Below are 52,472 nucleotides of genomic sequence, written 5' to 3'. Positions count from 1 at the left end.
CGGTATACCCTTTCGTGGGGCTAAAATTCATGGGTGGGTTGTGGCGGCGGCTGACCCCCCGCGGGTGTGGCCTGGCGCCCCCCCCCCTCCCCGGCCGCTGCGCGGCCACCTCTCCCCCACTTCGTGGGGGCGAGGAACCCAGGTCTTGTGAGGCTTCGGCGATTGGCATTTCCTCGCCCCACGAAGTGGGGAGAGGTGGTTTGCGAAGCAAACCGGAGAGGGGTCTTCCTTGGCAACGCTGCGCTTTCGCGATGTGCAAATGGCGCACCCCCTTCCACCCATCCCGCCGCCATGCCATGTTCTCGCTCGCGGCCGGGCAGGCCGCTTCATTCCGGGGGGAAATCATCATGTCGTCCTACGCTTTCGCGCGCCGCGTCGCCGCGTCGCTTTGCCTTGCCGCACTGTTTGCGCCCGTCGCGCATGCCGGCGATGTCACTTTCGAGATCAAGAACAGCCATCCCAACGCCATGCGCGTCGAGCTCTACAGCCAGGACCGCGATCATGTCTGGCCGGGCAACAATCAGGATTACTATCTCAACGACGGCGAGACCAAGGCGATCCCGCTGTCCTGCAGTGACGGCGAATCGATCTGCTACGGCGCCTGGGTCGATGGCGACGAGAATACCTATTGGGGCGTCGGCCCCGGCAATACGGAAAAGTGCGACGATTGCTGCTACACCTGCAGTGGCGGCGAGACCGAGGAAATCGATCTGGTTCCGTGACGTGGCAGATCTCCCCCCTTGAGGGGGAGATGTCGCCAAAGGCGACAGAGGGGGTCGCCGCGCATAGAGCGCCAACCTGTTCTGCAGCAGTAGGCCGAGTCCGGTCGTGCCGACCCCCTCTGGCCGCTGCGCGGCCATCTCCCCCTCGAGGGGGGAGAGGGCCGTCCCGCGAGTGCAGGCCGGCAACGCCGGAATTCAAAGCTGAAACAAAAAACCCGCCTCGGCAGGCGGGTCGTTGGAGCCAATTGGCACCATACGCAAATTAGTAGCATAGCTGCCGGCACAAAGCAAGAACAAAATGTGGTGCTGCGAGCAAAAAATGGGAATTCCCTTACCGCCGCGCCCGAGGTCGGCCCTCACGAGGGGGAGAATGCTGCCTTGACGTCGTCCTGACTGTCGCCATAGCGTAGTCCGACAGGAGACCCACCCATGGCAGTGGTCGAAGGCGAGAAGATCGACATCGGCTTTTCGGGAAAACGTTGCATCGATTCGCGCAACTGCGTGCTTGGCGATCCGCATGTTTTCGTGCCCAACGCGCCCGGCCAGTGGATCCATCCCGATGCGGCCAGCGTCGAGAAGGTCGTGGCGCTCGCCGAAGCCTGCCCGTCCGGCGCCATCACCTATATCCGCAAGGATGGCGGGCCGCAGGAACAGCCGCCGGCGGTCAACACTGTGCGCATAAGGGAAAACGGCCCGCTGGCGCTGCATGCCGAGATCGTGCTGGGCGGCGAAACGTCTTACCGCGCCACGCTGTGCCGCTGCGGCGCCTCGGAGAACAAGCCGTTCTGCGATGGCAGCCACACCAAATCGGGCTTCATCGCCACCGGCGAGCCGGCGCTGAAGGACACGCCGGCGCTGGAGGTGCGGAATGGCCCGCTGACCGTCACACCGACGACCAACGGCCCGCTCAAGCTCGAAGGCAATGTCGAAATCGTCACCGGCACCGGCCACACGGTCGACCGCACGCAACGCACCTTCCTCTGCCGTTGCGGCCACTCCGCCAACAAGCCGTTCTGCGATGGCTCGCACAAGCGCGTGGGGTTTGTCGGGTAGGCGGCGCCGCTATCTCCCTCCTTGAGGGGGAGATGTCGCCGAAGGCGACAGAGGGGGTCGGTACGTCCTGACGCCAACGCCATCGCGGCCAGAGAATGCCGGCGCTCCACGCGAGACGACCCCCTCTGGCCTGCCGGCCATCTCCCCCTCGAGGGGGGAGATTACGCTGCCTTGGCCCAGCGCTCGTGCCTTTATCGCCCGGCCCGTATCGGCTAAGGGGCGGGGCAGCAATTCTCCGGACCCAAATATATGACCGCCAAGCCCAAACCCTCACCCCTGTTCCTCGGCATCGACACCGGCGGCACTTACACCGACGCCGTGCTGTGGTCGGAGGCCGGCGGGCCAAGCGGAAAGGTGCTGGCCAAGGCCAAGGCGCTGACCACGCGCCATGATCTGGCGGTCGGCATCTCCGGCGCGGTCGATGCGGTGCTCGAAATGGCCGGCACTGACCCGACTGCGATAAAACTGGTGTCGATGTCGACGACGCTTGCCACCAATGCGCTGGTCGAGGGCCAGGGCGGGCGTGTCGCGCTGGTGATGATCGGCTTTGCCGAGGGCGACCTTGCCCGCGACGGGCTGAAGGCGGCGCTTGGCACCGATCCCGTGGTGTTCTGCCCCGGCGGCCACGATGTCCACGGCAATGCGGCAAAGCTCGATCTGTCCGGGCTGGAGGCAGCTTTGCCGGAACTGGAAAAGTCGGTGTCCGGCTTTGCCGTCTGCGCCTATTTCGCCACCCGCAACCCGGCGCATGAGCTAAGCGCGCGGAACCTGATCCGCGACAGGACCGGCCTGCCGGTCACCGCCAGCCACGAACTGTCGGCCAAGCTCGGCGGCCCGCGCCGGGCACTGACGACATTGCTCAACGCCAGGCTGATCTCGATGATCGACCGGCTGGTCGCGGCAACCGAAGGCTTTTTGGCCGCGCGCAACATTGCCGCCCCGCTGATGGTGGTGCGCGGCGACGGCGCTCTGGTCTCGGCCGCCTTTGCCCGCCAGCGGCCGATCGAGACCATCCTGTCCGGCCCCGCCGCCAGCCTCGTCGGTGCCCGCCACATGACCGGCCTCGACGATGCCGTGGTTTCCGATATCGGGGGCACCACCACCGACGTCGCCGTGCTCGACAAGGGCCGGCCGCGGCTCGATCCGGAAGGCGCCACCGTCGGCGGTTTCCGCACCATGGTCGAGGCCGTCGCCATGCGCACTTTTGGCCTCGGCGGCGATTCCGAAGTGGCGCTGGAGGACGGCGCGCTCAATCCGAGAATCCTGCTCGGCCCGCGCCGCCTGGTGCCGCTGGCGCTGGCCGGCTTGATGCATGGCGAGGCCGTCACATCAGAGCTCGAACGCCAGCTGCGCGCGCCCAACCCCGGCCGCATGGATGGCCGGCTGGCGGTGCGCACCGGCGTGCCGGAGCGGCTGGCGGCCGGACTGACCGGTGCCGAAGCCAAGCTTTACGAGCTGATTGGTGCCGTGCCGCAGGCTCTCGACAGATTGCTGACCTCGAACGCCCAGAACGCCACCTTGAACCGGCTGGTGTCGCGCGGGCTGGTGCATGTCGTCGGCTTCACGCCGTCGGACGCCGCGCATGTGCTGGGCAGGCAGGCCAATTGGGATGCGGCCGCGGCGCGTCTGGGTGCCGAGCTGTTCGCGCGCAGGCGCGACGGCCGCGGCCAGTTCATCGCCGCCTCGCCGGAGGCGATCTCGGAACGGGTGCTGACCGCGCTGACCCGTCTGTCGGCGGAAGTCATCCTCGAGACCGCCTTTGCCGAGGACGGGCTGGATGGCGCGGCGACCGTCGCCCATGCCCTGGTCCAGCGCGCCGTCGACGCGCATCCCGGCATCGCCCGCTTGAGCGTCGCCCTCGACCGTCCGGTGATCGGCCTCGGCGCCTCGGCGCCGCTGCACTATGCCGGCCTGGCCGAGCTGGTCGGCAATGAATGCATGGTGCCTGAGGATACCGACGTCGCCAACGCGCTCGGCGCCGTCGTCGGCCAGGTGCGGGTCTCGGCCGAGGCGCGCGTCAGCCAGCCCAAGGAAGGGCTGTTCCGCGTCGCCTCCGGTGAAAGCGTGCGCGATTTCAACGACGAAGCAGCGGCGATCGCCGCAGCGGAGAAAGATGTGCGGGCGATTGCCGCCGGGCGGGCTAAGGACGCCGGCACCGACAGCGCCGAGATCGAAATCGCCAGCGAGTTCCGCGTCTCCACAGTAGAGGGCCAGCGCATGTTCATCGAGGCGCATGTCGTGGCGGTGGCGTCGGGAAGGCCAAGGATTGCGGTGTGAGCGCGTAATCTCCCCCCTCGAGGGGGAGATGTCGCCGAAGGCGACCGAGGGGGTCGCCGCGCATGAAGCGCGACCCGATTTGGTGCAAAGAAGAGTTGCACTCCACGCGAAGCGACCCCCCTCTGGCCTGCCGGCCATCTCCCCCTCAAGGGGGGAGATCGGCAGCGAAAACGCCCTACCTTCACCCTGAGCTGAATTGACCCTGCCACCGTGACATGCCAAAGGCCCGGCCTAGCCTTTCGTCTGGAGAAGCCCTGATGACCGATCGCGTCGAGATCGCCGGATTGCGGATTGCCCGCGAGCTTCATGATTTCGTCGTGAACGAAGCGATGCCGGGCACCGGCATCGAGGCGGAGGCATTCTGGAGCGGTTTTTCGGCGATCGTCCATGATCTCTCGCCAAAAAACCGGGCGCTGCTCGAAAAGCGCGATGCCATGCAGGACAAGCTCGACCGCTGGTATCGCGACAATGGCGCGCCCGTCGACATGGAGGCCTACAAGACGTTCCTCCGCGAGATCGGCTATCTCCTGCCGGAGGGGCCGGCCTTCAGCGTGACCACCGAAAATGTCGACCCGGAAATCGCTTCGGTCGCCGGGCCGCAGCTGGTGGTGCCGGTGATGAACGCGCGTTATGCGCTGAATGCAGCCAATGCGCGCTGGGGCTCGCTGTACGATGCGCTCTACGGAACCGACGCCATCCCGGAGACGGACGGCGCCGAGCGAGGCAACAAATTCAATCCGGCGCGCGGCGCCAAGGTCGTCGCCTGGGTGAAAAGCTTCTTCGACGAGGCGGTGCCGCTCACGACAGGCAAATGGGCCGGCGTCAACGGGCTTTCGGTCGCCAATGGCATGTTGCGGCTGGGCGAGGGTGCCGGCGCCACCACGCTTGCCAACCTCAGACAGTTTGCCGGCTATCGCGGCGATGCCGCCGACCCCGAAGCCGTCCTGCTGGTCAAGAACGGCCTGCACATTGAAATCGTCATCGACCGCAACAACCAGATCGGCCGCACCGATCCGGCCGGCATCGCCGATGTCGTGCTGGAATCGGCGCTGACCACCATCCAGGACTGCGAGGATTCGGTCGCCGCCGTCGATGCCGAAGACAAGGTGCTGGTCTACCGCAACTGGCTCGGCCTGATGAAGGGCGACTTGGCGGAAGAGATCACCAAGGCCGGCAAGAGCTTTGTCCGAAGGCTCAACCCCGACCGTACTTACACCGCGCCGGATGGCGGCACGCTGACCTTGCCCGGCCGCTCGCTGATGCTGGTCAGGAATGTCGGCCACCTCATGACCAATCCGGCGATATCAGACCGCGACGGCAACGAGGTGCCGGAAGGCATCATGGATGCGGCGCTGACGGCGCTGATCGCGCTGCATGACATCGGCGTGAACGGGCGCCGCGCCAATTCTCGCGCCGGCTCGATGTACATCGTAAAGCCCAAGATGCACGGGCCCGACGAAGTTGCCTTCGCCGTCGAGATTTTCGACCGCGTCGAGGCGCTGCTCGGCGTGCCCAAAAACACCATCAAGATGGGCATCATGGACGAGGAGCGGCGCACCACCGTCAACCTCAAGGAGGCGATCCGCGCCGCGAAAGAACGCGTCGTCTTCATCAACACCGGCTTCCTCGATCGCACCGGCGACGAGATCCACACCTCGATGGAAGCCGGCCCGATGATCCGCAAGGGCGACATGAAGCAGGCCGCCTGGATCGCCGCCTACGAAGCCTGGAACGTCGACATCGGGCTGGAATGTGGGTTGGCCGGCCACGCCCAGATAGGCAAGGGCATGTGGGCGATGCCTGACCTGATGGCGGCGATGCTGGCCGAGAAAATCGTGCATCCCAAGGCCGGCGCCAACACCGCCTGGGTGCCGTCGCCGACGGCGGCGACCCTGCACGCCACGCACTACCACAAGGTCGATGTCCACGCCGTCCAGGCGGCGCTGAAGAGCCGCCCCAAGGCGAAACTGGACGACATCCTGTCGGTGCCGGTAGCAAGGCGGCCGAACTGGTCCCCTGAAGACGTCCAGAAGGAACTCGACAACAACGCGCAGGGAATTCTGGGCTATGTCGTGCGCTGGATCGACCAGGGCGTCGGCTGTTCGAAAGTGCCGGACATAAACGACGTCGGCCTGATGGAGGACCGCGCCACGCTGCGCATCTCCTCGCAGCACATCGCCAACTGGCTGCATCACGGCGTCTGCACGCCCGAGCAGGTCATGGAGACGATGAAACGCATGGCGGCGATCGTCGACCGCCAGAACGAAGGCGATCCGCTCTACCGGCCGATGGCGCCGGATTTCGGCAAGTCCATCGCCTTCCTCGCCGCGTGTGATCTGGTCTTCAAGGGCCGCGTCCAGGCCAACGGCTATACCGAGCCGGTGCTGCACGCACGGAGGCTGGAGCTGAAGGCAAAGCAGGGCACCTGAAGCGAAGGCATGGGAGTCGGTGTCCCCCTCCCCCTTGAGGGGAGGGTGGCCCGAAGGGCCGGGAGGGGTCCTGCAAGAATTGCGCCGACTCCCATTCCAGCGACAAGAACGGGATTGTCTTGGCGACCAATACTCGGTGCCATCTTGATCTGCGCATATCGTGCAGACGTTAAAGGCAGAGCACGTCGCCGGCAACCCCACCCGGCCGCTTCGCGGCCACCCTCCCCCCAAGGGGGAGGGGAACGTCACGCCGCCTGCGCCATCCGCTCCGAGCTCATGCGGTAGGAAATCGCCTCGGCCAGATGGATGCGGCCGACTGTTTCGCTTGCCTCGAGGTCGGCCAGCGTCCGCGCCACCTTCAAGACGCGGTGATAGGCGCGCGCGGAAAAGCCGAGTTTTTCGCTGGCATCTCTGAGCAACGACAGGCCGGCGGCATCGGGCATGGCGATCGCCTCGATGACGGAGGGCGAGCAATGGGCGTTGGTGGTGGCGGTCGCGCCGAGCCGCTCGAAGCGCTCGCGCTGGATCGTACGGGCGCGGGCGACGCGCAGCGCCACCGCGGCACTTTTCTCTGCCCGGTCCGGCCGGATCAAATCGCTGGCCGAGACCGCCGGCACCTCGATCCTGAGGTCGATACGGTCGAGCAGCGGGCCGGAAATGCGCGCCTGGTAGTCGGTGCGGCAGCGGTCGCCGCGCAGGCAGCGATAGCCGGGCTCGCCGGCCATGCCGCAGCGGCACGGGTTCATCGCCGCGACCAGCTGGATACGTGCCGGATAGGTGACGCGATGATTGGCGCGCGCGATCATGCAGTCGCCGGTCTCGAGCGGCTGGCGCAGTGCATCGAGCGCCTGCGGCGAGAATTCGGGGAACTCGTCGAGGAACAGCACGCCGTGATGGGCAAGCGAGGCCTCGCCCGGCCGCACGCGCAGACCGCCGCCGACCATCGCCGCCATCGAGGCCGAATGATGTGGCGCGCGGAACGGCCGCCGGTCGGTGAGTTTTCCTTCGCCGAGTTCGCCGGCCACCGAGGCGATCATCGAGACTTCGAGCAATTCCCTGGGCGCCAGCGGCGGCAGGATCGACGGCAGCCGCTGCGCCAGCATCGACTTTCCCGACCCCGGCGGTCCGACCATCAGAAGATTGTGGCCGCCGGCCGCCGCCACCTCCAGCGCCCGCTTGGCGGTCTCCTGGCCCTTGATGTCGGCAAGGTCGGGCAGGTCGCGCGCCGAGGCATGGATGCCGGCTTCCGGCCGCGACAGAACCTGCGTGCCGCGAAAATGATTGGCGATGGCGATCAGGCTGCGCGGCGCCAATATGTCGAAATCCTTGCCGGCCCAGGCCGCTTCCGGCCCGCAGGCGAACGGGCAGATCAAGCCCTTGCCTTCGGCATTGGCGCCGATCGCCGCCGGCAGCGCGCCGGCCACCGCCGCGATGGTGCCGTCGAGCGACAATTCGCCAAGCACGACATAGCCGGCCAGCATGTCGCCCGGAATGGCGCCGAGCGCCGCCATCAGCCCGAGCGCGATCGGCAGATCGTAATGGCTGCCTTCCTTGGGCAGGTCAGCGGGTGCCAGATTGACGGTGACCTTCTTCGACGGCATCGACAGGCCGGATGCATGCAGCGCTGCCTGCACCCGCTCGCGGCTTTCGGCTACAGCCTTGTCGGCCAGCCCGACGATGTGCATGTTGACCTTGCCCGGCGCGATCATCACCTGCACGTCGACCGGCACGGCCTCGATGCCCTGGAAAGCAACCGTGCGAACCCGCGCCACCATGTCTTCACCCCGGATGCAGGCTTTTGCCCCAAGCCTTTGCGATCATGCCGCGAACGGCGTCACCGGAGACAACCACAGATTTCCGGCGAAGGGCGATTATATATTTGACAAACCCAAGGGGATGAGCGATAACGATTCCAAGGAGTTATCGCCATGTCAGTTCTGTCCCGCCCCTACTTCCATAACGAAGCCGCCGCATTTGAGCATGTAGAGGGTATGCTGTGGCCGCAGGGTCCGGTCTGCCATCACTGCGGATCAATGGACAAGCACTACAAGCTGGCTGGCGTGCGTTCCAAGGCTTCGAAGAAGAACCCGAACGGCGTTGAGCGCCATGGCCTTTATAAGTGCGCCGCCTGCCGTGCCCAGTTCACGGTTCGCATGGGCACGATCTTCGAGGAAAGCCACCTTCCGCTCCACAAGTGGTTGCAGGCCATTCACCTCATGTGCTCGTCAAAGAAGGGCATTTCCTCGCACCAGCTCCACCGCGTTCTGGAATGCACCTACAAGACGGCTTGGTTCCTGTCGCACCGCATTCGCGAGGCCATGCGCTCGGATGACTTCACGCCCATGGGCGGCAACGGCAAGTTCGTTGAGGTCGATGAAACCTACATTGGCCGTCTCGCTGGCGTTCCCAAGCAGAAGACCGGCGCGGCTCACAAGAACACCGTGCTTACCCTTGTGGAGCGTGGCGGTATTGCCCGCTCATTCCATATCGACAGCGCTTCGGTTGCCCGCGTCCTGCCGATCGTCAACGCCAACATCCACAAGGAAAGCGTGTTCATGTCGGACGAGGCGCGCGTTTACGACAACATCGGTCCCGAGTTCGCGGCGCATGGCAAGATCAACCACGGTCGCGAGGAATACGTTCGCGGCATGGTCCACACCAACACCGTGGAAGGCTTCTATTCGATCTTCAAACGCGGCATGAAAGGCGTTTACCAGCATTGCGCCGAACACCATCTGCACCGCTATCTAGCCGAATTCGATTTCCGTTATTCGAACCGTTCGGCCATGGGCATTGAAGACAACGTGCGCTCGCTGATCGCCTTGAAAGGTGCCAAGGGCAAGCGCCTCACGTACCGGCAACCTGCTTGATGCGAGGAAGGAACATTATCGGAAGCCGGTGCAGTTGAAGCTGCCCCTTTGGAAGGGAGAACCGTTTCGGAAGCGGAATAAACGTTGATTCCTAAGGCTGATTCATATATATTGTGATGACCCTGCGGGTCCGAAGTCTCACCAGTTTGGTGTGCCAGCCTCGTCTGGACGGCTAACCGCCTAGGCCCGCAGGCCTTCCCTTGAACTCCCAAATGACGAAGTGTTTTGATGCCCGTGGCGAGCTGCGGAGCAGATCAACAGCGGAGCATTCCCGTTTGAATCTCTGCGCAACAATGTCCTTCGGCGAACCGGCGGTGTAGCCCTTGCGCTTGTTCCAATGGGCGCCAAGACACCCGATTAACAAGTCGGCTAACTGCATCGGCAGGCTTTGCTTTACATGCAAGTTTTTGACCACCACGTAGGGAACGAAGATGCGCCCGAACTTCAACGCAAAAGCCTTGTTGTTCAGCATCTCGCGGAGGTTCGCGATGGGATAGGGAGAGTCGCGGTTCCCGTGGAAGCATCGAATCTTGGAGCAGCCAGAGTACCGCTTATGGACGGCGTAAAGGCTCTGGAAAAGCATTTTGTCGAAGCTAACTTCCCGGTCCCCGTCGTTATAAGTGAAGTGGTCGAACTTATGCATGTCCACGACGAGGCCATGGAAATCCACAACGTGCTCGCGGTTCAGTTCGAAAAACTCATCAATCAGATCTTCGAAAACGTGCCGATTGTGTTTTGTGATACACTTCCATTCGAGCCGCCCATGGAAAGGCATACGCTCCTGGTATCGAGTGAGAATCGAAAATAGCTCAGGAAGGAATGCCGTCCCGCATGTAATGCCGCCAATAGTCATATACCGGGCAGTAAGATCGGTTTCATCCGTGAAGCACGTATAATCACCGAGCCCAACCCCCGCAAAGGAGCCGTGATGCAACGCAAGAACTCTGAAAATTCCGAATCGAACAACAAACAGTATCAGAAATTCAAAGAGGCCGCCCGCGAACTGGAAACCGACCAGTCAGAGGAAGCCTTCGACCGCGTGTTGAAGAAGGTCGTAAAAGCGCCGCCGCCTAAGGACGGCAAAGAGGATAGGCGCTAGCTAACCTTAGGGCTCGTGAAGTACCCCACGAGAAAACCCAAAAGGGTTTTTACCGCGTCGCTAGCCAATTGGATTTTCTCGGAGGTTTTGGAGAACGTAACGGTGGCAAGAGACCACACAATGAATAGGCCGAGAAAACAGAGGAAAACGCTCCCGGTTGAAATCCAAGGCTCGGGTGGAACAACTGGCGCGGATGATTCAGCCTTGGCAACGCCAACTCCGAACGATCCCGCGATAACATGGAGAAACGGGAACATAGCGGTAGCGGCATAGAACCAAGCCAAAACAGCCAACACCATCAGGAATAGCTGCGATTTCTTGTGGGCAAATAGGTATTGCCAGCGCTGCCCCGGCGGGAGGCGCGCCAATTCATCGGCCACACCCAGAGACACCGCGATTTGCCTGTTGTTGGAAAACGAGAATTTCGGAGGGAAAATAGTCGGATTGACCGCTGTCGACGTGCCGCCAACGGCAGGCCCCTTGTAAGGTGATAGTGGGTCGCGTCCAACGGGGAACCACTTCACGTTGATATTGCTGTCGTCAAACTTCACGGAGGTCAGCGATGCGCCTTGTGTAGAGAGGCCAACAGCACCTGAACTATGGGGTATCTTCATTTTGCGTTGCCCATTGCCACGGCCCAATCGGCATCAGATATGCCTGTGATAGATCGTATGTTTTCCAACTTGTCACGTAGCCATATATAATAGGCGATCGCAGTGTTCAAATCCATCACCACCTCGACCTCGACTTCGCGAACGAGGCCCTCCAAGGACTTGGTGACTTGTTCGGCGGCCGGCTTCCCGTCCACAATCTCGAACTTTGAGGTCTTCGGGATCGGCACTCTTTCATTGTAAAAAGATGATGTAATCAGACCGCGCGGCGTGACGCCACCAAAACACCCTTCCGCAAGGACAACGCGGAAATGGTTGCTCTTGTGATACGTCACTTCGACCGTCTGAGTTGGATCAGCCGCTGAAGGTCCTGCCATGTCCACCCCCCGGAGTTGTGGCCGTTAGAGCACGACTACATTTGTTGCGCAACCGAAGCATCCCGAAAATGCACCAACGGTCTACCTGATCGGTCCTGTCGTTGGGTTTGTCAAATATATAATCGCCCGGCGAAGGCAAGAACATTTGGGGAACAGCTGAGCGCCACGGCTGCAATGGTCCGGAACGCGGCCGCTTCCAGAAGCAATGTACGCTAGTTGCGCTTCTCCTCGACGGCATCCCAAAATAGGCTGGCGATGTCGGCGCCGCCGAAGCGCTGCACTTCGCGTATGCCGGTCGGTGAGGTCACGTTGATCTCGGTCATGTAGTCGCCGATGACGTCGATGCCGACAAGGATGAAGCCGCGCTCCTTCAGCGCGGGGCCGATGCGGGCACAGATCTCGCGTTCGCGCGCCGTCAGCTCGGTCTTTTCGGCGCGGCCGCCGACATGCATGTTGGAGCGGGAATCATGCTCGGCCGGTACCCGGTTGATGGCGCCGACAGGCTCGCCGTCAACCAGGATGATGCGCTTGTCGCCAGCCCGCACCTCCTTGAGGTAGCGCTGCACGATGTAGGGTTCGCGGAACAACTGGTCGAACATTTCGAGCAGCGAGGCGAGGTTGCGGTCGGCCTCGTGCAGGTGGAAGATGCCGGCGCCGCCATTGCCGTAGAGCGGTTTGACGATGATATCGCCGAACTCCTTGCGGAAGGCTGCGACCTCGAGAGGGTCCTTGGTGATCAGCGTGTCCGGCATCAGGTCGGGAAATTCGGTGACGAAGATCTTTTCCGGGCTGTTGCGCACCCAGGCCGGGTCGTTGACCACCAGCGTCTTCGGATGGATGCGCTCGAGAATATGCGTGGTGGTGATGTAGTTCATGTCGAAGGGCGGATCCTGCCGCAAAAGGATGACGTCCATCTCCGAAAGATCGGTGCGGACTTCTTCGCCCAGCGAATAATGATTGCCCTTCTCGTCGCGGACCTGCATCGCCTCGATACGGGCAAACACCTTGCCGTCGCGCAGCGACAGCCGGTCGGGCGTGTAGTGGAACAATTGGTGGCCGCGCCGCTGCGCCTCCAGCGACAGTGCAAACGACGTGTCGCCGGCTACCGACACGGTGGAGATGTGGTCCATCTGGACGGCGACTTTCAGGGGCATGGCAGCTCTCCGGCGCACTTGGAGCGATCCACTTGGACGCACAAAGTACGCTCCAACATTTCTTGAATCCATGCATCGTGCTTTCCGAAAATCGATTCCGATTTTTCGGGCCGATGCATCGACGACAGCGATATAAGGAAATCGGCGGCCTCTGCCAATCGGCCAAGGTCATGATGAGGCTGCGCTTCGCTTGGCGCAGATCCCAACGCGATGTGCCTTCAGCGGTCGAACACCAGCTTGGAATAGCCGAGGAAGGACAGCGCCATGGCGACCAGCGAGGCGACCGCAAGGGCTATGAGCGGCGACACCATCGGCAGTGCGAACAACATGACGCAATAGACGAGATAATTGACGACGCTGGTGGCAATGCCGACGCCGCCGTAGCGGGCGCCCTCATGCGCGATGCCCCGGCTGGAAGGCGAGAAGGTCAGGTGGCGGTTGATCAGCCAGGTGGCGGACAGCGCAAAACCGATCGAAATGATGCGGGCTGCCAAGGGGCCAAGCGGCGTTGCCGCCAGCACCAGCCAAAGCGCACCCGCGTCGGCGACGAAGCCGATGCCGCCGGCGACAATGAAGCGGGCGAGGCGTCCCATTTAGGCTCTAGGCCGCGCGCGGGGTCTTGCGCGGTCCGGCCTTCAAAGTCGCGAGCGCGCTTGCACGTTCACGTTCGACGCGACCGGAAGGCATCGACAGATAGAAGATGCGCTTCTGCTCGGCGCGGCCGCGCGACACCGAATCGAGGATCACCCCGGTCACCGCCGCCAGCATCGACAGCAGCAGCAGGCCGACCGACAGAACCCAGGTCGGCATGCGCGGCACAAGCCCGGTTTCGGCGAACTCGATCAGCACCGGCGCCATCAGAAACAGGCTTGATGCCAGGAAGAACACCGAAAAAGCGCCGAAGAAACGCAGCGGCTGCGTCTCCTTCATCAGCATGGCGAACATCCACAGGATCTTCGCGCCGTCGCGAAAGGTCGACAGCTTCGACGAGGAGCCTTCCGGCCGGCGGCCATAGTCGAGTCCGATCTCGCTGACCGGCAATTTGAGCTGCGAGGCGTGCACCGACATTTCGGTCTCGATCTCGAAACCGCCGGAAACGGCGGGAAAACTCTTGACGAAGCGCCTGGTGAAGGCGCGGTAACCCGAGAAGATATCGGTAAAGTCCGAGCCGAACAAACGTTTGTAGAGGCTGTTGAAGATGCGGTTGCCGAAGGCGTGGCCTGTCCTGCCGGCGTCGTTGGCGACGCCGCGCCTGGTGCCCACCACCATGTCGGAGCGCTCGGTCAGCAGCGTGTTGATCAGTTGCGGCGCGTCCTCCGGCGCATAGGTGCCGTCGCCGTCGGCCATCAGGTAGATGTCGGCCTCGATGTCGGCGAACATGCGGCGCACGACATTGCCTTTGCCCTGGCGCGGCTCGCGCACCACGATGGCGCCGGCGGCGCGGGCTCGGAGCGCCGTCAGATCGCGCGAATTGTTGTCGTAGACATAGATCGCGGCGGCAGGCAGCGTTTCGCGAAAGCGCCGCACCACTTCGCCGATCGTCAGCTCCTCATTGTAGCAAGGCAGGAGCACGGCGATGCTCGGCTCATGGCGCACTTCTTGTGGCATTTTTCGTCTCCGGATGCCCTGTGAGGCCCCTGACCGCTCAAGCGCCGGCCTCGCTCGGGCGGCTTTACTATTTATTGAAGCTGTTAAGGCTAGGTTTAAACCGCACCGTATTCCTTCCAAAGGTCCTGATATGAGCACAGCCGACGATGGCGCCTCCATTTGGAGGTCCGATATCGCGCTGGCGCTGCTTGCCACGTTGCCGGCACTTGCCGTCAATGCCCTTGCCGGCTTCCCGGAATTGACCAATGCCGGCGGCGACAACGACAATCTGCTGCGCCTTGTCGAAGTTCGCGACATGCTGGCCAGCCAGGGCTGGTTCGATCTGCACCAGTACAGGATGGGCCTGGAAGGCGGTTTCGTCATGCATTGGTCGCGGCTGGTCGATGCGCCGATCGCCGCCATCATCATCGCCGTATCGGCCCTGACCGGCAGCGCGGCCTTTGCCGAGAATGTTGCGCAAGTGCTGTGGCCGACGCTGCTCTTCTGCCTGACCGTGTTTTTCACCGCCCGCGCCGCACGCAGCTTTGCCGGTGACAGCGCCGTGCTGCCCGCTGTCGTGGTCGGCGCTGCCGCACTGTATTTCATTGGCATTTTTTCGCCTGGCGCGCTCGATCACCACAATATCCAGCTGATGCTGAGCATGGCCAGCCTGAGCCTATTGCTTGAAGCGCCAATGCGCAGGCCGGCGGCATTGCTCTCCGGCCTGTGCGCCGGATTGATGCTGGCCGTCGGTATGGAGACCGCCCCTTATGTGGCCACCATCGGCGCCTCTGTCGCCATGCTGTTCGCCCTCGGCGCCAATGGCGAGAGGCTGATCGCCAGGGATTTCGGCCTCGGCTTTGCCGGCGTGTCCGCTCTCGTCTTTGTCGCCACCATTGCGCCGTCTGCCTGGGGTCAGGCGCAATGCGACGCCTTTTCGACCGTGCAGTTCGTCGTCGCGGCGATTGCCGGAACCGGCCTTGCGGCGATAGCGTCGATCGAGCCGGCCGGCCGCACGCGCCAACGGCGCATCGCCTCACTTGGCCTGCTTGCCCTGCTATTGGGCGCTGTCGTCGTCTTGTTGTTCCCACAATGCCTGGCAGCGCCCTACGCCAACCTCGATCCGCGCCTCAAGGAGCTATGGCTTGATCACATCGACGAGGCGCAATCGCTGTTCAAGCTGCTCGCTGAAGATCCGGCCGGGGTGGTGGCGCGCTATGCCACGCCGCTCATTGCGCTCGTGCTGATGGCGCTTCGCCTTGGCCGCGGTGGCTGGCGGCGGCAGGACAGCCTTGTCGGCGCGCTGCTTGTCGTGGCCTTCATCGTCAGCGCCTGGCAGGTACGCGGTTCGACATTCTCGATCGCCTTCGCCGTCATCCCGCTTGCCGCCTGGATTGCCAAATGGCGTCAACGGGCCGAGGCCAGCGCGTCGCGCGGGGTGGCGCTGCGCATGGCTGCCGTCTGGCTGGTTTCGGTGAATGCGGTCTGGACTGGGGCTGCCGCGGCGACCTCGGTAGCCTTCGACGACAGCAACACCACGGCGGATAATGGCGACGGCACCGATGTCGCTTGCCAGCGCATGGCCTCCTTTGCGGCACTCGGCCGCCTGCCCGGCACCACCGTACTGGCAATTTCCAATCTCGGATCGCCTATCCTGGCCTATTCCGGACATCGCGTCTTCGCTGGGCCTTATCATCGCAATGTCGCCGGCAACCTGCTGGCGCTCGATGCCTTCCTTGGGTCTGATGCCGATGCCAGGACGGTCGTGGCGGATCATCACGTCGGCCTCGTCGCGCTGTGCCCCGGCAGCGCCGAAAGCAAGCTCCTCGCAGCCAAGGCGCCGGCAGGCTTTCTTGCCGGGCTGATGCGCGGCAGCGTGCCGGAATGGCTTGAGCCGGTTGCCGGGACCAGCGGAGCCGCCGTCGAATTGTACCGCGTCCGGCTGGGCAACTGATCGATCGGCGGCCCGTGCGGCCTTTTGTCGGACATAAGTCCTGACAATCCACTCTTTCGCCCTTGCCCGCCCGACATGGCTGGATAGGATGCGCGCCGGCCGACCGCGATCATTGGACCGGGAGAGAATTTCATGATGCCATCGGCGCGCTTTGCCGATCTCGAAGGCGCTTCGGTGCTGATCACCGGCGGCGGCTCCGGCATTGGTGCTGCCTTGACAGAAGGCTTTGTCCGCCAGGGGGCAAACGTCGCCTTCATCGATATTGCCGACCGTCCGAGCCTGGCGCTGGCCGATCGGTTAGACAAGGAGCTCGGCCGGCGGCCGCTCTATCTCAAGACCGACATACGCGACATCGAGGCATTGCGGGTATCAATCGCCAAAGCTGCAGAGGCGCATGGCGACGTGACCGTGCTGGTCAACAATGCCGCTCAGGATGACCGTCATGCCGTTGAAGACGTCACGGTGGAGTTCTGGGACAACAACCATGCCATCAACCTGCGCCCGCATTTCTTCAGCGCACAGGCGGTGGCGCCGGGCATGAAGCGGGCCGGCGGCGGCTCGATCATCAACTTCACCTCGACGTCGTTTCTCATCAACCATCCCGATATGCCGGCCTACACCGCCGCCAAGGCCGGCATCGTCGGTCTCACCAAGGGTCTTGCCGGCAAGCTCGGCGTCGACGGCATCCGTGTCAACGCGATCGCGCCCGGCTGGGTGATCACCGAGCGGCAGAGAAAGCTCTGGGTCACCGAAGAAGCGCTCGCCGCTCATGTCGCCAAACAGTGCATCAAAGAGGTGATGCAGCCGGAAGACATTGTCGGCACTGTGCTGTTCCTGGCGTCGGATGCCTCACGCATGCTGACCGCGCAGATGCTGATCGTCGATGGGGGGTTCCTGTGATCTCATCGAGCAAGGCAGCTTCCGTCGCGGCCGTCGACTGGGGCACCACCCGTATGAGGGTCTGGCTGCTCGACGGCGCCGGCAAGGTTCTCGCCGAGCGGCGCGGCGATGACGGGCTGATCACCGCCCAGGCTAAAGGATTTTCGTCCATTCTTGAAGGGCATCTGGCTGCACTGGGCGCAGCCGAGGCGCTGCCGGTCATCATTTGCGGCATGGCCGGTTCGCGCCAGGGCTGGCTGGAGGCGCCCTATGTCAGCGTGCCGGCGCCGATCGGCGCTATTCTCGCCGGCGCTGCCCGCATCCCCGGCCAGCGCCGCGACATCCGCATCGTGCCCGGCCTTGCCCAGCGTCTGGCCGACGCCCCGGATGTCATGCGCGGCGAGGAGACGCAGCTTGCCGGCGCCGGTTTGCCGGCAAAGGGACGCCATGTCGTCTGCATGCCTGGCACGCATTCGAAATGGGTGCTGGTCGAGGACGGTGCCGTTGCCGGTTTCGGCACCTGGCCGACCGGCGAGCTGTTTTCGGTGCTGGCCGCGCACTCGATCCTGCGCCATTCGCTGGGCGAGCCGCCGAAGCCGGTTGCCGCCGAAAATCCATTTTTCCGGGAGTGGTGCCTGAAGGCGTTGGCCGAAGGCGGTGACATCGGTTCAAGACTGTTCTCGATCCGCGCCGCCAGCCTGCTGCAGGATCTGAAGCCCGAGGATGCCGCCGCGTGCCTGTCCGGCCTGCTGATCGGCGGCGAGATCGCTTCGGCAAATCGCCGTTATGGGGCGAGTGCCGTGCCCGTCGTGCTGATCGCGTCGGGCGCACTTGGCACGCTCTATGCCGACGCGCTCGGCCTTGCCGGGCTCGCGGTCAGGGTGGTCGACGCTGACGAGGCGGTGCGTGCCGGTCTTGCCGAAGCCGCGCGCGAAAATGGCATGATCGCCGGAAATGGAGTTGCCGCATGACAGAGACCGCACCTTTTCCAAAGCTCGAGCGGGGTCTGGTCGCCATCCTGCGTGGCCTCAAGCCAAGCGAGGCGGTGGCGATCGGCCAGGCGATCTTCGGCGCCGGTATCGAAGCGATCGAGGTGCCGCTCAACTCGCCCGATCCTTACGCCTCCATCGCCAGCATTGTCGGAGCGCTTCCTCCAACAGCCTTGGTCGGTGCCGGCACGGTGCTCAGCGCCGCCGATGTCGACGGCCTGCACAAGGCCGGCGGGCGGCTGCTGGTCAGCCCCAATATCGATGCCGAGGTCATGGGCCGTGCCATGCACTACGGCATGGTGACGATGCCCGGCGTGTTCACGCCGACCGAGGCATTTCAAGCAATCCGGCTCGGCGCCTCGGCACTGAAATTCTTCCCGGCGAGCGTGCTTGGCGCGGCAGGCATTTCGGCGATGCGCGCGGTGCTGCCGGCCAGTGTGCTGGTCGGCGCGGTCGGCGGCGTTTCGGATAAGGATTTTGCCGGCTACAAGGCAGCCGGCGTCAGCGTCTTCGGTCTTGGCTCCAGCCTGTTCAAGCCGGGCATGAGCGTCGACGAAGTGGCAGCGCGAGCGAAAGCCGCAGTTCAGGCCTGGGACGCGGCGTTTGGAGTGGCATGATGAGCGAGACCATTGTTTCGGTTTTTTCCGACCATGTCTGCCAACTCGGGGAGGGACCAAGCTATGACCCTGCCACCGACACGCTCTACTGGTTCGACATCGTCAACGGCCAGCTCCTCGAACAGCGCCTGTCGGGCGGTGCCGTCAAAATCCACGAGCTCGGTCAGATGGCCAGCGCCATCTGCATCATCGACGACCAACGCCAGCTGATCGCCACCGAGACCGGTCTGCATGTCCGCGACGTCGCGACCGGCAAGCTGACGCTGCACACGCCGATCGAGGCCGACAATACGGTCACCCGCTCGAACGATTCACGCGTTCACCCTTGCGGCGCCCTCTGGGTCGGCACCATGGGCAAGGGCGAGGAGAAGGCCGCCGGTTCGATCTACTGGTTCTTCAAGGGCGAGCTGCGCCGGCTCTATGCCGACGTCACGGTGCCCAATTCGATCTGCTTTTCCGAGGATGGGACGATCGCCTATTACACCGACACCAGCACCGGGCTGTTGATGCGCGTCGGCTGCGATCCGGCGACCGGCCTGCCGGTTGGCGAACCGAAGGTCTTCGTCGACCACCGTTCGGCCAAGGGCTATATCGATGGTTCGGTGCTCGACCGTGACGGCATATTGTGGAACGCCTGCTGGGGCGGCAGCGTCGTCGAAGCCTATGGACCCGACGGCAAGCTCGTCCGTTCGGTGGCGATGCCGGCGACGCAGCCTTCCTGTCCGGCTTTCGTCGGCAGGAATGCCGACCGGCTGGCGGTCACCTCCGCCTGGTCGGGCAAGAGCGAGAAGCAGCGCCTGCTCGACCCGCAAGCCGGCATGACATTTATGCTCGACATTCCAGTCAATGGTCGCTTCGAGCCGCGTGTGCTGATTGGCTGACCATGATCCCGAAAAGTGGGAACCGGTTTTCGGAAAAGATCATGGTCAAACAGGAAGATGGCGCCGTTGCTGTCGTGCAGGCGTCCGGCTGACGTCGGTTCCGCGAAAGCCGAATGCATTCGCCGTGCGATGCTAGAACGGTTCATCGTTTCGCGGGAACGCTGAACCGCTCTATCTCTTTGTTTTGACGCAATTCCGGACGGAAAACCGTTTCACACTTTTCCTGGAATTGCTTTAGCAATCGTGCTGCCGGGAAATCGTTCGATCATGTCAAGCCGCAAGCCGAAGCTGATCCTTGTCTACGAGCCAGAAAAGGCTTGCTTCGATCGGCTGGTTGCCGATAACCACGTGCCGGAGCGTGCCGCCGAAATTGCCTCCTATCTGGCGCAATCGACCGATATCGCTGCTGAATTCGACGCACTTGCCGCCGCTTGCCAGAAGCGCGGCCCGTCGTTTGCGCCGGTGGCGCTCGACGACGCCGCAAGCGTTCTCGCCGGCGAGGACCCGAAGACCACGCTAGTCTGGACGCTGACCGACGGCATCGCCTATTTCCGCGGCGGCGCGGCACCAGCTCTGGCACGGCTGAACGGCCTGGAGGCGATCGGCGCCGACGATGCGCTTTTCGCGCTCTGCCAGGACAAGTTCCGTTCAGGCGCCGTGCTCGGCGCGTTCGGCTTGCCGGTGCCGCAGGCGGGCCTTGCCCGTGACGGCGCCTGGCTGGTCGCGCCGCCGGCTTCGCCCGCCGGCTGGTTCGTCAAGCCGAACCGGCTCGGCGCCAAGATCGGTATCTGGCCCGATTCGCGCTGCCACGATCTCGGCCATGCGCTGGAGCTTAGCCGGCGCGTCTTCGCCGCCTATCGCGACGATGTCATCGTCCAGCCCTATGTCGCCGGCCGCAACGCGCGCGCCAGTTTTCTCGGATTGAGGCCGGATACCGGCGTCGAGGCGCTGGGCATCGCCTTTGTCGATTCGGGCGGCGACTTCCAGACAATGCAGGACAGCCTGGCGCTTTACGGCGATGCCGGCGCAGCGGCGAAAGCTGCGGGAAAATATACCGAGCCGGTGCTGCTGCCGGTCGCCGGCAGCCAGCCTGAAGCCGATGCAAGAATCCGTCGCATCGCCGAACGCCTGATGGTCGGGCTTGGCCTGCGGGATGTGTTTTCCATCGATTTCCGGGTCGAAGCCGACGACAGCATCCACCTCATCGAGTTCGAGGTCTGCCCCGGCCTGCCCTGCTTCGATTTCCGCGATTACTGTCGCCAGCAATGGGGCTTGAGCCTCGCCGATGCGATGGCGGAGGCAGCGGCGAACCGGCTTCTCGCCTAAATCCCCTCGACCAGCACGATTTCGCCCTCGGCCACCTTCTGGCGGATCGCGACGGCGCGCTGGTATTCGGGCGAGTGGTAGCAGTCATGCGCCGCCGCAAGCGACGGAAACTCGATGATCACGTTGCGGTCGCGGCCCGGCCCCTCGGCCTTCTCATGCGCGCCGCCGCGCGCCAGGAACTTGGCGCCGAAGCGGTCGAAGGCCGGTTTGGCAGCTGCGACATAGTCCTTGTAGCCTTCCGCATCGCGCACGTCGACGCGAGCGATCCAGTATCCCTTGGGCATGGCATTTCTCCGAAATGGTTTTGGGGATGTTACGCGGAGCGCATTTCGTCAAGGATCGCTTCCGCCGCCGCCCGCCTGTCGGCCGCGCCGACGATCGGCCGGCCGACGACGAGATGGCTGGAGCCGTTGCGGATCGCCTGCGCCGGCGTCACCACCCGCTTCTGGTCGCCATGGTCGCTGCCCTTCGGCCGGATTCCCGGCGTCACGACCGCCAGGTCGGGGCCGACGATGCGGCGCACCGCCTCAGCTTCCTCGGCCGAGCAGACGATGCCGCCCATGCCGGCATGCAGCGCCTGCTCGGAGCGCCTCAGCACCAGTGTATGCGGATCATACTCATAGCCGGCGTCGATCACGTCCTGCTCGTCCATCGAGGTCAGCACGGTGACCCCGAGCAGGCAAAGGTCGCTGCCCCTCGCGGCCTCGACCGCCGCCTTCATGGTCTTCGGATAGGCATGGATGGTCAGCATGCTCATGCCCATCCTGGCGATGTTGTCGACCCCCTTGGCAACGGTGTTATCGATGTCGAGGAGCTTCATGTCGAGAAAGATCCTGGTGCCGCCGCTGGCCAGCTCGCGGGCGAAGTCGAGCCCGCCGGCAAAGGCGAGCTGGTAACCGATCTTGTAGAAGGAGACGATCCCGTCGAGCTCGCGCACCGCTTTCTCGGCTTCCTTCAGCGTCGGCAGGTCGAGGCCGACGATCAGCCGTTCCTGCATCGTGTCGGCATGCGCGGCGTCCGGGATCATGCCTCGATCCGCGTCGACAGCATGCGCGAGGTTTCGATCAGCGTTCGGCATAGGTGCTCCATCGATTGGCGTAGTCTTTCGTCCCGGAAGTTGCCCTCGTCGTCGAAGGCGTAGCCGCCCTCCGGCACCGAACACTCCGGTGTCACCACCTCCATCCGGCAGCGTACCAGAACGGCGCGCAGATGGTTGATGCAGCGTATCCCGCCGAAGGGTCCGTTGGAAGACGAGCAGAGGCCGGCGACCTTGCCGGCAAGCGGCCTGAACGTCCGGCCGCCATCCTTGCGCAGCTGGCTCACCCAATCGATGCTGTTCTTGAGCAGCGGTGGAATGGAGCCGTTATATTCGGGCGTCGCGATCAGCAGCCCGTCATGGGCGGCGATCATCCGGCCGAGCTTGACGGCGTTTTCGGGAATGCCTTCGTCCTTTTCCAAATCCTGGTCGAGGATCGGCAGCGGATAGTCGGCGAGCGAGATGCGGGTCACCTCGGCGCCCTGCATGGCAAGTTCCTTCTGTGCCACGTCGGCGGTCCTGCCGCTATAGGCGCCGCTGCGCAACGAACCGGCGACGACGAGAATTTTCGGGATCACAGCCATGGGTCTGCCTTGTCACCCGATGGGTATAAGACAAGTGCTATTCAAACCCAACGCTTCAATTCATGCGGCCCCGCGTCGGTAGATCCAAAGCTGCGTCGGCGGAATGTTGCGGATGACGAAATGGAAATGCTCGACCGTATAGTCGCCGCGGCCCGGCGGGATCGGCGACAGCGGCCCGTAAGTCAGCTGCACGATCGGCCGGCCCGCCGGGATACGGTCGAGCAGGCTCTCGACATAGGCGATGCGCTGGGCGACAGGGAAATTGAGCAGCGGCACGCCCGATATCACAGAATCGAAGATCAGGTCGCGCTTGTCGCCAAGCGTCGCGTCGAGATTGAAGGCGTCGCCCTCGATGACGTTGACGCCTGGATAAAGCTGGCGCAGATGGCGCACGAAATCAGTGGAATATTCGACCGCGTAGAGGTTCTCAGGCTTTATGCCCTGGGCGAGGATGGCGCGTGTGATGACGCCTGTACCGGGCCCGACCTCGAGCACCGGCAGGCCGGATGTCGGATCGACGATCGAGGCCATCTTGCCTGCGGTGATGGAACTGGTCGGGACGATCGAACCGACCGCCTTCGGCTTGTCGATCCAGCCCTTGAAGAACTTCAGCTCGTCGTCGAACTTTTCCGCCAGCGTCTTTCGCAGTCCGGGACTACGCGTCATCGAAAGTCCTCCTCAACGCTCCCTCGCATGCTACTTAACAGTTACGAGGTGCAAGACAAGTCGAATCCCCGGATAAGGTGTTGATGACGCTCGGGAAGCGTTTTCCAGGGATCAGCTTCAGTGCTCGCCGAACGTTTCGAAAAAGTCTTTCATGCGGGCGAAAAATCCGCTCGACTGAGGCGAATTGTCCTTTGAGGAAAGCTGCTCGAATTCCTCCAGCAATTCGCGCTGACGGCGCGAAAGGTTCTGCGGCGTCTCAACCACGGTCTGGATGTAGAGGTCGCCGATATTGGGCTGGCGCAGCACCGGCATGCCCTTGCCCTTGAGGCGGAACTGGCGACCGTTCTGGGTGCCTTCCGGCACCTTCACCTTCGTCTGGGTACCGTCCAGTGTCGTCACCTCGAACGAGCCGCCAAGCGCTGCCGTCGTCATCGAGATCGGCACCTTGCAATAAAGATCGGCCCCGTCGCGCTGGAAGAATTCGTGCGGCTTGACCGCGAGGAAGATGTAGAGATCGCCCGACGGGCCGCCGCGCAGGCCGGCCTCGCCCTCATTGGCCAGCCGGATGCGGGTGCCATCCTCGATGCCGGCAGGGATGTTTACCGACAGCGAGCGCTCCTCGGTGACACGGCCCTGGCCGGCGCATTTCGGGCACGGATCCTTGATGGTCTGGCCGCGCCCCTGGCATTGCGGGCAGGTGCGCTCGATCGAGAAGAAGCCTTGCGTGGCGCGCACCTTGCCGTGGCCGTTGCACATCGAGCAGGTGACGGGCTGGGTGCCAGGCTTGGCGCCGCTGCCCGAGCATTCCGAGCAGGAGATCGAGGCTGGCACCCGAATCTGCGCGGTCTTGCCGGAAAATGCCTCTTCCAGCGTAATTTCCATATTGTAGCGCAGGTCGGCGCCGCGCTCGCGGCCGCCGGACGAGCGGCGCTGGCGCCCGCCCATCATGTCGCCGAAAATGTCTTCGAAAATGTCGGCGAAACCGCCGGCGCCAAAGCCTTGCGCCCCGCCATTCATACCGCCGTGCTCGAAGGCGGCGTGGCCGAAGCGATCATAGGCGGCGCGCTTCTGCGGGTCCTTCAGTGTCTCATAGGCTTCGTTGATTTCCTTGAACTTGTGCTCGCAGGCATGGTCGCCTGGGTTGCGGTCGGGATGGAACTGCATGGCGAGCTTGCGAAAAGCGCTCTTGAGCTCCTTCTCGTCGGCGCCCTTTTGCACGCCTAGCGTTTCGTAAAAATCAGCTTTCATGTTTTCCCGCAGTCCGGATAGTCAACGTCTTGAAGCATCGTTGCGTCGTTTGCCGGCACGCTGTTCCGATTTAGGTGTGATGGAGCCGCGATGCCAGTGTCTACGAGGCTTTGTCCGCATTTTTTCGGGCAGCTCAGCGTTTTTCCGGCAAAGGGTTGCAAAAAAGCCCGGCTGTGCGCCGGGCTTTTTCCCTTACCTGTACCGTCAGGCGGTTCAGGCCGACTTCTTCTTCTCGTCGTCTTCGTCGATTTCCTCGAAGTCGGCATCGACGACGTCACTGTCCTTGGCGGCATCAGCCTTGGCGTCGGCCTCGGCGGCTTCCTTCTGCGAAGCCTCGTACATGGCCTGGCCGAGCTTCATCGAGACTTCGGCGAGCGTCTGCGTCTTGGCCTCGATCTCGGTCACATCGTCGCCTTCGGCAGCGGTCTTCAGCGCCGCGATCGCATCGGCAATCGCCGTGCGGTCGGCCTCGGAAACCTTCTCGCCGTATTCCTTCAGAGATTTCTCCGAGGAATGCACCAGCGCCTCGGCCTGGTTGCGGGCCTCGACCAGCGCGCGCCGCTTCTTGTCGGCTTCGGCATTGGCCTCGGCGTCCTTGACCATCTTCTCGATGTCGGCGTCCGAAAGGCCGCCGGACGCCTGGATGCGGATCTGGTGCTCCTTGCCGGTGCCCTTGTCCTTGGCCGAGACGTTGACGATGCCGTTGGCGTCGATGTCGAAGGTGACCTCGATCTGCGGCACGCCGCGCGGCGCAGGCGGGATGCCGACCAGATCGAACTGGCCGAGCGCCTTGTTGTCGGCGGCCATTTCACGCTCGCCCTGGAAGACGCGGATGGTCACCGCCGACTGCGAATCCTCGGCCGTGGAGAACACCTGGCTCTTCTTTGTCGGAATCGTCGTGTTGCGTTCGATCAGCCGCGTGAACACGCCGCCCAGCGTCTCGATGCCGAGCGACAACGGCGTCACGTCGAGCAGCAGCACGTCCTTGACGTCGCCCTGCAGCACGCCGGCCTGGATAGCGGCGCCCAACGCGACGACTTCATCCGGGTTGACGCCCTTGTGCGGCTCCTTGCCGAAGAACTGCTTCACGATCTCCTGGATCTTGGGCATACGGGTCATGCCGCCGACCAGGACGACTTCGTCGATTTCGCCGGCCTTCAGGCCGGCATCCTTGAGCGCCGCCTTGCAAGGATCGATCGTGCGCTGGACGAGATCCTCGACCAGGCTCTCGAACTTCGCCCGCGTCAGCTTCAGCGTCAGGTGCTTGGGGCCGGTGGCATCGGCGGTGATGAAGGGCAGGTTGATCTCGGTCTGCGTGGTGGACGACAGCTCAATCTTGGCCTTTTCAGCCGCTTCCTTGAGGCGCTGAAGGGCGAGCTTGTCGTTCCGCAGGTCGATGCCCTGTTCCTTCTTGAACTCGGCTGCCAGATATTCGACCAGACGCATGTCGAAATCCTCGCCGCCGAGGAAGGTGTCGCCATTGGTCGACTTCACCTCGAACACGCCGTCGCCGATTTCGAGCACCGAAATATCGAACGTGCCGCCGCCAAGGTCATAGACGGCAATCGTCTTGCCTTCCTTCTTGTCCAGTCCATAGGCAAGCGCGGCCGCCGTCGGCTCGTTGATGATGCGCAGCACTTCGAGGCCGGCGATCTTGCCGGCATCCTTGGTCGCCTGGCGCTGGGCGTCGTTGAAATAGGCCGGAACGGTGATGACCGCCTTCTCGACCTTCTCGCCGAGATAGGCCTCCGCCGTTTCCTTCATCTTCTGCAGGATCATCGCCGAGATCTGGCTAGGCGACTGCTTCTTGCCGCCGGCCTCGACCCAGGCGTCGCCATTGTCGCCCTTGACGATCTTGTAGGGGACAAGCTTCTTGTCCTTCTCCGTCACCGGATCGTCGTAGCGGCGGCCGATCAGGCGCTTGACCGCGAAAATGGTGTTCTCAGGATTGGTAACCGCCTGGCGCTTTGCCGGCTGGCCGACGAGGCGCTCGCCGTCGCTGTTGATGGCGACGATGGAAGGGGTCGTGCGCGCGCCTTCCGCATTCTCGATGACCTTGGATTCCTTGCCGTCCATGATGGCGACACAGGAATTGGTTGTTCCCAGATCGATACCGATTACTTTTGCCATTTCTCTAATCTCTCCGCTAAGCAGGCTCTCAGGACCCGTACAGGCGTTCCGACGAAAGCCCCTGTTCACAAGAAATTCCGCTCCGGCAACCGGCATTCGGCGCTGGACGGCTTGGCGCGTATATAAGAACAGGCTGCGTGGCGCGCAAGCATTCTGCGCAAGGCGTTCACCTTTCATCGCGGTTGATCGGATTCGGGACCGGCAGGCCCGTCTTTTCCGGCGGTGATCCAGCCGGCCCGGCCCCCGGCCCATGAACCTTTCCGCCTCACCTCGCGACTGACGCTCAGGTGCCGCGTGGTGCGGCCCCGGAAAGGAAAGCCCCATGACCACAGATCCAGAGGCTCCATGGTCTCCGGGAACAGCAGGAACTCAGCGCGACCATCGCCTTCGGGACCGGGTCGATGCGCTGGGCTTTTCGCTGGTTCCGTTGACCCTGCGCGGACGCAGGCGTATCGTGACGTTGAGGAAAGCAGACAATTCGATCAGGGATGAACGTGCCGGAACGCCGCGCCTTGCCCTGATTTGCGCGCCGGGACCGGATGCTTCTCCCATGACCTGTGGGGGGAGATCCATGTCTTGCGACCACGGCGCGTTCGTGCGCTCTCGTGCCGGCCGTTTGCGCCGCGCCATCCAGGCTGCCAGCGGATTGTCGATCTTGGCGCTCGCCGCTGGGCTCTGGCTCGGTGGCTCGGCCCAGGCTCAGGAAACCCAGATCATCTATCCCGGCTCAATGGCAGTGACCGGATTCTCCGGCACCATCATTCCCAATTTCGAGGAAGGCCTGCCGCCGGGCGTCGATCCCGTCGACGAAACCTTCATCGACACGGCGCGCCCGACCTTGCGCATCTTCGACGTCTCAAGGCTGGGCGGGCCGGCGTCTGGCCAATTGGTCTTCACCCCGCCACCGTTCGAGGTCACGGCCGGGCAAATCGGCCAGGTGTTCGGCATCACCTACGACGACGGCGTGCGCGACGGCGTTCCATCGGCCATTCCAAACCTCTATGCCGGCGCCACGTCGCTGCACGGCATCCGCATAGTCACGCCAGACGGCGACGCCGACGGCCGGCCGGAGCGGCAGCGCCGCGGCACGGCTGACGCGGTCTTCATGGACGGCCAGTTCGGCACCGAAAACGGCGGCGGCTCCGGAACGATCTGGAAGATCGACGGCATCACCGGCGCCGTCTCGAAATTCGCCGATATCGACGCCAATAGCGGTCCCGGCATCGGCGACGTCACTTTCGACAATATCCACCGCCAGTTCTTCGCCAGCGATCTCGACACCGGCCTCATCCACCGCATCGACGCCAATGGCGCGCTGCTCGACACGTTCGACCACGGCATAGCCGGCCGCCCGGCGCACGGGCTTGCCGCCCTTGCCGACGACGGCTCGGTGATTGACATCCAGGGTGCTGCCTTCGACAGCGAGGACCCCGACAGCTGGGGCTACACGCAGGACGAGCGCCGTGTCTGGTCGGTCGCCTATCGTGGCGGCCGGCTCTATTATTCGGTCGGTGATAAGGCGGAGATCTGGTCGGTGGGCGTTGCCGGCGACGGCAGTTTCGCCGGCGACCCGCGCTGGGAACTGACGGTCAAGGCCGACAAGGATTACGCGGTCACCGACATCGCCTTCGACAACGAGGGCTTCATGTACCTGGCCCAGCGCGGCCCGGTGGAGAACCGCTACGACTACAGCCAGTTCGCCGATTCCGGCAAGGGTGAGGTCATCCGCTACTGGCGCGAAAATCCGGACGATCCGGCGACGGAATCGGCCTGGGTGGAAGTGCCGCAGGAATATGCGGTCGGCTTCCCGCAAGACAACCGACAGTCGGCCGGCGGCCTCGACCTGCAATATGGCTACGATGCCGAAGGCAATCTCGATACCGGCGTCTGCACCGACACGCTGGTCGATACCGGCGACAAGTTGCGCGACAACCCGGAGCTTGCCGAACAACTCGCAGCCGGCGGGCCGCTCGCCGTGCACGGCGTGCAAATCACGCCGACGGCACTGGTCAAGCCGGCCAACATGCCGCCTTTCGGCTCGTGGTTCGTCGACTTCGACAATTATTTCGAAGACCCGGAAGTCGAAGGCCATGTCGGCGACGTCGAGGTCTGGCGCCCCTGCGAAGGCCGTGCCGGCTATTACGAGCAGGTGCCGGGCGGCTATCTGCCACCGTTCTATCCGCCGGACTCTCCGCCCCCCGGCAATCTGCCTCCTTGCCTTGATGTCGAGGATGTCAGGTATTTCTGCACGCCCCCCGGCCTCGAGGCCGATCTCTATCTCCATGACCATGCCGGCTTTGGCGGCGATTCGATCAAGGCTCTGTCCAGGACGCCTGGCGTTGGGGTGACTTCACCTCTGTCGCATGCGCCCGGCGCGCCATACACGATCGGCATCACCGGCCATTACCCTGGCGATACGGTCGATGTCGGGCTCTGCTTCTACAGGCAGTCCGATAGCGACAAGGGTGGCTACTACCCTTGCTGCAAGATGACCTTGCGGCTCAGAACCCCAGCCGTCAGCTGCGAACCGTGAGGAGGGGAAGATGAGCAATCTCGCATTTTTCCCGCCTGCGACAAGCAGCCCATCAACCGGCAAACAATCATCCGTCATGGAGACCATCATGAAACCCCTGTCACTCGCCAGGCGCGGCGTGCGCTGGCTGATGGCGGCCGGTATCGCGGTCGCCATGCTGAGTCCGCTGCAAGGCTTCGCTGAAGACCTTGCTCCGGCCAAGACCAAGCCTGCCGATGCGGGCATCTACACTGCCGTTCCAGATCCCAGGCTCGATTTCGACAATCCTCGCACCGTCAATCCGGAGCCGGGCCGGATCGTGCCCTTCTTCACCAAGAAAGGCACCCAGAGAGGCTGCGACTATGTCGTATACTCGCTGAGCTTTGGCTTGCGCGGCAATCCGCAGGGTTTTGCCAGCCCGGACCTCGCCGCCATGCTGAAAAAGGTCAGGCTCGATTTCAGGGACCAGCTCCCGCACGGCCTGCGCATCGTCGGCGTGCATGTGACCGGCGACGGCACCGATGCGTCCGGCGGACCGCTGCCCGGCGCTGCGATCAGCAGTTCGGCTGGCCCGGACGATACCGCGACGGTGTCCGATTTCCGGATTTCCGCCAGCGATCTCGACGGCATCGGCGCTGCGAACCAGCGCGTCATCACGTTCCAGATCACCGCCAAGATCGACCATGCGGCGTTTCCGTCGCCGACGATCGTTCACAACCAGGGCATGGTCAAGGTGAGCCGCGAACGCGGCGCCGGCATCGAAATCCCGTCGCAGGATCCGGGCAAGCCGGACGACGGCAATTATCTCACGGGTGCAAAGACGTCGATCAAGATCGACGTCACCAGGTGCAACCCGCCGCCTCCACCTCCCGGCAAGGAATGCTTCAAGGTGGAGCGCGGCACGGTCGATTGCTTGCCCGGCGGCGGCGCCTTCATCTACCACATGCCGGTCGGCCCAGAGATGGCCGGCAAATGGGTGCAGCTTTCGACGACGACACCCGGCATCACCATCATTCCCGACACGCAATTGGTGCCGGCCGGCGGCGGTGTGCTCAATTGGAAGATCGTCGGCGCTTCACCCGGCGACGTCATCCACATCATCGTCACCGGTATCGAAACCTATGCCGGCCCGAGGGAGGGCTGGGGCCGGTGCTGTACGCAGACCATCGATATCGTCATCCCACGTGATCAGCGCTGCCCGCCGAAGGACAAGGAACCGGATCTGAAAGTCGAAAAGCGCGCCGACGTGCAACGTTGCACGATGGGCGGCGGCTGCGACTTCACCATCAGGGTCACCAATGTCGGCGATGCACCCTACCACGGCAAGATCGTGCTCGACGAAGTCACCCTGCCGGCCGGCTCCACCCTCGATTCAGGGCCGAACCCGCCTTGGGTCTGCGCGCCTGGAACCACCCCGATGATTTGCACTCATCTGGTGACCACGCTCAATCCGGGTGCCTCTGTCGACCTCAAGCTCGGCTTCAAGCCGGCCGCAGGCTGGCGAGGCAGCGTCTTGCGCAACTGCGCCACTTACAATTACGGCGCCAGCGGCAAGCCGCTTTTCGGCAGCCAGCAAAACGATCGCGGCTGTGCATCGATCCCGGTCTGCCGGCGTGGCGATCGTGACCGCGACTGCCGGCCGCCGGTGGAGAAGAAGGTCGACCTGATCCTGAAGAAGCGCGCCCGCACCGAATTCTGTTCGGCCGATGGCGTCTGCACCTTCGTGGTCGACATAATCAACAATGGCAGCGTCCCCTATAATGGGCCGCTGACGGTCGTCGATACCTATCCGGGCGGCGCGCCGGCATCCTCGACCTTCGGCCCGACGCCGCCATGGACATGCGGACCGAACGGCCCCGGCCAGTTCCGCTGCGACACCGCCGGCATCGTGCTGTTGCCTGGCGCCTCGACGCCGATCTTCGTCAGGGCGGTGATGCCGGCCAACTACCGGCCCGACAGTGTCGAGAACTGCGCCGAGGTGAAGGCTATTCCCGGTGAGAACGACATCACCAACAACAGGGCCTGCGCCAAGGAACGCATCCGTCATCCGAATGGCGGCCAGCCGGCCCTGCGCATCACCAAGGTATGCAATGCCTCGCTGGCCGGTGCTGCGGTCGTTTCCTGCCGCATTACCGTCATCAGCCTCGGCACCATTGCCCCGACCGGTCCGGTACGGGTCAACGATGCCGCGACGCTGATAGCCGGCGGAGCGCCGGTCCAGATCCAGACCGTCACCCCAGACGGCGCGGAATGGGCTTGCGGACCGCTTCCGGCCAACACACTGTCCTGCCAGATTCCTGGCGCTGTTATGACGCCTGGAACCAGCCGCCATTTCGACCTGACGGTTGCCGCGAACGGCGAATTCGAGAACTGCGCACGCGGCTCCTACGGCCCGGCTCCGGGAGACGACATCGTCTATCCGATCGGCCAGGCCTGCGCCAAGGGCGGCGGCGCCTCGACCATCCGCGTCGAGAAGACCGGTGATGCCGAGTGCAAGCCCGGCCAGCCCTGCTCGTTCGAGATCACCATCACGAACGATGGGGCGAGCGCCTTCTCTGGCCCGGTTCGCATCGGCGATGCCATCGGCGTCGAAGGCCTCGGCCGGCTGGAGGGCGTTGCGATCACCTCGATCGATCCGCCCTTCGGCTGCTCGCCGGAGCCGGCAACCTTGCCTGCCTCCTGCATTGCCAATTTGACGATCGGCTCGGGGGAAAGCCACGTTCACAACGTGACCGTGGTGCTTCCCGACGACGGTCGCCTGGCAAATCTGCAGGGCACGGTCAATGGTCAGAACTGCGTCGGCGTGCTGTCTCCGAACACGCCGGTGCAAGGCGGTGGCGACGTGTTGTCCCGCGGTGCGGCCGACGTGCAGGGTGATCGTGGCAAGGCCTATGCCTGCCATCCCTTCACCATCAGGAATGAGGTGAAGAAGGAATGCTCGCAAGGCTTCGTCATGAACGACGCCGGCAACTGCGTCTGCCCGCCCGGCACGACCTTCCGCAATGGCCAATGCTCGTCCGGGGGCGGCACGGTCATCGTGCCGAAGCCAAAACCTTGCGTTCTGCTCAAAGGCCAGATCCGCACCGAAGACGGACGCTGCGTCTGTCCGCGCGGAACCGAGCTGGAGAACGGCGCTTGCGTGGGGAAAGAGCCGAAGCCCGAGCAGTGCACCATCCGTGGCCAGATCCACGACGCTGCCGGCGATTGCGTCTGCCCGCGGGGCACCGAAGTCAGAGGCAATGCCTGCCGGCCAATCCAGCCAAGGCCCGAGCAGTGCACCATCCGTGGCCAGATCCACGACGCCGCTGGCGATTGCGTCTGCCCGCGGGGTACGGAAGTCAGGGGCAATGCCTGCCGGCCAATCCAGCCGAAGCCGGAGCAGTGCACCATTCGTGGTCAGATCCACAATGCCGCTGGCGATTGCGTCTGCCCGAGGGGCACGGAATTTCAAGGCAATGCCTGCAGGCGCAAGAAGCCTGTTGTGGTGGAGTGCCCGATATCTGGTCAGATCCACAACAAGCGTGGCGTATGCGTCTGCCCGCGTGGGACAGAGCTGCGCGACGGCGCCTGCCGCAAACCACGGTTGGAATGCGCACCGGGCGCGCGGCCGATCAATGGCCAGTGCCAGCCGATCCGCAAACCGAACCTGCTGCTGAATCCAAAGGTTCTTCAGCAGGTCGTGCCAAGGCGTAAGCCGCAGCTCGAGCAATAGGATCGCGCACCGAACTTCAAACGGTGATGGTTCGCGTCACCCAAAACCCGCCGGAGCGATCCGGCGGGTTCTTTCTTTGGCGGCGCCGTATTTCGGCGGCTTGCATGAACCTTACGGCAGTCAGCAGCGACAAACTCCTGAAGGACCCCATCAACCCATCAGGAGAGAGAAATGCCTTCAGCCAAACGTCTTTTCCGAACTGTGGCGACCACTGCATTGATCGCAGCCTCGCTTGCAGGCACGCCCGCCTTCGCCAAGCAGGCGAACATAAAATCGATGTCATTCCATACGGAAAGCGCCAACACGACAATCCATGTCGGCTCGAGCGACAAGCAGAAATGGGACACGCTGAAAAGCGGCAACGTCCAGTTCTGGGGCCACATGAAGCTCGATCTCTGGTGGCCGGGTTATGTGCAGGATGTCGCCGTATCGCTTGGTGTCTGCGGACCAGGCCAGTGCCAGGCGTTCCCGCCGATCTGGAGTGCTTCACCGCTTAGCCGCGACTACGACCACCAGGAAAATTTCTCCTTTGATCCCTCCATCATCCCGCTGTCGTCGAATACCGGCATCGCCGTCGTACCCGATGGCGATGAGATCATCGCCAAGTGCAACCAGCACCTCCAGGCCGACGGCCCGACCAAATCCTATTCATTCACGCACACATTCCACGCCAGTTTCTCGGCAGCCACCGACACCGCTCTCGACATGGACAATGCGGTCTCCGAGGCACAGGGCGGCAGCTGGCCGCATCCGCTGTACGGATCGCACTATGCCGAGCATGGCTCGTTCGACGTTCAAATCGTCTGCGATGCGGTCGTCAAACCAAAGGTCCAGGACATCGCCACCGATTTCGGCGAGTTCGACGTGAATGACGTCAAGCTGTTCTTGACGACATACCAGTCCAATCAGCCAGGCTCCACGCCTGGCACTGTTTGCCCTTCGCTCAAGGTCACCAGCCGGGCGCAAGCCAACCAGGCCGGGCCGGTTACGATGCGCATCTGGCGCCAGAAGGACGGTGGGCCGATCACCTCCGAGGTGCAGCAGGCATGGGCTTCGTACGATGCAGCGAAGAACGGCTATTTCGCGCTTTATGAAAAATGGGAGGATGTCGGCGCCACCGCCTATTTCCAATACAAGACCGAGATTGTCGGCAACGGCCCGTTCGAGCCCTTCGACGGCTGGAAGGACATCACCGTCCATTGCACGAGTGCCGGCGGCGGCGGCTTCACCGATGCACCGCAGGACAACCCCGACAACCCGCCGGTGCATTCGGACTGGCAGGGCGAGGTCACCGTGTCCGACAGCGCCGGCCTCAAGAAACTCTGCCCGCGCAAGGGTCAGGTGACGTTCGAAGTCGAGCGCGATGCGCCGGGCGCGTTTCACTACCGCATCAGTTGCTCGAATGGTGCCTTCTTTACCGGCACGACTGCGGCCTTCAACAATGGCGGTGTGTTCAAGGCGAGCGCCGCGCACGATCTCAGCATCGTCAGGACGCGCTCGATCCAGTGTACCCTGCAGGAAATCAAGCAGAATGGTTCAATCGCGACCGTCGATACGGATACGGAGGATTTCACCTGCATAAAGCGCATCTTCGATCCGAAGGCCGACGATCTCGTCTCGACCACCCGTCCGGATTCCGATCAGCCCAAGCTGCCTCCGGTCGTCGTCGATCCCGGCCGTAAATGTCTGCCCAGCCAGAATCTGATCCACGGCAAATGCATCGACAGGCCGCTCGTAGACGCGTGCCGCAGCACCGAAAAGCTCGTCAATGGCAAGTGCGCTGGCATCAGCATCCATTGCCTGCCCGGCTATCATCAGGTCAGCCTGAAATGCGTAAGGAATCCGGTGATCGCCGACAGGTGCAACCGCAATGAGCTGCGCATCGACGGAAGATGCGTGCGCAAGCCGCCGGTCGTTATCGACTGCAAGCGCGGCTATCATTTGGTCGGCAAGGCATGCGTGAAGAACCCGGTGATCGTCACCGCCTGCCGTGCAACCGAAAAACTGGTGCGTGGACATTGTGTGCCCAAGCCGCCGCTGAAGAAGCCCGATCTGCAGAAGGTGAAACCAGGCAACGGCAAGCTCTTCCTGCCACGGACGGCCAGGCCGCGGCTTCATCCGAACTGAATCCAAGGCCTTGCCCTGGAAAGTCCTTGCACTGGAGGAAAGGTCTGCACAGGAGAGAAGTGGCTCGCACCGCTTCTCCCCCTTCTGCGCGGATGCGGTATTGACGCCGGATTCCTGTCGACAAGCGGCGCCGAGATGATTACGCCGATGGGGCTCAACAACGGGAAGCGGACATGGCTCAAAAAACCCTGATCGCGCCATCGGTGCTGGCTTCCGATTTCTCGAAGCTCGGCGACGAGGTCGAGGCGGTGGCGGCCGCCGGCGCCGACTGGATCCATCTCGACGTCATGGACGGGCATTTCGTCCCCAACATCACCTTCGGGCCGCCGGTGATCAAGGCGATCCGCAACCGCACCAAGGCCTTCTTCGACTGCCATCTGATGATCGCCCCCGCCGACCCCTATCTGACCGCCTTCGCCGAGGCCGGGTGCGACGGCATCACGGTGCACGCCGAAGCCGGGCCGCATCTCGACCGCTCGCTGCAGACGATCAAAAACCTTGGCAAGAAGGCCGGTGTGTCGCTCAACCCGGCGACACCGGAGACGATGATCGAATACGTGCTCGACCGGCTCGATCTTATCCTGATCATGACGGTCAATCCGGGCTTCGGCGGCCAGGCCTTCATTCCGGCGATCGTCGACAAGGTGAAGCGGGTGAAGGCGCTTATCGGTGACAGGCCGATCCGGATCGAGATCGACGGCGGCATTTCGCCGGAAACTGCGCCCCTGGTCACCGCCGCCGGTGCCAGCGTGCTGGTCGCCGGTGCGGCCATCTTCAAGGGCGGCAGCGTCGAGGCCTACCGGGCAAATATCGAGGCAATCAGGGCGGCGGCGGACAAGGCGGCCGGCTGACCGCCGCCGTTCGGCCGGAGACAGCCGCTCGGGGGGACTTATGAGCAACCATCTGTTCGATGCTTTCCGTGCCCGGATGCCCACGCCCGGACGCCTTTTGATGGAGGCAGAGGACGGGCGCTCGATCAGCTATGGCGAAATGCTGGCGCGCTCCGCTCAACTGGCACATGTGGTGTCGCAGCTGGGCGTCGAAGCCGGCGACCGCGTCGCCGTTCAGGTCGAGAAGAGCCCGGAGGCCATTTTCCTCTATCTCGCCTGTCTGCGTGCCGGCGCGATCTTCCTGCCGCTCAACACCGCCTATACGCTGACCGAGCTCGACTATTTCTTCAGGGATGCCGAGCCGCGACTGATCGTCTGCGACCCGGCGCGAGTGACCGAGATCGGCGCTTTGGCGCAGGCCTCGGGCGCTGCGGTCGCGACACTCGGCAGCAAGGGCGAGGGTTCGTTGACCGATCGCGCCTCTGAGGCGGCCGTGGACTTCCACGACGTGGCGCGCGGACCGGACGACCTTGCTGCGATCCTCTACACCTCCGGCACCACCGGCCGTTCGAAAGGCGCCATGCTCAGCCACGAAAACCTCGCCTCGAATGCGCGGGTGCTGGTCGACCTCTGGCGCTTCACTGCCGCAGACGTGCTGATTCACGCGCTGCCGGTTTTCCACACGCATGGCCTTTTCGTCGCCACCAATGTCGTCCTGATGGCCGGCGCCTCGATGCTGTTCGAAACCAAATTCGACCCGGCCCGCATCGTCTCGCTGCTGCCGCGCGCCACCGTGCTGATGGGCGTGCCGACATTCTACGTCCGCCTGCTGCAGCAGGACGGTTTGAACCGGCAAGCGGCGAAAAACATCCGCCTGTTCATTTCCGGCTCGGCGCCGCTTTTGGCCGAGACGCACAGAGCCTGGCGAGAGCGCACCGGCCACGCTATCCTCGAGCGCTACGGCATGACCGAGACCAACATGAACACGTCGAATCCATACGAGGAAGAGCGGCGAGCCGGCACGGTTGGCTTCCCCTTGCCCGGCGTCTCCCTGCGCATCGCCGATCCCGATGGCGGCGAAACACTTGCCCGGGGCGAGGTCGGCATGATCGAGGTCAAGGGCCCGAACGTCTTTTGCGGCTACTGGCGCATGCCGGAAAAGACAAGGGCCGAATTCCATGACGATGGTTTCTTCATAACCGGCGATCTCGGGCTGATCGATGCCGACGGCTATGTCCACATCGTCGGCCGCGGCAAGGACCTGATCATTTCCGGCGGCTACAATATCTATCCAAAGGAAGTCGAGAGCGAGATCGACGCGCTGCCTGGCGTCGCCGAAAGCGCTGTCATCGGCGTTGCCCATCCGGATTTCGGCGAAGGCGTCACCGCTGTCGTGGTGAGGGCGCCGGGCTCGACCATCAGCGCCGCAGGGATCGTCGAGGCCATCGCCGGGCGCCTCGCCAGGTACAAGCATCCGAAACGGGTGATCTTCGTCGACGAACTGCCGCGCAACACGATGGGCAAGGTGCAGAAGAACCTGCTGCGCGAAGCCTACAAGGACCTCTATACGTCCAAAGCCGGCTAACCCTAACGAGCAGAGCTGCCTGCAAAAACCCTGGCGCCATCGATCCAGACGCTTTTAATGTCCAGATCGTCCGACAGCGAAACGATGTTGGCCGCGGTACCGTTGGCGAAGCGCCCGAGCCGGTGCGACTGGCCGATCGCCTGCGCCGGATAGAGCGAGGCCATGCGCAAGGTTTCATCGAGGTCGAGACCGACGACGCGGTGCATGAAGCGCACCGCGGAAATCATGTCGAGATCCGCGCCCGCCAGCGTGCCGTCGGCAAGTGTCAGCCTGCCATCCTTGCGGTGGATGGTGCGGCCGTTCAGCGTGAACGAGGTCATGTCGGTGCCGATCGTCGCCATGGCATCGGTAACGAGCAGGATCTTGCCCGGCCCCTGCTTGGCGCGCAAGGCGATGGCCATGGTGGCCGGATCGACATGGATACCGTCGGCGATGATCCCGGCATAGAATGTGCCGGTATCGATTGCGGCGCCCGCTAGCCCTGGCTCGCGATTGCCGATCTGGCTCATCGCATTGAACAGATGGGTGACCACCGTTGCGCCGGCCTCGGCAAAGGCGCGAGCCGTGGCATAGCCGGTATCGGAATGGCCGATGCTGACGACAATGCCGGCCTTGCTAAGCGCCGACACCTGGCTGGGCTCGACGGATTCGGGCGCCACCGTCGTCAGCAGCACGGGCAGGTTTTTCCGTGCGGCGATCAGCATCGTCTGGTCGGAGTCTAGCATCGGCCGGACCAAAGCCGGGTCATGTGCGCCCTTGCGGGCGATCGACAGATGCGGCCCTTCGAGGTGCAGGCCCAGGAACCCCGGCACCTTCCTCCGTGCCGCCTCGGCTCCGGCCGCAACCGCCGCGGCGGTGATCTCGGACGTGTCGGTGATCAGCGTCGGCAACAGCGCCGCCGTGCCGAAGGGTGCGTGCGCCCGGCAGATGGTCTCGATCGAGGCGACGTCGGGATGGTCGTTGAGCATGACGCCGCCGCCGCCATTGACCTGCAGATCGACGAAGCCAGGCGCCAGCATGCCGCCGCCGGTCTCGATACGCGCAACATTGGATGGAATGGCGCCGGCGGCAACAATGGCCTCGACGAGGCCGTCGCGCACGACAAGCGCCGCATTGTCGTGCCAGTCGTCGCCATCGAAAATCCGGGCGCCAGTCAGGGCAAAACGGTCGCTCATAGGGTTTCCGTTACCTTGCGCAGATTGGGCGGCGTGTCGGGGTCGAGGCCGCGATGGCGGGCAAAAGCCTCGACGAAACCATAGAACGACACGATCAGCGTCAGCGGGTCGGTCAGCGGATGACCGGTTGCGACATGCGGCAGGCGCTGAGCGCTCTTTGCCTTGCTCGACGTCACAAAGACGGCAGCGCCCTTGCCGGCCAGGCTGTCGGCGGCATCGGCCACCGATGGCTCGGACGCATCGCGAGCAGCCAGAGCCAGCACCGGGAAACCGGGACCGACCAGCGCCAGCGGGCCGTGCATGACCTCGGCGGCACTATAGGCTTCCGCATGCATGGCGCAGGTTTCCTTGAATTTCAGCGCCGCCTCGTTGGCGATCGCCGCCGACGGGCCACGGCCGAGAATGAACAGCGATTTCGGCGTCTCGAGTGCCCCAGCCAGCGCCATCCAGTCGCAGGCGATCGCCTTGCGAAAATGCTCCGGCAAGCGCGCGAGCGCCACCAGGAGTTTGTCGTCGCCGGTGCAATGCGCCATCAAGGCGAGTCCTGCGACGGCTGAATTGACGAAGGTCTTCGTCGCCGCGACGCTGCGCTCCGGTCCGGCCAGGATGTCGATCGCGTAGTCCGAAGCCCGCGCCAGCGGCGAATCGGCGGTGTTGGTGATGGCGACGGTCAGCGAACCGCCGGTCCTCGCCGCTTGCGCCATTGCAACGATGTCCGGGCTCTTGCCGGACTGCGAGATCGCCAGGCAGGCCGAGCCGCCCAGCTTCAGCTTGGCGCCATAGATCGAGGCGATCGACGGGCCGACCGATGCAACCGCCAGCCCGGCGGTCAACTCCACGGCATATTTCATGAAGGTTGCGGCATGGTCGGACGAGCCGCGCGCCACGGTGACGACGAAATTCGGATCGCGCTCGCGAATGCCGCGTCCAGCTTCCGTCAGCACTGCGGCCGAGCCATCGAGCAGGCGGGCGGTGGCCTCCGGGATCTCCTCGATCTCGCGCCGCATATGGGTCGTTGTTGCGGTCATGGCCGGCCCTCTTCGCCCGGCCCGCTCAGCCGGAGTTCGGCGACAAAATCATAGGCGTCGCCCCTGTAGATGGAGCGGGTAAACTCGATCACCTTGCCGCTCGCCAGATAGGAGATACGTTCGATGTGCAGGCCGGCAATGCCCGGCGGTACTTCCAGCAGATGTGCGTCGCCATCGCCGAGATTGGTGGCGGAAATGCGCTGCACCGCCCGCACCGGCCTGTTGCCAGTTTTTTCCAACGCGGCGTAGAGCGACGAACCAATCGCCGCCGGATCGGGCAGCACGCTTGTCGATAGCGAGGCGCGCTCGATCGCCAGCGGCGTGTCGTTGGCGATACGAAGGCGCGCCACGCGCGCAACCAATTCGTTCGATGCCAGGCCGAGCACCATCATCTCGTCGGGCGACGGCGGATAGAGGCCGCGGTCGAGCCAAGCCGAACGCACCGCCATGCCGCGCCGCGCCATGTCTTCGGTAAACGAGGTCAGCATCGACAGCGACTGCTCGACGCGCTCCATACGTGGCGCAACGAAGGTACCGGAACCATGGCGCTGGACGAGGATGCCGCCCTTGACCAGGTCCTGCACCGCCTTGCGCACGGTGACGCGCGAAATGTCGGCCTTGCTAGCGATGTCGCGCTCGGAAGGCAGCGCATCGCCAGGTCCGATCAGCCCGCGTTTGACCGCATCCTCGATGCTCTTCCTGAGCTGCAGATAGAGCGGCGCGCCACTCTGCGACGATTGTTTCAGCGCCGCGAATATCTGGTCGGCGGCCTCACTCATCGAGCTGCCTCCGCCGTGTTTGCGAAAATCCGAACCGCCATCTGAACCGCGCCGCCCAGCGCGTCGTCGAGCGGCGGTTTCAGCAGCGCCCGGTAGCGGGCCGACAGGCGCGGCGCATAAAGCGGCGCCAGCCCGCCGAGCAGGCAGAGCGGATCGTCGCCGCCGAGGTCGAGCACGCCAAGCGCTGCCTCGACATCGGCGACCGCCTTGTCGAGGATCCAGATAGCGACGGCGTCGCCTTTTTCGGCATGTTCGAACACCTTGGGCGCGAAGCCGCCGAAATCGCCGGGCTTGGCATTGGTGGTGAATTCGACCACATCCTCGGGATTGTTGCGGAAAATGGCGAGCATGGTCTGCGTCAGCGGCGATCCCTGGCGGATGCCGTCATAGGCGAGCAGCGTCTGCTCGAGCAGGTCGCGGCCGATGCGGGCGCCGCTGCCCTGGTCGCCGACCTGAAAACCCCAGCCACCGATGGCGCGCGACTTGCCTCGTCTGCGCGCCATATAAGCGGTGCCGGTGCCGAGTATGGCCATGGCGCCGTCGCCTGAGCCAACCGCGCCTTCCAGCGCGATCTCGGCATCGGTCTCGACGCGGCTGATGCGGAACGGCAGGATCGCTTCGAGCTGCTGCCTGTAGGTGCCGACATTGGCGCCGGCAAGACCGAGAACGGCCGGAGTTTGCGGGATCAGTGCGGGATCCCTGCCCGCGGCGACAAAGGCCTGCTGCGCTGCGTCGACGATGTTCGTCCTGGCGCCGGTGAGATCGGTTCGGATGTTGGCGGCACCGCTTTTGGCGCGGCCGAGGACGCTGCCGTCGGCCGTTGCAAGGGCCGCCCTGCAGCTGGTGCCGCCGCCATCGATGCCGAGCACGAATTTCACGCGATTTCTCCTCCGGGCGGATAATACCAATAAAATACCAATAGCCAAGGATTAATTTCCGTTTTCAAAAAAGTTAAGGCGTAGTTTGTTTGAAAATCAGCCAATTTCGTTCGCAAGCCTGCACCGCCGCAAGATTTCATTAATGCGTGTGGACAAGTGGTATTTTTTTGGTATGGTTTTCTCAATTGGAGGAAAGCGGATGGCCGAAACGCGCACCGAAGCGCTTCACCAGAATGCCGAGGGACTGGATATCCAGGCCCCGGAAGCCGTCCTTTCCTCTTTGGTCAACGCACAGATCGAGGCCGCCAAGGCCGTGCACGGCGCCATTCCTGCCATTGCCGCGGCAGCCGAAATCATCGCAAGCAGACTGAAAAGCGGCGGCAAGCTCGCCTATGCGGCTGCCGGCAGTTCGGGCCTGATGGCACTGGCCGATGCGCTTGAGCTGCCGGGCACTTTCGGCATCCAACGCGACCGCATCGCCATCCTGATCGCCGGCGGCGACGAGGCCTTCAAGACACTGGCCGGCGGGCCGGAGGACGACACCGAGGAAGCTTCGGCAGCAGTTGCCGCCGCCCGCATCGGCAAGGGCGACTGCCTGATCGCCGTCTCGGCCAGCGGCTCGACACCTTATGCAGTCAGGGCGATCGAGGACGCCAGGCGCCGCGGTGCGGCGACCATTGCCATCGCCAACAACAGGGATGCGCCGCTGTTGCGGCTGGCCGACATCGCCATCCTGCTCGAAACGCCGCCGGAGCTGATTGCCGGCTCGACGCGCATGGGCGCAGGCACCGCCCAGAAGATCGCGCTCAACATGCTGTCGACGCTCGCCGCCATCCATCTCGGCCATGTCCATGACGGCTACATGGTCAACCTCATGGCCGACAACATCAAGCTGCGCGACCGCGCCGCACGCATCGTCGCCGCCGTCAGCGGGCGCGGCAAGGACGAGGCGGCGCGCCTGCTCGAAAGGAGCGGCGGCGGCGTCAAGACCGCTATTCTGCTCGCCGCCGGCGCCGACAGCGCCGATATAGCCGAGAAGATATTGGAAGGGACCGGCCACAAGCTGCGGCTGGCCCTTTCCGCGATCGAGGGGAGCAAGGGGCGCAATGCCTCTGTTCTCATCAAAACCGAACCTGAAAAAGGTCAACAGGGAGACTGAGCATGACAACGAAGCTACTGACGGCACTTCTTCTCGGCACCAGCATTCTCGGCTCCGCCGGGGTGGCTTATGCCGACGACGTAACGCTCAACATCGAAAGCTGGCGCGGCGACGACCTTGCCATCTGGAAGGACAAGCTGATCCCGGCCTTCGAAGCCAAGAACCCGGGCATCAAGGTGGTGTTCGCGCCGTCGGCGCCGACCGAATATGACGCCGCCCTCGGCGCCAAGCTGGCCGCCGGCTCGGCCGGCGACCTGATCACCTGCCGCCCGTTCGACAAGTCGCTGGAACTCTTCAAGAAGGGCAACCTCGCCGACATCTCGACCCTGCCCGGCATGGAGAACTTCTCCGACGTCGCCAAGTCCGCCTGGCAGACCGACGACGGCAAGTCGAGCTTCTGCGTGCCGATGGCCTCCGTCATCCATGGCTTCATCTACAACAAGGACGCCTTCGACAAGCTCGGCATCAAGGTGCCGGAGACGCGCGACGAATTCTTCGCCGCGCTCGACAAGATCAAGGCCGACGGCACCTACATCCCGATGGCGATGGGCACCAAGGACCTCTGGGAAGCGGCGACCATGGGCTACCAGAACATCGGCCCGAACTACTGGAAGGGCGAGGAAGGCCGCCTGGCGCTGATCAAGGGCGAGCAGAAGCTCACCGATCCGCAGTGGGTCGAGCCCTACAAGGAACTGGCCAAGTGGAAGGACTATCTCGGCGACGGATTCGAGGCGCAGACCTATCCGGACAGCCAGAACCTGTTCACGCTCGGCCGCGCCGCCATCTACCCGGCCGGCTCGTGGGAGATCGGCCTGTTCAACACGCAGGCGCAGTTCAAGATGGGCGCCTTCCCGCCGCCGGTGCAGAAGGCCGGCGACACCTGCTACATCTCCGACCACACCGACATCGGCATGGGCCTCAATGCGGCCTCGAAGAACGCGGATGCGGCCAAGACCTTCCTGTCCTGGGTGGCCTCGCCTGATTTTGCCACCATCTACGCCAACGCGCTGCCGGGCTTCTTCAGCCTGAACAACACCCCGGTGAAGATGGAAGACCCGCTAGCGCAGGAATTCGTCTCCTGGCGCGGCAAGTGCAAGTCGACGATCCGCTCGACCTACCAGATCCTGTCGCGCGGCACGCCGAACCTTGAAAACGAGACGTGGGTTGAATCGGCCAACGTCATCAACGGCACCGACACGCCGGAAGCTGCCGCCAAGAAGCTGCAGGACGGCCTCGACAGCTGGTACAAGCCGGCGAAGTAAGAGCGCGGCGAAGCGTTGTCTCCCCCCTCGAGGGGGAGATGTCGCCGAAGGCGACAGAGGGGGTCGGTCGAGGCAGGCTGCGGCTTGATCGCTGCTGGAAAGCACGGTCGAACGACGATGGCGCGCTGCCTCTGCCGACCCCACCCGCCTCGCTTTGCGAGGCACCCTCCCCTCGAGGGGGAGGGAGGCGCCGCGCCCTTTGACGGCAATAGCAAGACCTGATCGGCGGGGACCGAACGCATGGCCGCAGCACCGAAAAGACCGTTCCGTTGGCATATCGGCGTTTTCCTGGCGCCGGCAGTGCTGGTCTATACGGCGATCATGATCCTGCCGCTGGCCGGCACGCTGCAGCTGTCGCTGTTCCGCAACATCAATCAGTCGCAGGTCTTCGTCGGACTGGAAAATTTCCGCATGCTGTTCGGTGATCCCAACTGGTCGGTCAATTTCTGGAACGCGCTCAGGAACAATGTCTGGTTCTTCATCATCCACATGCTGGTGCAGAACCCGATCGGCGTCCTTTTGGCCGCACTTCTGTCCAGCCCTAGGCTGCGGTTTTCCGCCTTCTACCGCACGGCGATCTTCGTGCCGACGATCCTGTCCTTCGTCATTGTCGGCTTCGCCTGGAAGCTGATTCTGTCGCCGCTATGGGGCGTGGCGCCGCATATGATGGACCTGGTCGGCCTGAAAAGCCTGTTCACGCCCTGGCTCGGCAAGGCGCAATATGCGCTGACCGCGCTCAGCCTGATCTCGGTCTGGCAGTTCGTCGGCATCCCGATGATGCTGATCTATGCGGCACTGCTGTCCATTCCCGAAGAGGTGATCGAAGCAGCCGAATGCGACGGCATCACCGGGATGGCGCAGTTCTGGAAGATCAAGCTGCCGCTCATCCTGCCGTCGATCGGCATCATCTCGATCCTGACCTTCGTCGGCAATTTCAACGCTTTCGACCTGATCTACACCGCGCAAGGGGCGCTGGCCGGGCCGAACTATTCAACCGATATTCTCGGCACCTTCCTCTACCGCGCCTTCTTCGGTTTCCAGCTGCAGGTCGGCGATCCCAACATGGGCGCGGCGATCGCCACGATGATGTTCCTGATCATCCTGGGCGGCGTCTGCGTCTACCTGTTCCTCGTGCAGACGCGCCTGCGTCGCTACCAGTTCTGAGGCGCCACATGAGCACGGCAACCCGCTCGCTGCCCCGCACCATCGGCGCGCATGCGATCCTTCTGACCTACACCGCAATCGCGCTGTTTCCGGTCATCCTCGTGATCATGAATTCGTTCAAATCACGCGCAGGGATTTTCGGCGCGCCGCTGACGCCGCCGACGCCAGGTACCTTCGACCTGATCGGCTACACGACGGTGATCGGCCAGGGCGATTTCATCCACTATTTCCAGAACAGCCTTGTCGTCACCGTCGCCTCGCTGTTCTTCGTGCTTTTGTTCGGCGCCATGGCGGCTTTCTCGCTGTCGGAATACCGCTTCCGCGGCAATTCGCTGATGGGGCTCTATCTGGCGCTCGGCATCATGATCCCGATCCGCCTTGCCACCGTCGCCATCCTGCAATTGATGGTGGCGAGCGGGCTGGTCAACACGCTGACGGCGCTGATCCTGGTCTACACGGCGCAGGGCCTGCCGCTTGCCGTCTTCATCCTGTCGGAATTCATGAAGCAGGTCTCGGACGATCTGAAGAATGCGGGCAGGATCGACGGCCTGTCCGAATACACCATCTTTTTCCGGCTGGTGCTGCCGCTGGTGCGCCCATCGATGGCGACGGTCGCGGTCTTCACCATGATCCCGATCTGGAACGATCTGTGGTTCCCGCTGATCCTGGCGCCGTCGGAGGAGACCAAGACAGTGACGCTCGGCGCGCAATTGTTCCTCGGCCAGTTCGTCACCAACTGGAACGCCATCCTGGCGGCACTGTCGCTGGCGATCATGCCGGTGCTGATCCTCTACGTCATCTTCTCGCGGCAGCTGATCCGCGGCATCACTTCGGGAGCGGTCAAGTGAATTCGCAACAACCTCTTCGCGTCGTCGTCGCCGGCCTCGGCAATATGGGGCGCAGCCATGCGCTGGCCTATCACACCAATCCGGGATTCCAGATCGCCGCGCTGGTCAACCGCTCCGATGTGCCGCTGCCGGAAGGGCTTTCGACCTACGCCATCCGGCGTTCCTTCGACGAGGCGCTGCGCGATGAAAAGCCCGACGTCGCCTGCATCGCCACCTATTCCGACAGCCATGCCGATTATGCGGTCAGGGCATTCGAGGCCGGCTGCCACGTCTTCCTCGAAAAGCCGCTGGCAACCACGGTCGCGGATGCAGAGCGGGTCGTCGCGGCGGCCAAGGCCAACGGCAAGAAACTGGTGATCGGCTATATCCTGCGCCACCACCCGTCCTGGATCAGGCTGATCGCCGAGGCGCGCAAGCTCGGCGGCCCTTACGTGTTCCGCATGAACCTCAACCAGCAATCCTCCGGCCACACCTGGGAGACGCACAAGCAGCTGATGCAGACGACGTCGCCGATCGTCGACTGCGGCGTGCATTATCTCGACGTGATGCTGCAGATCACCGACGCCAGGCCGGTCGAGGTGCGTGGCATGGGGCTGCGGCTGACCGACGAGATTGCGCCCACGATGTATAATTACGGGCATCTGCAGGTGCTGTTCGACGACGGTTCGGTCGGCTGGTACGAAGCCGGCTGGGGGCCGATGATTTCGGAGACGGCTTTCTTCGTGAAAGACGTGATCTCGCCCAATGGCTGCGTGTCGATCGTCATGAAAGAGGGTGTCAGGTCCGACGACATCGACACCCACACCAAGACCTCGACCATCCGCCTGCATAGTGCGGCGACCGGCGCGGATGGCAAGTTCGCCAAGCCGGACGAAATGCTGTCGATGCAAGGCGAGCCCGGCCATCAGGACCTCTGCGACCTGGAACAGGCGTTTGTGCTGAAGGCGGTCCGCGAGGATCTGGACTTGACCCGCCACATGGACGACGCGGTGAAGTCGCTCGCCGTCTGCCTTGCCGCAGACGAGAGCGTGCGCAGCGGCCTCGCCGTGAAACTCTAGAACAGGGACGAAGCCGTGGGCTCGCTGAACATCGAGAACGTGAAAAAGGCCTTCGGGCCGGTCGAGGTGCTGAAGGGCATCAACCTCGAGGTGACCGATGGCGAGTTCGTCGTCTTCGTCGGTCCATCCGGCTGCGGAAAGTCGACACTGCTGAGGGTCATCGCCGGGCTGGAGGACTCGACCTCGGGCCGCGTGGTCATCGACGGGGCGGACGTCTCCGCCACCCCGCCGGCCAAACGCGGCATCGCCATGGTGTTCCAGACCTATGCGCTCTATCCGCATCTGACGGTGAAGAACAATATGGGCCTCGGCCTCAAGCAGGCGGGCACACCGGCGGCCGAGATCGACCGCCGCATCGGCATCGCCTCCTCGATGCTGTCGCTGGAGCCCTACCTCTCGAGGCGGCCGGCCGAGCTCTCCGGCGGCCAGCGCCAGCGCGTCGCCATCGGCCGCGCCGTGGTGCGTGAGCCCAAGCTGTTTCTGTTCGACGAGCCGCTGTCGAACCTCGACGCCGCACTGCGCGTCAACACCAGGCTGGAGATCGCGCAATTGCATCGCCGGCTGAAGGCCACGATGATCTATGTCACCCACGACCAGGTCGAGGCGATGACGCTGGCCGACAAGATCGTGGTCCTTAATGCGGGCAGGATCGAGCAGATCGGCGGACCGATGGAGCTTTACAATTCGCCGGCAAATGAATTCGTCGCCGGCTTCATCGGCTCACCGAAGATGAACTTCGTCGACGGCGCCAGGCTTGGCGAAACGGCAAAGACCATCGGCGTCCGTCCCGAACATCTGACCGTCGATCCCAAATCCGGCGCCTGGAAAGGCACGGTCGTCCATGCCGAGCACCTTGGCGCCGACACCAACCTCTATCTCGACTGCGAGAAGGCCGGCTTGATCACAGTGCGCATTTTTGGCGTCTATAACGCCGAACCTGGTGCCACGCTCTACGCGACGCCGGATCCGGCGAAGACATACCGGTTTGGAGCCGACGGGAAGGTGCTGAAATAGCTGGTGCCGACTCCCCTTCTCCCTTGTGGGAGAAGGTGGCCGAGCGAAGCTCGGTCGGATGAGGGGTGTTGGACGGATCGCTACGCTGAAGGCGTAAGCGACGGAAATCCTTCGATGTTTTCTCGTCGCGTTTCTTCCAGCACCCCTCATCCGTCTCGGCGCTGCGCGCCGATCCACCTTCTCCCACAAGGGGAGAAGGAAGAGCGCCTACAAATCCGCCTTGAACGTCTGCTTCTGGATGCCCAGCCCCTCGATACCGAGCTCGACCACGTCGCCGGGCTTCAGGAAGAGCGGCGGCTTCATGCCGAGGCCGACGCCGGGCGGCGTGCCGGTCGAGATGATGTCGCCCGGGTGCAGCGACATGAACTGGCTGAGATAGGAGACGAGATAAGCGACGCCGAAGACCATGGTCTTGGTCGACCCGTTCTGCATCGTCTTGCCGTTGACCGTCAGCCACATCGGGATGTTCTGCGGGTCCTTGACCTCGTCCTTGGTCACCAGCCACGGGCCGATCGGCCCGAACGTGTCGCAGGACTTGCCCTTGGTCCACTGGCCCTGGCGCTCGGCCTGGAAGGCGCGCTCGGAGACGTCGTGCGCGACGCAATAGCCGGCGACATAATCCAGCGCCTCGGCCTCGGTGACATACTTTCCAGTCTTGCCGATCACCACGCCGAGCTCGACCTCCCAGTCGGTCTTCACCGAGCCGCGCGGGATCAGCACGTCGTCATTCGGCCCGACAATAGCCGAGCTTGCCTTCATGAAGATGATCGGCTCCGGCGGCACGGTGGCACCGGTTTCGGCGGCGTGGTCGGAATAGTTGAGACCGATGCAGATGAATTTGCCGGTGCCGGCGACGCAGGCGCCGATCCGCGGCTTGCCGGAAACCGCCGGCAGCGTCTTCGTGTCGAGCTTCGACAATGTCTCGAGCGATGCCGGGTCAAGTGCCTTGCCGGCAATGTCGGTGACATGGGCGGAGAGGTCGCGGATCGTTCCATCGGCATCGAGCAGGCCGGGGCGTTCGCTCCCCGCCTCGCCATAGCGCAGCAGTTTCATGCAGTTTTCTCCCAGTTGCGACCAGAGGCCGTTTGCAAACTCGCTCCGCTGCGGCGAATGGCGTAGGTTTCGAGAACCGGAGCGGAGCGTACTTAAAGTACGTGAGCACCGGAAGCGCAGAAAGCCGCGTCAGGCGCCCGGCGGAGTAGGGTTTTCAAATGGCCTCTTAGATCGACCAGCCACCGTCGATATTATAAGCCTGCCCCGACGTATAGGTGGCGCCGGCGAGATAGACGGCGAGATCGGCGATTTCCTCGGGCGTGCCGAGCCGGCCCATCGGCTGGCGGGCGATGAAGGCGGCGCGAGCTGCTTCGTAGTCGCCCTGCGCATGCATGCGGTCCTGCAGCGACGGGCTTTCGACCGTGCCCGGACAGATCGCATTGCAGCGTATTCCCTTGCCGACATAGTCGGCGGCGACCGATTTGGTCAGGCCGATGACGGCTGCCTTGGTCAGCCCGTAAACGAAGCGGTTCGGCACGCCCTTGGTCGAACTGGCCAGCGACGCCATGTTGATGATCGAGCCGTCGCCGCGCTCCAGCATGCCGGGCAGCACGGCGCGGATGGTGCGGATCATCGAGCGGACATTGAGATCATAGGCAAAGTCGAGATCGCCGTCCTTCATCTCGAGGATCGAGCCGGAATGGACGAAGCCGGCGCAATTGAACAGCACGTCGACGGCGCCGATCTCGGCAAAAGCGGCGTTCACCGCCTCGTCGTTCAGCACGTCGAGCTTGCGGGTCTTGATACGGGGCGTCTTGCCGAGGTCGGCGAGCACCACCTCGTTAATGTCGGTGGCATGGACGACGGCGCCGGCCTTGGCGAACGCCAGCGCGCTCGCCCGGCCGATGCCTTGCGCCGCCGCCGTGACGACAACGATTTTGCCTGTCAGATCCGCCATGCTTTTCTCCTCGCCCGTCTGTGGTCGTTCGGCTTTTACCGGCGCAAGGCCGCGGCGCAATGTGCCAGCCGGGCACTACCATCCCGCCTGTTTCGATATTCGCCTGCCAGCCAAATGTTTTTTCTCGGTAAAGAACATTTGTTGGCCCGTCAAGCCCGGACGTCCCTCCGGGACACTCAGTCGCCGTAGGGCACCCAGACGTTCTTGACCTCGATCGCACGGCGCAGCAGGGCATCGCCGGCTGCTTCGTTCGAGGGCCAGTCGAGGCTGTGGCCGTTGCCGGTCCAGACGCGTTTGAGATTGCCGATGGACTCGGCCTCGGCCTTGGCGCAAGTCTCGGCATCAGCGAACACCCAGAGCCCGTCGACATCGTCATGCTTGGCCAATACGCCGGCAAGCTCGGCGCTACGGCCGGTGACGATATTGATGGCGCCTGCCGGAACGTCGGAATATTCGATGACCTGGTAGAGGTCGGTGGCAAGCAGCGGGTATTTTTCGGACGGCACGGCGACCACGGTGTTGCCCATGGCGAGCGCCGGCGCCACCAGCGAGATCAAGCCAAGCAAAGGCGCGTTGTCCGACGCGACGATACCGACGACCCCGACCGGTTCGTGCAGTGCCAGCGTGACGGCGCGGGCCGGCGGCTGGTGGACGCGGCCCTCGAATTTGTCGGCCAAGCCGGCATAGAGGAACAGGCGCTCGATCGACAGCTCGACCTCGTCACGCGCCGCCTTGGCGGTCGCGCCGGTGAGCTGGGTCAAACGGGCGGCAAACTCGTCGGCGCGGCCGGACAGATTTTCGCCCAGGTAGTAGAGCACTTGGCTGCGGTTGTAGGCGGTCGCTTCCGGCCAGGCCTTGCAGGCGCGCGCGGCCGCGACGGCGTCACGGATATCCTTGCGGTTGCCGAGACCGACCTCGCCGGCAAGCTTGCCCTTGGCGGTGGCGATGGCGAAGGAATAATTGCCGTCCGGCCGGACCTGCTTGCCGCCGATGAACAGCTTTGCCGTGCGGTCGATGGCGCCACCTTCCGCCTGCTCGACAGGTTGAGCCGAAGACGTTGCCGGCTTGATGAACGGGCCGAGCGGCAGTTTTGCCGAGAGATATTCGAACATGCCCTCGCACCCGCCTTCGCGGCCAAAGCCGCTCTCGCGGTAACCGCCGAAGCCGCAGGCGGCGTCGAACATATTGGTGCCGTTGACCCAGACGACGCCCGCCTTCAATTGGGGCGCGACGTGCAGAGCAAGATTGATGTTCTCGCTCCACACCGAAGCGGCCAGGCCATAGCGTGTGTTGTTGGCGAGCTCGACCGCTTCCTCGGTGTTGCGGAAGGTCATGGTGGCAAGCACCGGCCCGAACACCTCTTCCTGTGCCAAGATGTTAGCCGGCGAAACACCTGTCGCCAGCGTTGGCAGATGGTAATAGCCCGAGGAGGGCAGTGCCGAGTCCGGCTGCCAGCAGATTGCGCCCTGCTTGGCGCCCTCGGCGATCAGGCCCTTGACGCGATCGAGCTGGGTCAAATCGACCAGCGGGCCGATATCGGTGTTCTTGTCGAGCGGGCTGCCGACGCGCAGCCGGCTCATCCGCGTCTTGACCTTGGCGATGAAGGCGTCGGCGATGCCTTCCTGCACCAGAAGGCGCGAGCCGGCACAGCACACCTGGCCCTGGTTGAACCAGATGCCGTCGACCAGACCCTCGACGGCGCTGTCGAGGTCGGCATCCTCGAAAACGACGAATGCCGATTTGCCGCCAAGCTCCAGCGACAGTTTCTTGCCCGAGCCGGCAGTGGCCTTGCGGATGATCTTGCCGACCTCGGACGAACCGGTGAAGGCAATCTTCTGGATCCCGGGATGATTGACGATTGCCCCACCCGCCTCCGGCCCGCCCTGGACGATGTTGACGACGCCCTTCGGCACGCCTGATCGTTCACAGATCTCGGCGAACAGGATCGCGGTGAGCGGCGTGAATTCGGCTGGCTTCAGCACCACGGTGCAGCCGGCGGCGAGCGCCGGCGCGATCTTCCAGGCCAGCATCAAGAGCGGGAAGTTCCACGGGATGATCTGGCCGACGACGCCGACCCCCTTATGGTCGGGAAAATCCCTGTCCAGCGCCTGCGCCCAGCCGGCATGATGGATGAAATGGCGGATGGCCAGCGGCACGTCGATGTCGCGGCTTTCGCGGATCGGCTTGCCATTGTCGATTGTCTCAAGCACCGCGAACAGCCGTTGGTGACGTTGCATGGCGCGGCCGATGGCATAGAGCACTTTGGCTCGGCTGTAGCCGGTGCTGGCGCTCCATTTCGGCAGCGCTTTTGTGGCGGCCGAAACCGCCGCGTCGATATCGGCGGCACCGGCATCCGACACCTTGGCCAGCAGCTTTCCCGAGGACGGATCGCTGGTGTCGAAGGTTTTGCCTCCGCTGGCTGCCTTCCAGTCGCCGCCGATAAACAGCGCTTTGCCGAAATCCCGCGCGGCAAGCCACGCATCGGCCTCGTTGCGCGCCTCCGGCGCCGGGCCGTATTCCATGGCGTGATAGCGTTCGAGAATGTTCATGGCGCGCTCCGAATCACGCCATCGCGTGGCGATGATTGGCCGAGTAGTGGCCGGTCAGATGATGCTCGAGCTGGCGCTCGATGTCGGTCAAAAGGCTCGATGCTCCGAAGCGAAACAGCTCCGGCTCCAGCCACGGCCGGCCAAGCTCTTCCTTCATCAGCACCAGCCAATCGAGCGAGGCTTTTGCCGTAGAAATGCCACCGGCCGGCTTGAAGCCGATCAGATAGCCGGTTTCCTCGAAATAGGCGCGGATCGCGCGCACCATGGCAAGGCCGACCGGCAGCGTCGCGTTGACGCTTTCCTTGCCGGTCGAGGTCTTGATGAAATCTGCACCCGCCATCATCGCCACCAT

Annotated in this window: 44 protein-coding genes (1 of these 44 cut by a window edge); 23 read left to right on the top strand and 21 right to left on the bottom strand. The window is 63.7% G+C overall.

Going from position 1 to position 52,472, the window contains the following annotated elements:
- The first annotated feature begins 347 nt into the window (after positions 1 to 347).
- The 4 genes from NKI47_RS07795 to NKI47_RS07780 all read left to right on the top strand — a co-directional run bounded on the left by NKI47_RS07795 (position 348) and on the right by NKI47_RS07780 (position 6,481).
- The gene (locus tag NKI47_RS07795) at positions 348 to 722 is read left to right on the top strand and encodes a hypothetical protein (RefSeq protein ID WP_352588940.1); all 375 of its coding nucleotides are present in this window, start codon (positions 348 to 350) and stop codon (positions 720 to 722) included.
- Between the two features lie 429 nt (positions 723 to 1,151).
- Positions 1,152 to 1,775 carry a CDGSH iron-sulfur domain-containing protein gene (locus NKI47_RS07790; RefSeq protein ID WP_352588937.1) on the top strand — a complete coding sequence of 208 codons (624 nt, stop codon included), beginning with the start codon at positions 1,152 to 1,154 and terminating at the stop codon, positions 1,773 to 1,775.
- Positions 1,776 to 2,024: 249 nt separating this feature from the next.
- Positions 2,025 to 4,052, top strand: a complete 2,028-nt coding sequence (locus NKI47_RS07785; protein ID WP_352588934.1) for a hydantoinase/oxoprolinase N-terminal domain-containing protein — start codon at positions 2,025 to 2,027, stop codon at positions 4,050 to 4,052.
- A gap of 257 nt (positions 4,053 to 4,309) precedes the next feature.
- On the top strand, positions 4,310 to 6,481 hold the full coding sequence (locus tag NKI47_RS07780; RefSeq protein ID WP_352588931.1) for a malate synthase G: 2,172 nt from the start codon (positions 4,310 to 4,312) through the stop codon (positions 6,479 to 6,481).
- Positions 6,482 to 6,726: 245 nt separating this feature from the next.
- Here the strand turns inward: NKI47_RS07780 and NKI47_RS07775 are convergent, their stop codons facing one another.
- Positions 6,727 to 8,256, bottom strand: coding sequence for a YifB family Mg chelatase-like AAA ATPase (locus NKI47_RS07775; protein WP_352571552.1), 1,530 nt, complete (start codon positions 8,254 to 8,256; stop codon positions 6,727 to 6,729).
- A 153-nt stretch (positions 8,257 to 8,409) separates the two neighbouring features.
- Here NKI47_RS07775 and NKI47_RS07770 point away from each other — a divergent pair, with 153 nt between their 5' ends.
- Complete coding sequence (locus tag NKI47_RS07770) at positions 8,410 to 9,351, top strand: IS1595 family transposase (RefSeq protein ID WP_352588927.1); 942 nt, start codon at positions 8,410 to 8,412, stop codon at positions 9,349 to 9,351.
- A 172-nt stretch (positions 9,352 to 9,523) separates the two neighbouring features.
- Here NKI47_RS07770 and NKI47_RS07765 read toward each other — a convergent pair whose 3' ends face one another.
- On the bottom strand, positions 9,524 to 10,285 hold the full coding sequence (locus tag NKI47_RS07765) for a hypothetical protein (protein WP_352588924.1): 762 nt from the start codon (positions 10,283 to 10,285) through the stop codon (positions 9,524 to 9,526).
- Between NKI47_RS07765 and NKI47_RS07760 the strand changes: the two genes are divergently transcribed.
- Positions 10,280 to 10,450 (top strand): hypothetical protein, encoded by a 171-nt coding sequence (locus NKI47_RS07760; protein ID WP_352588921.1) that lies wholly within the window; start codon positions 10,280 to 10,282, stop codon positions 10,448 to 10,450. The two genes, NKI47_RS07765 and NKI47_RS07760, sit on opposite strands and share 6 nt — an antisense overlap.
- Here the strand turns inward: NKI47_RS07760 and NKI47_RS07755 are convergent.
- The 5 genes from NKI47_RS07755 to NKI47_RS07735 form a co-directional block, all read right to left on the bottom strand.
- A complete protein-coding gene (locus NKI47_RS07755; protein WP_352588918.1) occupies positions 10,447 to 11,064 on the bottom strand; it encodes a hypothetical protein in 618 nt (205 codons plus the stop codon). The two genes, NKI47_RS07760 and NKI47_RS07755, sit on opposite strands and share 4 nt — an antisense overlap.
- Positions 11,061 to 11,438, bottom strand: a complete 378-nt coding sequence (locus tag NKI47_RS07750; RefSeq protein WP_352588915.1) for a hypothetical protein — start codon at positions 11,436 to 11,438, stop codon at positions 11,061 to 11,063. The genes NKI47_RS07755 and NKI47_RS07750 overlap by 4 nt, the downstream gene beginning before the upstream one ends.
- 212 nt (positions 11,439 to 11,650) lie before the next feature.
- The gene (gene gshB / locus NKI47_RS07745; protein ID WP_023679866.1) at positions 11,651 to 12,592 is read right to left on the bottom strand and encodes a glutathione synthase; all 942 of its coding nucleotides are present in this window, start codon (positions 12,590 to 12,592) and stop codon (positions 11,651 to 11,653) included.
- 218 nt (positions 12,593 to 12,810) lie between these two features.
- Positions 12,811 to 13,185 (bottom strand): GtrA family protein, encoded by a 375-nt coding sequence (locus NKI47_RS07740; RefSeq protein WP_023679865.1) that lies wholly within the window; start codon positions 13,183 to 13,185, stop codon positions 12,811 to 12,813.
- Positions 13,186 to 13,192: 7 nt separating this feature from the next.
- Positions 13,193 to 14,200, bottom strand: a complete 1,008-nt coding sequence (locus NKI47_RS07735; protein ID WP_031212751.1) for a glycosyltransferase — start codon at positions 14,198 to 14,200, stop codon at positions 13,193 to 13,195.
- A 130-nt stretch (positions 14,201 to 14,330) separates the two neighbouring features.
- Between NKI47_RS07735 and NKI47_RS07730 the strand changes: the two genes are divergently transcribed.
- From NKI47_RS07730 to NKI47_RS07705, 6 genes are all read left to right on the top strand, one after another.
- Positions 14,331 to 16,133 (top strand): hypothetical protein, encoded by a 1,803-nt coding sequence (locus tag NKI47_RS07730; protein ID WP_023679863.1) that lies wholly within the window; start codon positions 14,331 to 14,333, stop codon positions 16,131 to 16,133.
- Positions 16,134 to 16,265: 132 nt separating this feature from the next.
- Complete coding sequence (locus NKI47_RS07725; protein ID WP_352588912.1) at positions 16,266 to 17,033, top strand: SDR family NAD(P)-dependent oxidoreductase; 768 nt, start codon at positions 16,266 to 16,268, stop codon at positions 17,031 to 17,033.
- Positions 17,033 to 17,983 carry a 2-dehydro-3-deoxygalactonokinase gene (locus NKI47_RS07720; protein WP_031212749.1) on the top strand — a complete coding sequence of 317 codons (951 nt, stop codon included), beginning with the start codon at positions 17,033 to 17,035 and terminating at the stop codon, positions 17,981 to 17,983. Before NKI47_RS07725 ends, NKI47_RS07720 begins: the two co-directional genes overlap by 1 nt.
- Positions 17,980 to 18,618, top strand: a complete 639-nt coding sequence (locus NKI47_RS07715; protein WP_023679860.1) for a 2-dehydro-3-deoxy-6-phosphogalactonate aldolase — start codon at positions 17,980 to 17,982, stop codon at positions 18,616 to 18,618. Before NKI47_RS07720 ends, NKI47_RS07715 begins: the two co-directional genes overlap by 4 nt.
- On the top strand, positions 18,618 to 19,499 hold the full coding sequence (locus NKI47_RS07710; protein WP_023679859.1) for an SMP-30/gluconolactonase/LRE family protein: 882 nt from the start codon (positions 18,618 to 18,620) through the stop codon (positions 19,497 to 19,499). The genes NKI47_RS07715 and NKI47_RS07710 overlap by 1 nt, the downstream gene beginning before the upstream one ends.
- A 267-nt stretch (positions 19,500 to 19,766) precedes the next feature.
- Entirely contained in the window at positions 19,767 to 20,825 is a 1,059-nt protein-coding gene (locus NKI47_RS07705) for a D-alanine--D-alanine ligase family protein (RefSeq protein ID WP_352588909.1), read from the top strand.
- Here the strand turns inward: NKI47_RS07705 and NKI47_RS07700 are convergent.
- From NKI47_RS07700 to dnaK, 6 genes are all read right to left on the bottom strand, one after another.
- Positions 20,822 to 21,109, bottom strand: a complete 288-nt coding sequence (locus tag NKI47_RS07700; RefSeq protein ID WP_023679856.1) for a DUF1330 domain-containing protein — start codon at positions 21,107 to 21,109, stop codon at positions 20,822 to 20,824. The genes NKI47_RS07705 and NKI47_RS07700 overlap by 4 nt on opposite strands.
- Before the next feature lie 29 nt (positions 21,110 to 21,138).
- Entirely contained in the window at positions 21,139 to 21,852 is a 714-nt protein-coding gene (gene pyrF, locus NKI47_RS07695; RefSeq protein ID WP_023679855.1) for an orotidine-5'-phosphate decarboxylase, read from the bottom strand.
- Complete coding sequence (locus NKI47_RS07690; RefSeq protein ID WP_352571544.1) at positions 21,849 to 22,445, bottom strand: NADPH-dependent FMN reductase; 597 nt, start codon at positions 22,443 to 22,445, stop codon at positions 21,849 to 21,851. Before NKI47_RS07690 ends, pyrF begins: the two co-directional genes overlap by 4 nt.
- A 60-nt stretch (positions 22,446 to 22,505) precedes the next feature.
- The gene (gene pmtA / locus NKI47_RS07685; protein WP_023679853.1) at positions 22,506 to 23,111 is read right to left on the bottom strand and encodes a phospholipid N-methyltransferase PmtA; all 606 of its coding nucleotides are present in this window, start codon (positions 23,109 to 23,111) and stop codon (positions 22,506 to 22,508) included.
- 117 nt (positions 23,112 to 23,228) lie between these two features.
- Positions 23,229 to 24,359, bottom strand: a complete 1,131-nt coding sequence (gene dnaJ, locus NKI47_RS07680; protein WP_023679852.1) for a molecular chaperone DnaJ — start codon at positions 24,357 to 24,359, stop codon at positions 23,229 to 23,231.
- Positions 24,360 to 24,572: 213 nt separating this feature from the next.
- Complete coding sequence (gene dnaK / locus NKI47_RS07675) at positions 24,573 to 26,489, bottom strand: molecular chaperone DnaK (protein ID WP_023679851.1); 1,917 nt, start codon at positions 26,487 to 26,489, stop codon at positions 24,573 to 24,575.
- Between the two features lie 571 nt (positions 26,490 to 27,060).
- Here dnaK and NKI47_RS07670 point away from each other — a divergent pair.
- The 5 genes from NKI47_RS07670 to NKI47_RS07650 all read left to right on the top strand — a co-directional run bounded on the left by NKI47_RS07670 (position 27,061) and on the right by NKI47_RS07650 (position 37,255).
- Positions 27,061 to 29,022 carry a hypothetical protein gene (locus NKI47_RS07670; protein WP_352588906.1) on the top strand — a complete coding sequence of 654 codons (1,962 nt, stop codon included), beginning with the start codon at positions 27,061 to 27,063 and terminating at the stop codon, positions 29,020 to 29,022.
- Between the two features lie 10 nt (positions 29,023 to 29,032).
- Positions 29,033 to 32,713 carry a DUF7929 domain-containing protein gene (locus tag NKI47_RS07665; RefSeq protein WP_352588903.1) on the top strand — a complete coding sequence of 1,227 codons (3,681 nt, stop codon included), beginning with the start codon at positions 29,033 to 29,035 and terminating at the stop codon, positions 32,711 to 32,713.
- Between the two features lie 171 nt (positions 32,714 to 32,884).
- A complete protein-coding gene (locus tag NKI47_RS07660) occupies positions 32,885 to 34,840 on the top strand; it encodes a hypothetical protein (RefSeq protein ID WP_352588900.1) in 1,956 nt (651 codons plus the stop codon).
- 173 nt (positions 34,841 to 35,013) lie between these two features.
- The gene (gene rpe, locus NKI47_RS07655; RefSeq protein WP_352588897.1) at positions 35,014 to 35,691 is read left to right on the top strand and encodes a ribulose-phosphate 3-epimerase; all 678 of its coding nucleotides are present in this window, start codon (positions 35,014 to 35,016) and stop codon (positions 35,689 to 35,691) included.
- A 40-nt stretch (positions 35,692 to 35,731) separates the two neighbouring features.
- Entirely contained in the window at positions 35,732 to 37,255 is a 1,524-nt protein-coding gene (locus NKI47_RS07650) for a malonate--CoA ligase (protein ID WP_352588894.1), read from the top strand.
- A gap of 2 nt (positions 37,256 to 37,257) precedes the next feature.
- Here the strand turns inward: NKI47_RS07650 and nagA are convergent, their stop codons facing one another.
- The 4 genes from nagA to NKI47_RS07630 are packed head-to-tail and all read right to left on the bottom strand — an operon-like array spanning position 37,258 to position 41,115.
- Complete coding sequence (nagA, locus tag NKI47_RS07645) at positions 37,258 to 38,430, bottom strand: N-acetylglucosamine-6-phosphate deacetylase (protein ID WP_023679846.1); 1,173 nt, start codon at positions 38,428 to 38,430, stop codon at positions 37,258 to 37,260.
- A complete protein-coding gene (locus NKI47_RS07640) occupies positions 38,427 to 39,458 on the bottom strand; it encodes an SIS domain-containing protein (RefSeq protein ID WP_352588891.1) in 1,032 nt (343 codons plus the stop codon). The genes nagA and NKI47_RS07640 overlap by 4 nt, the downstream gene beginning before the upstream one ends.
- Positions 39,455 to 40,237: a GntR family transcriptional regulator gene (locus NKI47_RS07635; protein ID WP_023679844.1), complete on the bottom strand. Its 783-nt coding sequence runs from the start codon at positions 40,235 to 40,237 to the stop codon at positions 39,455 to 39,457. Before NKI47_RS07635 ends, NKI47_RS07640 begins: the two co-directional genes overlap by 4 nt.
- Positions 40,234 to 41,115 carry a glucosamine kinase nucleotide-binding domain-containing protein gene (locus tag NKI47_RS07630; protein WP_352588889.1) on the bottom strand — a complete coding sequence of 294 codons (882 nt, stop codon included), beginning with the start codon at positions 41,113 to 41,115 and terminating at the stop codon, positions 40,234 to 40,236. The genes NKI47_RS07635 and NKI47_RS07630 overlap by 4 nt, the downstream gene beginning before the upstream one ends.
- Positions 41,116 to 41,314: 199 nt before the next feature.
- Here NKI47_RS07630 and NKI47_RS07625 point away from each other — a divergent pair, with 199 nt between their 5' ends.
- The 6 genes from NKI47_RS07625 (at position 41,315) to NKI47_RS07600 (ending at position 47,620) form a co-directional block, all read left to right on the top strand.
- Positions 41,315 to 42,274 (top strand): N-acetylmuramic acid 6-phosphate etherase, encoded by a 960-nt coding sequence (locus tag NKI47_RS07625; RefSeq protein ID WP_352588887.1) that lies wholly within the window; start codon positions 41,315 to 41,317, stop codon positions 42,272 to 42,274.
- Positions 42,275 to 42,276: 2 nt separating this feature from the next.
- On the top strand, positions 42,277 to 43,536 hold the full coding sequence (locus NKI47_RS07620; protein WP_352588885.1) for an ABC transporter substrate-binding protein: 1,260 nt from the start codon (positions 42,277 to 42,279) through the stop codon (positions 43,534 to 43,536).
- A gap of 240 nt (positions 43,537 to 43,776) precedes the next feature.
- Positions 43,777 to 44,700: a carbohydrate ABC transporter permease gene (locus NKI47_RS07615; RefSeq protein ID WP_352449605.1), complete on the top strand. Its 924-nt coding sequence runs from the start codon at positions 43,777 to 43,779 to the stop codon at positions 44,698 to 44,700.
- Positions 44,701 to 44,708: 8 nt separating this feature from the next.
- Positions 44,709 to 45,548 (top strand): carbohydrate ABC transporter permease, encoded by an 840-nt coding sequence (locus tag NKI47_RS07610; protein WP_352449604.1) that lies wholly within the window; start codon positions 44,709 to 44,711, stop codon positions 45,546 to 45,548.
- The gene (locus tag NKI47_RS07605; protein ID WP_352588881.1) at positions 45,545 to 46,606 is read left to right on the top strand and encodes a Gfo/Idh/MocA family protein; all 1,062 of its coding nucleotides are present in this window, start codon (positions 45,545 to 45,547) and stop codon (positions 46,604 to 46,606) included. The genes NKI47_RS07610 and NKI47_RS07605 overlap by 4 nt, the downstream gene beginning before the upstream one ends.
- A 15-nt stretch (positions 46,607 to 46,621) precedes the next feature.
- Positions 46,622 to 47,620 (top strand): ABC transporter ATP-binding protein, encoded by a 999-nt coding sequence (locus tag NKI47_RS07600; RefSeq protein ID WP_023679835.1) that lies wholly within the window; start codon positions 46,622 to 46,624, stop codon positions 47,618 to 47,620.
- 207 nt (positions 47,621 to 47,827) lie between these two features.
- On the opposite strand, the gene NKI47_RS07595 is transcribed toward NKI47_RS07600, so the two are convergent.
- The 4 genes from NKI47_RS07595 to deoC all read right to left on the bottom strand — a co-directional run.
- A complete protein-coding gene (locus NKI47_RS07595; RefSeq protein ID WP_352588878.1) occupies positions 47,828 to 48,673 on the bottom strand; it encodes a fumarylacetoacetate hydrolase family protein in 846 nt (281 codons plus the stop codon).
- Between the two features lie 166 nt (positions 48,674 to 48,839).
- The gene (locus NKI47_RS07590) at positions 48,840 to 49,571 is read right to left on the bottom strand and encodes an SDR family oxidoreductase (RefSeq protein ID WP_352588875.1); all 732 of its coding nucleotides are present in this window, start codon (positions 49,569 to 49,571) and stop codon (positions 48,840 to 48,842) included.
- 176 nt (positions 49,572 to 49,747) lie between these two features.
- Positions 49,748 to 52,120: an aldehyde dehydrogenase family protein gene (locus NKI47_RS07585; RefSeq protein ID WP_352588872.1), complete on the bottom strand. Its 2,373-nt coding sequence runs from the start codon at positions 52,118 to 52,120 to the stop codon at positions 49,748 to 49,750.
- A 13-nt stretch (positions 52,121 to 52,133) separates the two neighbouring features.
- Positions 52,134 to 52,472: the final stretch of a deoxyribose-phosphate aldolase gene (gene deoC, locus NKI47_RS07580; RefSeq protein WP_352588869.1), read on the bottom strand. 711 nt of this gene lie beyond the right edge of the window; the window shows 339 of its 1,050 coding nt (coding positions 712-1,050); the start codon falls outside the window, past its right edge; the stop codon is at positions 52,134 to 52,136.

It is taken from the genome of Mesorhizobium sp. M0633, from assembly GCF_040320645.1.
Lineage (GTDB): Bacteria > Pseudomonadota > Alphaproteobacteria > Rhizobiales > Rhizobiaceae > Mesorhizobium.
The sequence above is the reverse complement of the archived record's forward strand: the minus strand, read 5'-3'. Positions and strand labels throughout refer to the sequence as shown.

Bases quoted from the DNA above. Each gene is read 5' to 3' on its own strand.
- NKI47_RS07795 (WP_352588940.1), top strand. From the start codon at position 348: ATGTCGTCCTACGCTTTCGCGCGCCGCGTCGCCGCGTCGCTTTGCCTT.
- NKI47_RS07790 (WP_352588937.1), top strand. From the start codon at position 1,152: ATGGCAGTGGTCGAAGGCGAGAAGATCGACATCGGCTTTTCGGGAAAA.
- NKI47_RS07785 (WP_352588934.1), top strand. From the start codon at position 2,025: ATGACCGCCAAGCCCAAACCCTCACCCCTGTTCCTCGGCATCGACACC.
- NKI47_RS07780 (WP_352588931.1), top strand. From the start codon at position 4,310: ATGACCGATCGCGTCGAGATCGCCGGATTGCGGATTGCCCGCGAGCTT.
- NKI47_RS07775 (WP_352571552.1), bottom strand. From the start codon at position 8,256: ATGGTGGCGCGGGTTCGCACGGTTGCTTTCCAGGGCATCGAGGCCGTG.
- NKI47_RS07770 (WP_352588927.1), top strand. From the start codon at position 8,410: ATGTCAGTTCTGTCCCGCCCCTACTTCCATAACGAAGCCGCCGCATTT.
- NKI47_RS07760 (WP_352588921.1), top strand. From the start codon at position 10,280: ATGCAACGCAAGAACTCTGAAAATTCCGAATCGAACAACAAACAGTAT.
- NKI47_RS07755 (WP_352588918.1), bottom strand. From the start codon at position 11,064: ATGAAGATACCCCATAGTTCAGGTGCTGTTGGCCTCTCTACACAAGGC.
- NKI47_RS07750 (WP_352588915.1), bottom strand. From the start codon at position 11,438: ATGGCAGGACCTTCAGCGGCTGATCCAACTCAGACGGTCGAAGTGACG.
- gshB (WP_023679866.1), bottom strand. From the start codon at position 12,592: ATGCCCCTGAAAGTCGCCGTCCAGATGGACCACATCTCCACCGTGTCG.
- NKI47_RS07740 (WP_023679865.1), bottom strand. From the start codon at position 13,185: ATGGGACGCCTCGCCCGCTTCATTGTCGCCGGCGGCATCGGCTTCGTC.
- NKI47_RS07735 (WP_031212751.1), bottom strand. From the start codon at position 14,200: ATGCCACAAGAAGTGCGCCATGAGCCGAGCATCGCCGTGCTCCTGCCT.
- NKI47_RS07730 (WP_023679863.1), top strand. From the start codon at position 14,331: ATGAGCACAGCCGACGATGGCGCCTCCATTTGGAGGTCCGATATCGCG.
- NKI47_RS07725 (WP_352588912.1), top strand. From the start codon at position 16,266: ATGATGCCATCGGCGCGCTTTGCCGATCTCGAAGGCGCTTCGGTGCTG.
- NKI47_RS07715 (WP_023679860.1), top strand. From the start codon at position 17,980: ATGACAGAGACCGCACCTTTTCCAAAGCTCGAGCGGGGTCTGGTCGCC.
- NKI47_RS07710 (WP_023679859.1), top strand. From the start codon at position 18,618: ATGAGCGAGACCATTGTTTCGGTTTTTTCCGACCATGTCTGCCAACTC.
- NKI47_RS07705 (WP_352588909.1), top strand. From the start codon at position 19,767: ATGTCAAGCCGCAAGCCGAAGCTGATCCTTGTCTACGAGCCAGAAAAG.
- NKI47_RS07700 (WP_023679856.1), bottom strand. From the start codon at position 21,109: ATGCCCAAGGGATACTGGATCGCTCGCGTCGACGTGCGCGATGCGGAA.
- pyrF (WP_023679855.1), bottom strand. From the start codon at position 21,852: ATGATCCCGGACGCCGCGCATGCCGACACGATGCAGGAACGGCTGATC.
- NKI47_RS07690 (WP_352571544.1), bottom strand. From the start codon at position 22,445: ATGGCTGTGATCCCGAAAATTCTCGTCGTCGCCGGTTCGTTGCGCAGC.
- pmtA (WP_023679853.1), bottom strand. From the start codon at position 23,111: ATGACGCGTAGTCCCGGACTGCGAAAGACGCTGGCGGAAAAGTTCGAC.
- dnaJ (WP_023679852.1), bottom strand. From the start codon at position 24,359: ATGAAAGCTGATTTTTACGAAACGCTAGGCGTGCAAAAGGGCGCCGAC.
- dnaK (WP_023679851.1), bottom strand. From the start codon at position 26,489: ATGGCAAAAGTAATCGGTATCGATCTGGGAACAACCAATTCCTGTGTC.
- NKI47_RS07670 (WP_352588906.1), top strand. From the start codon at position 27,061: ATGTCTTGCGACCACGGCGCGTTCGTGCGCTCTCGTGCCGGCCGTTTG.
- NKI47_RS07665 (WP_352588903.1), top strand. From the start codon at position 29,033: ATGAGCAATCTCGCATTTTTCCCGCCTGCGACAAGCAGCCCATCAACC.
- NKI47_RS07660 (WP_352588900.1), top strand. From the start codon at position 32,885: ATGCCTTCAGCCAAACGTCTTTTCCGAACTGTGGCGACCACTGCATTG.
- rpe (WP_352588897.1), top strand. From the start codon at position 35,014: ATGGCTCAAAAAACCCTGATCGCGCCATCGGTGCTGGCTTCCGATTTC.
- NKI47_RS07650 (WP_352588894.1), top strand. From the start codon at position 35,732: ATGAGCAACCATCTGTTCGATGCTTTCCGTGCCCGGATGCCCACGCCC.
- nagA (WP_023679846.1), bottom strand. From the start codon at position 38,430: ATGAGCGACCGTTTTGCCCTGACTGGCGCCCGGATTTTCGATGGCGAC.
- NKI47_RS07640 (WP_352588891.1), bottom strand. From the start codon at position 39,458: ATGACCGCAACAACGACCCATATGCGGCGCGAGATCGAGGAGATCCCG.
- NKI47_RS07635 (WP_023679844.1), bottom strand. From the start codon at position 40,237: ATGAGTGAGGCCGCCGACCAGATATTCGCGGCGCTGAAACAATCGTCG.
- NKI47_RS07625 (WP_352588887.1), top strand. From the start codon at position 41,315: ATGGCCGAAACGCGCACCGAAGCGCTTCACCAGAATGCCGAGGGACTG.
- NKI47_RS07620 (WP_352588885.1), top strand. From the start codon at position 42,277: ATGACAACGAAGCTACTGACGGCACTTCTTCTCGGCACCAGCATTCTC.
- NKI47_RS07615 (WP_352449605.1), top strand. From the start codon at position 43,777: ATGGCCGCAGCACCGAAAAGACCGTTCCGTTGGCATATCGGCGTTTTC.
- NKI47_RS07610 (WP_352449604.1), top strand. From the start codon at position 44,709: ATGAGCACGGCAACCCGCTCGCTGCCCCGCACCATCGGCGCGCATGCG.
- NKI47_RS07595 (WP_352588878.1), bottom strand. From the start codon at position 48,673: ATGAAACTGCTGCGCTATGGCGAGGCGGGGAGCGAACGCCCCGGCCTG.
- NKI47_RS07590 (WP_352588875.1), bottom strand. From the start codon at position 49,571: ATGGCGGATCTGACAGGCAAAATCGTTGTCGTCACGGCGGCGGCGCAA.
- NKI47_RS07585 (WP_352588872.1), bottom strand. From the start codon at position 52,120: ATGAACATTCTCGAACGCTATCACGCCATGGAATACGGCCCGGCGCCG.